Annotated in this window: 50 protein-coding genes, 2 tRNA genes and 2 pseudogenes; 29 read left to right on the top strand and 25 right to left on the bottom strand. The window is 64.3% G+C overall.

Annotated features, from left to right (window positions below):
* Positions 1 to 434: pseudogene (locus tag VF769_RS01425) on the top strand (argininosuccinate synthase); the annotation flags it as partial.
* Positions 435 to 439: 5 nt separating this feature from the next.
* Here VF769_RS01425 and VF769_RS01420 read toward each other — a convergent pair.
* The 4 genes from VF769_RS01420 to trhA all read right to left on the bottom strand — a co-directional run bounded on the left by VF769_RS01420 (position 440) and on the right by trhA (position 2,005).
* Positions 440 to 637 carry a KTSC domain-containing protein gene (locus VF769_RS01420; protein WP_331006579.1) on the bottom strand — a complete coding sequence of 66 codons (198 nt, stop codon included), beginning with the start codon at positions 635 to 637 and terminating at the stop codon, positions 440 to 442.
* A 67-nt stretch (positions 638 to 704) separates the two neighbouring features.
* Positions 705 to 1,070 (bottom strand): PRC-barrel domain-containing protein, encoded by a 366-nt coding sequence (locus tag VF769_RS01415; RefSeq protein ID WP_135212057.1) that lies wholly within the window; start codon positions 1,068 to 1,070, stop codon positions 705 to 707.
* A 64-nt stretch (positions 1,071 to 1,134) separates the two neighbouring features.
* Complete coding sequence (locus VF769_RS01410; protein WP_331006578.1) at positions 1,135 to 1,317, bottom strand: hypothetical protein; 183 nt, start codon at positions 1,315 to 1,317, stop codon at positions 1,135 to 1,137.
* A 10-nt stretch (positions 1,318 to 1,327) separates the two neighbouring features.
* A complete protein-coding gene (gene trhA / locus VF769_RS01405; RefSeq protein WP_331006577.1) occupies positions 1,328 to 2,005 on the bottom strand; it encodes a PAQR family membrane homeostasis protein TrhA in 678 nt (225 codons plus the stop codon).
* 195 nt (positions 2,006 to 2,200) lie between these two features.
* Between trhA and VF769_RS01400 the strand changes: the two genes are divergently transcribed.
* The 4 genes from VF769_RS01400 (at position 2,201) to VF769_RS01385 (ending at position 4,288) form a co-directional block, all read left to right on the top strand.
* Entirely contained in the window at positions 2,201 to 2,452 is a 252-nt protein-coding gene (locus VF769_RS01400; RefSeq protein ID WP_331006576.1) for a hypothetical protein, read from the top strand.
* A 141-nt stretch (positions 2,453 to 2,593) separates the two neighbouring features.
* Complete coding sequence (locus VF769_RS01395) at positions 2,594 to 3,223, top strand: LysE family translocator (RefSeq protein ID WP_331006575.1); 630 nt, start codon at positions 2,594 to 2,596, stop codon at positions 3,221 to 3,223.
* A 195-nt stretch (positions 3,224 to 3,418) separates the two neighbouring features.
* Complete coding sequence (locus VF769_RS01390; protein WP_331006574.1) at positions 3,419 to 3,685, top strand: hypothetical protein; 267 nt, start codon at positions 3,419 to 3,421, stop codon at positions 3,683 to 3,685.
* Between the two features lie 57 nt (positions 3,686 to 3,742).
* Positions 3,743 to 4,288 (top strand): CC0125/CC1285 family lipoprotein, encoded by a 546-nt coding sequence (locus VF769_RS01385; RefSeq protein ID WP_331006573.1) that lies wholly within the window; start codon positions 3,743 to 3,745, stop codon positions 4,286 to 4,288.
* On the opposite strand, the gene VF769_RS01380 is transcribed toward VF769_RS01385, so the two are convergent.
* The gene (locus VF769_RS01380; RefSeq protein WP_331006572.1) at positions 4,285 to 5,169 is read right to left on the bottom strand and encodes a TraB/GumN family protein; all 885 of its coding nucleotides are present in this window, start codon (positions 5,167 to 5,169) and stop codon (positions 4,285 to 4,287) included. The genes VF769_RS01385 and VF769_RS01380 overlap by 4 nt on opposite strands.
* A gap of 84 nt (positions 5,170 to 5,253) precedes the next feature.
* Here VF769_RS01380 and VF769_RS01375 point away from each other — a divergent pair.
* The 5 genes and pseudogenes from VF769_RS01375 (at position 5,254) to VF769_RS01350 (ending at position 10,654) form a co-directional block, all read left to right on the top strand.
* A tRNA-Arg gene (locus VF769_RS01375) sits at positions 5,254 to 5,330 on the top strand.
* A 225-nt stretch (positions 5,331 to 5,555) separates the two neighbouring features.
* A pseudogene (locus VF769_RS18515) lies at positions 5,556 to 6,073 on the top strand (ABC transporter ATP-binding protein).
* A gap of 64 nt (positions 6,074 to 6,137) precedes the next feature.
* Positions 6,138 to 7,280: an L-lactate dehydrogenase gene (locus VF769_RS01360; protein WP_331006569.1), complete on the top strand. Its 1,143-nt coding sequence runs from the start codon at positions 6,138 to 6,140 to the stop codon at positions 7,278 to 7,280.
* Positions 7,281 to 7,361: 81 nt separating this feature from the next.
* Complete coding sequence (locus VF769_RS01355) at positions 7,362 to 9,401, top strand: 3-hydroxyacyl-CoA dehydrogenase NAD-binding domain-containing protein (RefSeq protein WP_331006568.1); 2,040 nt, start codon at positions 7,362 to 7,364, stop codon at positions 9,399 to 9,401.
* A 74-nt stretch (positions 9,402 to 9,475) separates the two neighbouring features.
* The gene (locus VF769_RS01350) at positions 9,476 to 10,654 is read left to right on the top strand and encodes a patatin-like phospholipase family protein (protein ID WP_331006567.1); all 1,179 of its coding nucleotides are present in this window, start codon (positions 9,476 to 9,478) and stop codon (positions 10,652 to 10,654) included.
* Between the two features lie 3 nt (positions 10,655 to 10,657).
* On the opposite strand, the gene VF769_RS01345 is transcribed toward VF769_RS01350, so the two are convergent.
* From VF769_RS01345 to hemC, 4 genes are all read right to left on the bottom strand, one after another.
* A complete protein-coding gene (locus VF769_RS01345; protein WP_331006566.1) occupies positions 10,658 to 12,079 on the bottom strand; it encodes a heme biosynthesis protein HemY in 1,422 nt (473 codons plus the stop codon).
* Positions 12,080 to 12,085: 6 nt separating this feature from the next.
* Complete coding sequence (locus VF769_RS01340; protein ID WP_331006565.1) at positions 12,086 to 13,090, bottom strand: COG4223 family protein; 1,005 nt, start codon at positions 13,088 to 13,090, stop codon at positions 12,086 to 12,088.
* Positions 13,091 to 13,211: 121 nt separating this feature from the next.
* The gene (locus tag VF769_RS01335) at positions 13,212 to 13,889 is read right to left on the bottom strand and encodes a uroporphyrinogen-III synthase (protein WP_331006564.1); all 678 of its coding nucleotides are present in this window, start codon (positions 13,887 to 13,889) and stop codon (positions 13,212 to 13,214) included.
* A complete protein-coding gene (gene hemC / locus VF769_RS01330) occupies positions 13,886 to 14,827 on the bottom strand; it encodes a hydroxymethylbilane synthase (RefSeq protein ID WP_331006563.1) in 942 nt (313 codons plus the stop codon). Before hemC ends, VF769_RS01335 begins: the two co-directional genes overlap by 4 nt.
* 53 nt (positions 14,828 to 14,880) lie before the next feature.
* Here hemC and tsaD point away from each other — a divergent pair, with 53 nt between their 5' ends.
* The gene (gene tsaD / locus VF769_RS01325) at positions 14,881 to 15,972 is read left to right on the top strand and encodes a tRNA (adenosine(37)-N6)-threonylcarbamoyltransferase complex transferase subunit TsaD (protein WP_331006562.1); all 1,092 of its coding nucleotides are present in this window, start codon (positions 14,881 to 14,883) and stop codon (positions 15,970 to 15,972) included.
* 609 nt (positions 15,973 to 16,581) lie between these two features.
* Here tsaD and VF769_RS01320 read toward each other — a convergent pair.
* Complete coding sequence (locus VF769_RS01320) at positions 16,582 to 17,172, bottom strand: TetR/AcrR family transcriptional regulator (protein WP_331006561.1); 591 nt, start codon at positions 17,170 to 17,172, stop codon at positions 16,582 to 16,584.
* Positions 17,173 to 17,223: 51 nt separating this feature from the next.
* Between VF769_RS01320 and VF769_RS01315 the strand changes: the two genes are divergently transcribed.
* Both VF769_RS01315 and VF769_RS01310 read left to right on the top strand, forming a co-directional pair.
* Positions 17,224 to 18,228 (top strand): NAD(P)H-dependent glycerol-3-phosphate dehydrogenase, encoded by a 1,005-nt coding sequence (locus tag VF769_RS01315; RefSeq protein WP_331006560.1) that lies wholly within the window; start codon positions 17,224 to 17,226, stop codon positions 18,226 to 18,228.
* Positions 18,225 to 18,566, top strand: coding sequence for a Rieske (2Fe-2S) protein (locus VF769_RS01310; RefSeq protein WP_331006559.1), 342 nt, complete (start codon positions 18,225 to 18,227; stop codon positions 18,564 to 18,566). The genes VF769_RS01315 and VF769_RS01310 overlap by 4 nt, the downstream gene beginning before the upstream one ends.
* A 58-nt stretch (positions 18,567 to 18,624) precedes the next feature.
* Here VF769_RS01310 and VF769_RS01305 read toward each other — a convergent pair whose 3' ends face one another.
* The 4 genes from VF769_RS01305 to VF769_RS01290 form a co-directional block, all read right to left on the bottom strand.
* Positions 18,625 to 19,593, bottom strand: coding sequence for a DUF2167 domain-containing protein (locus VF769_RS01305; protein ID WP_331006558.1), 969 nt, complete (start codon positions 19,591 to 19,593; stop codon positions 18,625 to 18,627).
* 77 nt (positions 19,594 to 19,670) lie between these two features.
* Complete coding sequence (gene pyrF, locus VF769_RS01300) at positions 19,671 to 20,564, bottom strand: orotidine-5'-phosphate decarboxylase (protein WP_331006557.1); 894 nt, start codon at positions 20,562 to 20,564, stop codon at positions 19,671 to 19,673.
* Positions 20,564 to 21,406, bottom strand: coding sequence for a serine protease (locus tag VF769_RS01295; RefSeq protein WP_331006556.1), 843 nt, complete (start codon positions 21,404 to 21,406; stop codon positions 20,564 to 20,566). The genes pyrF and VF769_RS01295 overlap by 1 nt, the downstream gene beginning before the upstream one ends.
* Before the next feature lies 1 nt (position 21,407).
* On the bottom strand, positions 21,408 to 21,854 hold the full coding sequence (locus VF769_RS01290; protein ID WP_331006555.1) for a DUF350 domain-containing protein: 447 nt from the start codon (positions 21,852 to 21,854) through the stop codon (positions 21,408 to 21,410).
* Positions 21,855 to 21,949: 95 nt separating this feature from the next.
* Between VF769_RS01290 and VF769_RS01285 the strand changes: the two genes are divergently transcribed.
* Genes VF769_RS01285 through VF769_RS01275 form a run of 3 tightly spaced genes read left to right on the top strand, consistent with a single transcriptional unit; the run spans position 21,950 to position 24,274 of the window.
* Positions 21,950 to 22,732 (top strand): 3-hydroxybutyrate dehydrogenase, encoded by a 783-nt coding sequence (locus VF769_RS01285; RefSeq protein ID WP_331006554.1) that lies wholly within the window; start codon positions 21,950 to 21,952, stop codon positions 22,730 to 22,732.
* Positions 22,729 to 23,802 carry a patatin-like phospholipase family protein gene (locus VF769_RS01280; protein WP_331006553.1) on the top strand — a complete coding sequence of 358 codons (1,074 nt, stop codon included), beginning with the start codon at positions 22,729 to 22,731 and terminating at the stop codon, positions 23,800 to 23,802. The genes VF769_RS01285 and VF769_RS01280 overlap by 4 nt, the downstream gene beginning before the upstream one ends.
* 34 nt (positions 23,803 to 23,836) lie before the next feature.
* A complete protein-coding gene (locus VF769_RS01275) occupies positions 23,837 to 24,274 on the top strand; it encodes a hypothetical protein (protein WP_331006552.1) in 438 nt (145 codons plus the stop codon).
* A 2-nt stretch (positions 24,275 to 24,276) separates the two neighbouring features.
* Here the strand turns inward: VF769_RS01275 and VF769_RS01270 are convergent, their stop codons facing one another.
* Positions 24,277 to 24,807, bottom strand: coding sequence for a hypothetical protein (locus VF769_RS01270; RefSeq protein ID WP_331006551.1), 531 nt, complete (start codon positions 24,805 to 24,807; stop codon positions 24,277 to 24,279).
* Between the two features lie 48 nt (positions 24,808 to 24,855).
* Positions 24,856 to 25,635 carry an SDR family oxidoreductase gene (locus VF769_RS01265; protein ID WP_331006550.1) on the bottom strand — a complete coding sequence of 260 codons (780 nt, stop codon included), beginning with the start codon at positions 25,633 to 25,635 and terminating at the stop codon, positions 24,856 to 24,858.
* Positions 25,636 to 25,738: 103 nt separating this feature from the next.
* Here VF769_RS01265 and VF769_RS01260 point away from each other — a divergent pair, with 103 nt between their 5' ends.
* Genes VF769_RS01260 through VF769_RS01250 form a run of 3 tightly spaced genes read left to right on the top strand, consistent with a single transcriptional unit; the run spans position 25,739 to position 28,273 of the window.
* Positions 25,739 to 27,121 (top strand): cytochrome ubiquinol oxidase subunit I, encoded by a 1,383-nt coding sequence (locus VF769_RS01260; RefSeq protein WP_331006549.1) that lies wholly within the window; start codon positions 25,739 to 25,741, stop codon positions 27,119 to 27,121.
* On the top strand, positions 27,118 to 28,143 hold the full coding sequence (gene cydB / locus VF769_RS01255; RefSeq protein ID WP_349258072.1) for a cytochrome d ubiquinol oxidase subunit II: 1,026 nt from the start codon (positions 27,118 to 27,120) through the stop codon (positions 28,141 to 28,143). The genes VF769_RS01260 and cydB overlap by 4 nt, the downstream gene beginning before the upstream one ends.
* Positions 28,127 to 28,273, top strand: a complete 147-nt coding sequence (locus VF769_RS01250) for a hypothetical protein (protein ID WP_331006547.1) — start codon at positions 28,127 to 28,129, stop codon at positions 28,271 to 28,273. The genes cydB and VF769_RS01250 overlap by 17 nt, the downstream gene beginning before the upstream one ends.
* 30 nt (positions 28,274 to 28,303) lie before the next feature.
* Here the strand turns inward: VF769_RS01250 and VF769_RS01245 are convergent, their stop codons facing one another.
* From VF769_RS01245 to VF769_RS01225, 5 genes are all read right to left on the bottom strand, one after another.
* Entirely contained in the window at positions 28,304 to 28,600 is a 297-nt protein-coding gene (locus tag VF769_RS01245) for a 4a-hydroxytetrahydrobiopterin dehydratase (protein WP_331006546.1), read from the bottom strand.
* Positions 28,601 to 28,707: 107 nt separating this feature from the next.
* Complete coding sequence (locus VF769_RS01240; protein ID WP_331006545.1) at positions 28,708 to 30,306, bottom strand: amino acid permease; 1,599 nt, start codon at positions 30,304 to 30,306, stop codon at positions 28,708 to 28,710.
* A gap of 78 nt (positions 30,307 to 30,384) precedes the next feature.
* Complete coding sequence (gene folD, locus VF769_RS01235) at positions 30,385 to 31,278, bottom strand: bifunctional methylenetetrahydrofolate dehydrogenase/methenyltetrahydrofolate cyclohydrolase FolD (protein WP_331006544.1); 894 nt, start codon at positions 31,276 to 31,278, stop codon at positions 30,385 to 30,387.
* Positions 31,275 to 31,556 carry a DUF167 family protein gene (locus tag VF769_RS01230; protein WP_331006580.1) on the bottom strand — a complete coding sequence of 94 codons (282 nt, stop codon included), beginning with the start codon at positions 31,554 to 31,556 and terminating at the stop codon, positions 31,275 to 31,277. Before VF769_RS01230 ends, folD begins: the two co-directional genes overlap by 4 nt.
* A gap of 5 nt (positions 31,557 to 31,561) precedes the next feature.
* Positions 31,562 to 31,873, bottom strand: coding sequence for a YggT family protein (locus VF769_RS01225; protein ID WP_331006543.1), 312 nt, complete (start codon positions 31,871 to 31,873; stop codon positions 31,562 to 31,564).
* Between the two features lie 177 nt (positions 31,874 to 32,050).
* On the opposite strand from VF769_RS01225, the gene VF769_RS01220 reads away from it, so the two are divergent.
* The 5 genes from VF769_RS01220 (at position 32,051) to VF769_RS01200 (ending at position 39,239) form a co-directional block, all read left to right on the top strand.
* Positions 32,051 to 32,126, top strand: a tRNA-Ala gene (locus tag VF769_RS01220).
* A gap of 81 nt (positions 32,127 to 32,207) precedes the next feature.
* Positions 32,208 to 34,448, top strand: a complete 2,241-nt coding sequence (locus VF769_RS01215) for a M28 family peptidase (RefSeq protein WP_331006542.1) — start codon at positions 32,208 to 32,210, stop codon at positions 34,446 to 34,448.
* A 250-nt stretch (positions 34,449 to 34,698) separates the two neighbouring features.
* Positions 34,699 to 35,202, top strand: a complete 504-nt coding sequence (locus VF769_RS01210) for a hypothetical protein (RefSeq protein WP_331006541.1) — start codon at positions 34,699 to 34,701, stop codon at positions 35,200 to 35,202.
* 34 nt (positions 35,203 to 35,236) lie between these two features.
* Positions 35,237 to 37,249, top strand: coding sequence for a TonB-dependent receptor plug domain-containing protein (locus VF769_RS01205; protein WP_331006540.1), 2,013 nt, complete (start codon positions 35,237 to 35,239; stop codon positions 37,247 to 37,249).
* Positions 37,250 to 37,274: 25 nt separating this feature from the next.
* On the top strand, positions 37,275 to 39,239 hold the full coding sequence (locus VF769_RS01200; RefSeq protein WP_331006539.1) for a methyl-accepting chemotaxis protein: 1,965 nt from the start codon (positions 37,275 to 37,277) through the stop codon (positions 39,237 to 39,239).
* 7 nt (positions 39,240 to 39,246) lie between these two features.
* On the opposite strand, the gene VF769_RS01195 is transcribed toward VF769_RS01200, so the two are convergent.
* Positions 39,247 to 39,816, bottom strand: coding sequence for a TetR/AcrR family transcriptional regulator (locus VF769_RS01195; RefSeq protein ID WP_331006538.1), 570 nt, complete (start codon positions 39,814 to 39,816; stop codon positions 39,247 to 39,249).
* A gap of 184 nt (positions 39,817 to 40,000) precedes the next feature.
* Between VF769_RS01195 and VF769_RS01190 the strand changes: the two genes are divergently transcribed.
* The 3 genes from VF769_RS01190 (at position 40,001) to VF769_RS01180 (ending at position 45,331) form a co-directional block, all read left to right on the top strand.
* The gene (locus VF769_RS01190; protein ID WP_331006537.1) at positions 40,001 to 42,688 is read left to right on the top strand and encodes a TonB-dependent receptor; all 2,688 of its coding nucleotides are present in this window, start codon (positions 40,001 to 40,003) and stop codon (positions 42,686 to 42,688) included.
* A 157-nt stretch (positions 42,689 to 42,845) separates the two neighbouring features.
* The gene (locus tag VF769_RS01185; RefSeq protein WP_331006536.1) at positions 42,846 to 44,705 is read left to right on the top strand and encodes an ABC-F family ATP-binding cassette domain-containing protein; all 1,860 of its coding nucleotides are present in this window, start codon (positions 42,846 to 42,848) and stop codon (positions 44,703 to 44,705) included.
* Complete coding sequence (locus VF769_RS01180) at positions 44,705 to 45,331, top strand: hypothetical protein (RefSeq protein ID WP_331006535.1); 627 nt, start codon at positions 44,705 to 44,707, stop codon at positions 45,329 to 45,331. Before VF769_RS01185 ends, VF769_RS01180 begins: the two co-directional genes overlap by 1 nt.
* Here VF769_RS01180 and VF769_RS01175 read toward each other — a convergent pair.
* On the bottom strand, positions 45,328 to 45,780 hold the full coding sequence (locus VF769_RS01175) for a VOC family protein (RefSeq protein WP_331006534.1): 453 nt from the start codon (positions 45,778 to 45,780) through the stop codon (positions 45,328 to 45,330). The genes VF769_RS01180 and VF769_RS01175 overlap by 4 nt on opposite strands.
* Positions 45,781 to 45,835: 55 nt before the next feature.
* On the opposite strand from VF769_RS01175, the gene VF769_RS01170 reads away from it, so the two are divergent.
* Entirely contained in the window at positions 45,836 to 46,207 is a 372-nt protein-coding gene (locus VF769_RS01170) for a hypothetical protein (protein ID WP_331006533.1), read from the top strand.
* Here VF769_RS01170 and typA read toward each other — a convergent pair.
* Together typA and VF769_RS01160 are read right to left on the bottom strand one after the other, a co-directional pair.
* Positions 46,204 to 48,045 carry a translational GTPase TypA gene (gene typA / locus VF769_RS01165; RefSeq protein WP_331006532.1) on the bottom strand — a complete coding sequence of 614 codons (1,842 nt, stop codon included), beginning with the start codon at positions 48,043 to 48,045 and terminating at the stop codon, positions 46,204 to 46,206. The genes VF769_RS01170 and typA overlap by 4 nt on opposite strands.
* Before the next feature lie 367 nt (positions 48,046 to 48,412).
* On the bottom strand, positions 48,413 to 49,336 hold the full coding sequence (locus tag VF769_RS01160; RefSeq protein WP_331006531.1) for an N-formylglutamate amidohydrolase: 924 nt from the start codon (positions 49,334 to 49,336) through the stop codon (positions 48,413 to 48,415).
* A 145-nt stretch (positions 49,337 to 49,481) separates the two neighbouring features.
* Here VF769_RS01160 and cpdR point away from each other — a divergent pair.
* On the top strand, positions 49,482 to 49,819 hold a 338-nt coding region (gene cpdR, locus VF769_RS01155; RefSeq protein WP_331006530.1), incomplete at its 3' end, for a cell cycle two-component system response regulator CpdR.

Genomic DNA, 49,819 nt, shown 5'->3' with positions numbered 1-49,819 from the left:
AGAACCGCTATGTCGGCATGAAGTCGCGCGGCTATTACGAGACGCCGGGCGGCACGATCCTTTGGTACGGCCACCGCGCCATCGAAAGCATCACGCTCGACCGCGGCGCCATGCATCTCAAAGACGAGCTGATGCCGAAATACGCGACGCTCATCTATAACGGCTTCTGGTGGACGCCGGAGCGCTTGATGCTGCAAGCCGCGATCGACGCCAGCCAAGAGAGCGTCACCGGCGATGTGAAGCTGAAACTCTACAAAGGCGGCGTGCGCACCGTGGGCCGCGCCAGCCCGTATTCGCTCTATTCCAAGAAGATCGTCGGCTTCGACGAAGCCGGCGGCTACAACCAGGCCGACGCCGAAGGCTTCATCAAACTCAACGCCCTGCGCCTGCGCATCATGGCCGAGCGCGATAAGAAGCGCGGCAAGAACGAGTAGGCGAGCTAAAGCTCCCGAAATTCGTACTGATCCCTGATCCGCCAATTGAAATACGCGCCCTGCGACGGCGCGGTTTGAAATTCCAGCGCCACGTCCGGCGGCACGTCCTCGTAGATATATTTCTTGCCGCTCGTGAAGGTCACGGCAAGCGTGCGCTTCGAGGCGTCATACAGAACGCGCGCGATAGCCGATGACGAGCCCATGAAGCGCCCCGCATGCAAACGCGCCCGCCGTTGCCGGCAGGCGCGCTACATCTAGGCGCTTACGCGCTTAGCTCCAATATTGATCGACCTTGTAGAAGGCATGGCTCTGGTCGCGATAGGCGATGCCATCGTTCTTCGTGAGTTCGGAGATGGTGTCGGCGGGCGCGGCCTTCAGCTCGTCCTTTGTGTAGGGGACGACGTAGGAATCCTCGTCCTCGTCGTAATTCAGCGCCGCCCACGGCAGCGGATGAAATTTCTCGCCCATCTTCAGCACGCCGCCGAAGCCAACGACGGCGAACAGAATCGAATTGGATTGTTTGTCGAGCACGATATCTTCGATCGTCCCGATCTTCTCGCCGCTGGTGTCCTTCACGGACGTGCCGATCACTTTCTTGGCGCGAATCGCGGTCGTATGGCCGGTGGGTGTAGGCATGGGGGCTCGCTCCTCAATGTAAGTGGAGCTTGAACAACAATCGGTCGGCGCATTCGTTCCGCGCTTAGGTGAAGGCGAGCAGTAGCGCGAAAATCAGCAGCGCCACGAACGCCGCACTCAGAGCAGGCTTCACCAGGCTCAACGGCCGGTTCCGCACGCGCTCGGCCAAGCGCGCCCGCGCAGCGTCATTCTCTTGCTTTCGCCGATCCGCCGCCGTGCGGCGGTCCGCGTCCCGCCATCCGCTCATGCGGAGTGCTTTACATTACCAGGCCGACGAACACAGCACCGTAATGCCCAGCCGCGCCGATGATCACGCATGCATGCCACAGCGCACGGCGGAAGGGCAGCGCGTGGTTCAGATAGAGCAACACGCCGCCGGAATATGTGACGCCCGCAACCACGAGCATCGCGATCGCCAATGGCGGCAATGTCGGCACAACCGGGCCCAGCACCAGCACTGAAAGCCAGCCAAACGCCAGATAGATCAGGCACCAGGCTTTGTCGGAAAGCGCGGTCCAAAACACTTTGCCCGCGGCGCCCGCGAGCGCCGCGATCCAGATCGCGACGGTGACGCCAATCGCAAACGAGGGCGGCAGCAGCTGAATGGTGAACGGCGTGTACGAGCCCGCGATCATCAGGAAGATCGCCGCTTCGTCGAGCCGCCGCAGCACCCGGCGATACCGCGACGGTCGCGTCAGATTATAGACCGCCGAAGCCGCCAGCATCGCCATCAAGCAGAGTGCGTAGATCGCACCGCCGGTCGCCAGCGGCACGCCGCGATTAACCAGAGCCAAGGCTACAAGGAGGCCGCCGCCAATCAGTGCTGCAAGGATGCCGACGGCATGCACAATCCCATCCGCCGCATGCTCCACCCGGCTCGGGTAGTGCTCTGCGAGTTCGTCCTCGCCTGGCGTAAGGAGATCCGAAAGTGCCATACCGTGCGTCTTCTTGGTCCTGCGTTCTGCAAAGGGACGCTGTAACGACGAATATAGTTCCTCGACCTTAAGGTTGGATGAGGAGAACCGAGGATTCCCCGCAACACAATTACTTGATCGCGCGGCGTGCGGGTCACGCATGGCGCACGCGCATCACGCGTTCGCGAGTGGCGCGATTTTCGCAGCGTAGTCGCCATGCGCACCACTCGTCCCACCGCCGCAAGCCTGCGTGCCGAAGCGAGACTACTCTCGATCGCCGGCATCATGCTCTTGTTGATCGGTTTTCCGCTGACGCTATGGCTGGTAGCCGGCGCGCTCGCAGAGAACGGCATTTCGCCGATCCTGCCGCTCGCGATCGGGGCTCCGCCGATCGCTCTGGGCTATCTCGCGTGCCACTTCGCGTCACAGCGCATGGTTAAGGCCCGCGCCCTGGAACGTTCACGTTAACGCCACTTGCGCGCCACAGCGGCTTGGCGCACACGCATGTCATGATCTTGTTCGCACACCGACAGGCGCGACAGACCGCCGGCTAACGCCGCCGCGCGGACGCGCGCGCCATGTTCCTGTCCTTGTTTCGAACGAGTCCCGATGCTTCCCGTCGATCCCGCGCTCTATGCGTTATTTCTGGCCACCATGGCCGTGATGGCAATCACCCCCGGCCCCGCGAATATCTTTGCCATCGCCACCGGCGTCCGCGCCGGCCCGCAAGCGGCGCTACTGGGCGTTGCCGGCATGAACGCCGCTAACCTTGTTTGGATCGCGGCGGCCGCGCTGGGCCTGAGCGCGCTTGTCCACGCCTTTCCGCTCGCTTTCCGTCTCATAGCCATAATCGGGGGGCTGTATGTCGCTTGGCTCGGCGCCAAGGCGTTGTGGGCGGCGTGGCGCGATAAGGTTGCGCCATTCGACGTGGGCAAGGGCGCCGATCTCACCAGCGCTTTTCGCGATGGCTTCGCAGTGCAACTCTCCAACCCAAAGGCGATCGTGTTCTTCACCGCGGTGCTGCCGCCCTTCGTTGATCCGTTGCGCCCAGCCGCCCCCCAGCTTGCGCTGCTCGGCGCCACTATGATCGCGATGGATGGCGTCGCCATGAGCGGCTACGGCATTGCCGGCGGCGCGCTCGCCAACGTACTGCGCAAAGACCAAGCGCGACGCGCGTTCTCGGCCCTTGTGGGGGCATTGCTGCTCATGGCGTCGGCGTTGATCTTGCTGCGCGATTAATTGCGCGGCGCCGCGCACGCTTCGCTTTGGGCGAAAAAGCTTATGCACCAAGGTCGGACGCGCGTTGGCAGCATCGGTCGGCGGTTGCTAGCTGAAGCAAGAGTATTGACGAAATAATCGCGGATCAGTCAGCCTCGATCATCTGAGAAACATGAGCGCCGGTGGGTCGTTAGTTTGTCGGAGGTTGATTGCGACATGGAGACGGACGAATTTTCACTTCGCCTCAAGGGCTGGCGCATGGCGACAGCCGAGGTGCTTTATTACATGCCCGATCACCCATCGCTGCTGCAAAGCTTCATGTGGCAGACGCTCGACCTGGCGCCCTCCTATCCGCGCATACACAAATTCCTCGATTATTGGCGTCGCGAGATTGATGCAGTGATCCATTCGGTGCGCCTTGCCACGGGCGAGACCATCGCCCCGCCGAAGCTCAACACCGCGGACCACTGGCTGCATCACTAGTTTGGGATTGGCGGAACACCCGCGGGCGCTCCATATTTGATGCAACGAAGCGTCAATATGGAGATGCCTGTCATGCGCACGCTGATGACCCTGGCCGCCTCCGCCCTGTTGCTGGCGGCTTGCGCGACCGCGACGCCGTATCAGCCGGCGGCGACCAATACCAATTATGGTTTTCAAGAACAGCGGATCGAAAACAACCGCGTCCGCATCACCTTCCGTGGCAACACGCTGACCGATCGTGAGACGGTCGAGACCTATCTGCTCTACCGCGCCGCCGAACTCACCCTGGAAAGCGGCCACGATTATTTCATCGTCGCCAACCGCGACACCGAGGAGCATTCGCGTCTGCAAAGCACCGGGCCGCGTACGCCGCGTTTTGGCTTTGATTATTGGTATTTCTCGCCGCGCCGCGGTTGGAGCCCCTGGTACGATCCGTTCTGGGATGAGCCGACCAGCTATCGCGAAGTGACGCGCTACGAAGCCGTGGCCGAGATCGCGATGTTCAGCGGCCGCAAGCCCGCTGATGATCCAAACGCGTTCGATGCGCGCGAGGTGCAAGCCAACTTGCAGGGACGCATCGTTCGCCCACCTCCTGCAAGCTAAGGTCCTTCCACCGCGATTCCGCGCGCGCGCAGAAGGTCTACGACATTGCCGTCACCGACCAAATGCGCCGCACCCACCGCAATGAACACCCGCCCTGAGCCGTCGAGACGCGTCGCGATCTCGTCGGCCCAGGCGCGATTGCGCCGCAGAATGACCGCCTCGTGCACGGCCGGGCCGGCCTCCGCCCATTGCGGCGCGAGCGCGGCTTCGAGCGCCGCCACATCGCCGCGCGCCCATGCTTCATCCATGGCGTCCAGCGATTCATCTTCGTCAGCGATTTGACGCAGCGTCACCGATAGGAAGTGCGTCTCGTCGGCAGGCGAGAGGTCGGCCAAAATCCGAATTTGCTCATCCGGCGTCTCGAAGAAGCTCAAACGCTTGCCGCGCGATCGCGCCTCCGCCGCCAATACAGATTCAACGCCCGCGTCCGAAGTGTGCCCTTCGCGCAGCGCATAGGCGTAAGAGAGCTGTAGCGCCGCGAACCACGGACGCATGCGTTCGATCTGGGCGTGATCGAGCCGCAGCGCGCGCGTCGCATCCGCGAGGCGTTGCTGATCCTCGGGCGCCAAGCGCGCTGATAGCGCTTGGTCCGGCGGCAGCATGCCATAGCGCTGCGCCAGACCGGGAAATTGCTCCGTCGCGGCGGGCGAGGTGTCCGTCTCGGTCACAAACTCATCGGCGCTCGCGAACGCCGCGTTCACCCGATCGCTCCGCCAATGCAGATCGGGCGGCAGCACATGGACGGTCCCGAACAGCCAGATTTCGCTATCGGCGTCGGCGATCCGCCAGAGCGCGGGATCGCCTGGGGGCGCCGCAGCCGGCGCGCAGGCCGCCAAGGCCCAGGCGGAAGCCGCCAGCAAAGCTGAAAACCAGCACCGCAATCGCCGTCTCCAAAGGCTCGCCTTCGCCGTAAAGCTCGGCTAGAGATGCCGCCCGCGCCGCCGGCCCGCCGGTGGGAAGCTTCAGCACCCGTAGCTCAGCTGGATAGAGCGTTGCCCTCCGAAGGCAAAGGTCAGGGGTTCGAATCCCTTCGGGTGCGCCATGTTTTCAAAGACTTGGATAATCGGCCGCCGAATGTTGGGGCGGCTTACGCCGTCTAGTCGAAGCAACACTGCAACGAGTCGGGCGCGTTCGGTGTTCCGGGATGCGTGCGCGCGGGATCATGCGGGGGCGGCGCAGGCCGCTCAGGCGAAAGACTCGACGGAACAGGCGGCGCGCGCGGGCAGGCTTGCGCTGGCCGTCGTCGGTGCGGTGCTGATGCGGGCGCATGCGCCCGCCGCAGGTCGAGACCGCGGTTGAGCGCACGCGGGCGGTGGAGATCGCCTTGTCCCTGGTCGCGCTGATGGACCCGTCGGGATCGGGCAAGTCGACGCTGCTCTCGATCATGGGGCTGCTGTTGCGGCCAAGCGCGGGCGCACTGTCGATCGCAGGTGAGCGCGTCGATGCGCTGACGGATTCCGAGCGCGCGGCGTTCCGAAACCGGCGGCTGGGATTCGTGTTCCAGCTTCACCACTTGCTGATCGTGCGGACTATCGCGCCAATCGGCTCTCCGGCGGCCAGAAGCAGCGCGTGGCCATCGCACGCGCGCTCATGAATCAGCCCAGTCTCATTCTGGCCGACGAACCGACCGGAAATCTCGATCGCGCGTCGGCCGAACAGGTGCTCGACTTGATGCGTGAAATCAATCGCGAGGAAGCGTCGACGTTTCTAATCTGCACCCATGACGAACACGTGGCCGCGCGCTGTTCACGCTGCATCACGCTGGTCGATGGATGCGTCAGCTAGCGCGCGACGATTGACAGCCTACGTGTATGAGCTGAAGAGGCGTTGGCGTCGGGCGGAGGCGGGCATGATCGCGGCGTCGGTTGCGGATTATCGTGAGCTTGCGCGGCGGCGGCTGCCGCATTTTCTGTTCGAATACATCGATGGCGGCTCCTATGCGGAGCAGACGTTGGCGCGCAATGTCGCGGATTTGGCGGCGCTTGCGCTGAAGCAGCGTGTGCTGCGCGATGTGTCCGACATTGATCTGTCGACGACGTTGTTTGGTGCGAAGCAGGCGCTGCCGGTAGCATTGGCGCCGGTGGGGCTGGCAGGCTTGGCGGCGCGGCGTGGCGAGGTGCAGGCCGCGCGCGCCGCAGAGGCGGCCGGCGTGCCGTTTACGCTCTCGACCGTAGGCGCGTGTTCACTGGGCGAGGTCGCGTCGCAGGTGCAGACGCCGTTCTGGTTTCAGCTCTACATGATCCGCGACCGCGGCTTCATGAGCGATCTCTTGGCGCAGGCGCAGGACGCCAAGTGTCCAGCGTTGGTGTTCACGGTGGATTTGCCTCTGCCAGGCGCGCGCTATCGCGATGTGCGCTCGGGACTGGCCGGAGCGCCAGGGTTCGCAGGGCAAATGCGCCGTCTGGCGCAGGCGATGGCGCGGCCGGCTTGGGCTTGGGATGTGGGCGTGCGCGGCGGACCGCACAGCATCGGCACCGTCGCGCCAGTGCTCAAAGGCAAGGCCGGGCTTGAGGATTTCTTCGCGTGGATGCGCACGAATTTCGATCCGTCGCTCACGTGGCGCGACCTGGATTGGGTGCGTGCGCGCTGGAAGGGGCCGCTGATCGTCAAGGGCGTGCTTGAGGCCGAGGATGCGCACGCGGCGGCGGAAGCGGGCGCGGATGGCGTCGTCGTGTCCAACCATGGCGGGCGCCAATTGGACGGCGTGTATTCCAGTGCCCGCGCCTTACCGCGCATTGTGGAGCGCGTGGGCGATCGCGTGACCGTGCTCGCCGATGGCGGCGTCCGCTCCGGGCTCGATGTGGTGCGCATGCTGGCGCTGGGCGCGCGGGGCGTGCTGATCGGGCGCGCCTGGGCCTATGCGTTGGGGGCGCGCGGTCAGGCCGGAGTGGCGCATGTGCTCGCGCTGATTGCGGCCGAAATGCGGGTGGCCATGGCGCTGACCGGCGTCACGCGCATCGATCAGATCAACCGCGATCTGCTTGAAGTCTGACGCAGCGAGAAGGGCGATCTGCGCGGTAGTCGCGCGCGGTCGCGTCGGCTAGTTTCCGCGCGAAAACAAGAGGAGACCCCAATGTCCGCAGTAACGACCCGCAAGGATGGCGATGTTCTGGTTGTGAGCGCCAACAACCCGCCGGTGAACGCGCTGGGGTATGCGGTGCGGGCGGGGTTGCAGGCGGCGATCCGCGAGGCGCAGGCGGATGCGAGCGTGGCGGCGGTGGTGATCCGCTGCGAGGGCCGCACCTTCTTTGCCGGCGCCGACATCACCGAATTCGGTAAGCCGATGCAGGAGCCGGGGCTCGGCGTGGTTTGCGACGAGATCGAAGCGAGCGCAAAGCCCGTCGTGGCCGCCATTCATGGCACAGCGTTGGGCGGCGGGTTGGAAGTGGCGCTAGGCTGCCATTATCGCGTGGCCGTGCCGTCGGCGAAGCTGGGCTTGCCGGAAGTGAAACTGGGCATTCTGCCGGGTGCGGCTGGAACGCAGCGTCTGCCGCGCGTGATCGGCGCCGCCGAAGCGCTGCCGATGATCGTGTTCGGCGATCCGATCGCGGCGAAGAAGGCGCACGCGCTGGAGCTGGTCGATCAGCTCGCGGGCGAAGACTCGCTGGAAGCCGACGCGATCGCGTTTGCGCGCGACGTCGCGAAGAAGGCCACGCATCCCAAGAGCAGCCAGCGCACCGATAAGATCGAAGAATCGAAGAAGGACCCTGGCCTGTTCGAGCGCTTTCGCAAGGAAAATGCGCGCAAGCTGAATAAGCTTGAGGCGCCGGCGGCGTGCATCGAGGCGGTGCAGGCGTCGGTGGAATTGCCCTACGCCGACGGCATCAAGAAAGAGCGCGAGCTGATCATGCGCTTGATGGCGAGCACGCAATCGCGCGCGCTGCGTCATGTGTTCTTCGCCGAGCGCGCCGCCGCCAAGATCGATGGCATCCCCGCTGATACGCCGACCCTGCCGATCAAGAAGGTGGGCGTTCTCGGCGCCGGCACGATGGGCGGCGGCATTACGATGAACTTCCTGTCGGCCGGCATTCCGGTGACGATCGTGGAGCGCGAGCAGGCGGCACTCGATCGCGGCGTGGCGATCATCCGCAAGAATTACGAAAACACGGCGAAGAAGGGCCGCATCACAGCCGAGCAAGTCGAGAAGGCGATGAGCTTGCTGACGCCGACGCTCGATTTCAATGCGCTGGCCGATAGCGACCTCGTCATTGAAGCCGTGTTCGAAAACATGGACATCAAGCGCGATGTGTTCCGCCGCCTCGACGCGACGGTGAAGCAAGGCGCGATCCTGGCGTCGAACACGTCCTATCTGAACATCGATGAAATGGCGGCGGAGACGAAGCGGCCCGAGAGCGTCATTGGCCTGCACTTCTTCTCGCCGGCGAACGTGATGAAGCTGCTGGAAGTGGTGCGCGGGGCCAAGACGTCTCCAGCGGTGCTGAAAACCAGCATGGAGCTGGCGCGCAAGATCGGCAAAGTCGCCGTCGTCTCGGGCGTGTGCCACGGCTTCATCGGCAATCGGATGCTGAGCCAGCGCCAACAACAAGCGCAAGCGCTGATCCTCGAAGGCGCCAAGCCGTGGGATGTCGATCGGGTTCTGACCGAGTTCGGCTTCCCGATGGGGCCGTTCCAAATGTCGGACCTTGCGGGTCTCGACATTGGCTGGAGCGCGGAGACGTCGAAGAGCGCCAGTGTGCGCGACGTGCTGTGCGAGCGCGGCCGGCGCGGACAGAAAACGAGCAAGGGCTTCTACGATTACGACGAGAACCGGAAGCCCTCGCCATCGCCGGAGACCGAAGCGATCATCGCGGAATTCGCAGCGAAATCCGGCAAGCCGCAGCGTGCTGTGGGCGATGAGGAGATTCTGGAGCGCCTGCTCTATCCGATGGTGAACGAAGGTGCGAAGATTCTCGATGAGAAGATGGCTCAACGCGCGTCCGACATCGATATCGTTTGGCTGAACGGCTATGGCTGGCCGGCCTATACGGGCGGGCCGATGTTCTGGGCTGATACGGTTGGACTCGACAAAATCGTGGCGTCTTTGGGCAAGTATGGCGTCGCCGTCGCGCCCATGCTCAAAGCGAAGGCGGAGAAGGGCGAGAGCTTTAACTGAGGCGATCGCCCGCAATTGAGTTGATGCAGAGGCCTGCCGTACAAGGTGCGGCAGGCCCCTGTTTTGGTGAGTTCATGCGCGTCTCGGCCCGTTCCGCGTTCATCGCTTTGTCATGCACGCTGACGCTGGCCGGGTGCGCCAGCGGCTCGCGCTCGGACTTCGGCATTGTCAGTCGCGACGGCGCCTATCCGATTGGGTTTCCGGGCGTGCGTTTCTCTGTTGAGGACCGCGACGCCGCGTTGGCGCTCGAACAAGGCTTGAGCCAGGGCGTGCCGCGAGGGCCGGATGGGCATTTCGATTTGATCGCGCTCTCAGGCGGCGGCTCCAACGGCGCTTATACGGCAGGCCTCGTCACGGCGTGGACCGAGCGCGGCGATCGTCCGGATTTTGAAGTGGTGACGGGCGTTTCGACCGGCGCGCTTGCGGCGCCGTTCGTGTTTCTGGGCGCTGAGTACGACGATGAGCTGCGCGAGGCTTACACGAGCGACCAAGCCTCGCATTTGCTGCAAAACCGCGGTTTGCGCGCATTCGTCGGCTCCGGCGTGTTCCGCGCCGCGCCGCTGCGCGAATTGATCGAGACCTATATCGACGCGGAGATGCTTGAACGCATTGCCGTTGAACACAATGCCGGCCGCACCTTGCTTGTCGCCACCACCGATCTCGATTCCGAGCGCGGCGTGATTTGGAATATGGGCGCGATCGCCGCGCGCGGCGGGCCGGAAGCGCTTGAGCTATTCCGCGACGTGCTGCAGGCGTCGGCCAGCATTCCGGGCGCGTTTCCGCCGGTGATGATCAGTGCGCAACGCGGCTTGGCGCCGGATGGCGCGCCGGAAGTGTTCGACGAGATGCATGTCGACGGCGGGGTGATGAATCCGTTCGTGGCGCTGCCGCAGATGCTGTGGACCTGGGATGATCAAAATCGGGTTCTAGAGGGCGGCAGGGTCTGGGTGATCGTGAATGGCAAAGCCGATCCCGAATTGGAGATCACCGTCGATGCGCCGATCAGTGTCGCCGAGCGCGCGCTCAACGCCGCGCTCAAGGCGAATTTGCGCGCGACCTTGATCGCCAACGCCGCCTTCGCGCGGCGCAATGGCATGGATTATCATGTCGCCGCCATTCCCGAGGCCTTCGACGGCGGCGACGGGCTGGATTTTTCCAGAGAAGCGCGCGTCGCTGTATTCGATCTCGGCCGCGCGCGCATGCTCAGCGACGAAGCTTGGGGGCACTTCGTCGATGAAAGCGAGGCGCGCTAGCTTTTAGCGCACTTCTTCGATTTCCGCTTCATCCGGCGCGCGCTCGGCGCGCAGGTCCGCGCGCGGCGCGGTGAGTGCGGCCGTCGGCAGCGCCAGCACCGGTCCGAGCGCATCGTTTTGGCCGCGCTCCATGCGCGGGTGGATCAGCTGGCCGCTGTCGCCGAACACATAAACGAGCCGCGCCCAATCGGTGTCGTCATACATGAAGGCCGGGCCTTCCGGATCGAGATCCGACCAATCCAATTCGCGCGGCGCGGCGGCGGCTTGCGCCAGCCAGGTGCGCGCGCCGTTCTCGTCGCCACGCCCGCGCGCCACTTGCGCGAACAGGATGCAAATGCGCGACGAGGGATTTTCGCGATAGGCGTCTTCCAGCAGCGATTGCGCCGTCGCCCAATCACCGCGCTCCATCGCAAGTTCGGCCAGCACGATCTTCGACTCGCGATGATCGCGGCGCTTGTCGGCGAAGGCGCTCATGCGACCGGCGCGCGCCTCGCGCGACTCACCGGCGGCGAGATCGCGATAGGCGTGCGCGAGAGCCGGGTGCGGCGCGCTTTCCCAGGCGTCTTCGAGGATCGAGGCTGCACGTTCGTTCTTGCCTTCAGCCACCAACAGGCGCGCGGCGAGCGCGGCGGCGGGCGCGAATTGCGGCGCCATGCGGAAGGCCTTCTGCGCTTGATCCGACGCTTTATCGATACGCCGCTCGCGCTCCATCTTCGCGGCCTGCGCGGCCATCAGCACGGCGCGGCGGCGCTTGGCGACTTTGTCTTCGACGAGCTTACGCTTGTCGCCGATCTCAAGTGTTTCCAGCGCGTTGTCCCAATCACCGGCCTGCACCGCGAGATCGAAGGCGTATTGATAAGGCCATGTTGAAGTTTTGGAGGCTTTGAGGGCTGCTTCCGCGTGCGCGCGCGCCGCGGTGCGGTCGCCGCGTTTCAGCGCCGCCGCCATCAGGCCTTTGCGGCCGAGGATTTCGGTATCCTCATGTTGCAGCATGCCGGAATAGGCGCGCTCGGCGGCCGCCGTGTCGCCGGCGACCTCGGCGGCGCGCGCTTGCAGCAGCATCGCCAAACGTGGTTCTTCGATCAAATCCTCGGCGCGATCCGCTTGCCGGCGCGCCTCTTCGAACTCCCCTGCTTCAGCTGCGATCAAGCCCAGCGCCAGAGCTTCCTGGCCCTTGCGGATGCGCGCGCGCTGACCGGCTTTACCAATGCGGCCCGGCGCATCGATCAAGAACATCAGCAAGCGCAGCACCGGCAGTGCGATGGCGATCAGCACGACCAGGATCAGCAAGCCGAACAGCGCGCTCGTGCTCACTTCCGTGCCGAACCAATTGATCTCGACCGTGCCGGGATCGGTGGTGACGATCTGCCACGAAGCCAACATCGCCATCACGGCGATGATGAGAAGGAAAGCGAGGCGCAACATCGTGCTTTAGCTCCGCGACAATTCTTGTCGGATCGCCGCGAGGCGCTGGTCGATTTCGAGCCGGCGCTGCGCGTCGTTAAGCCAGGGCTGAGCGACGCGCTTGGAGGCGCCGGTCAGCCGGTTCAATTCTTGAATGGCCTCAGCCAAACGGTCGGAGGCGAGATATTGCTCGGCGCGCTCGACGATGCCTTCCGGCGTGTCGCCGGCGTTCGATTGGCGCACGACAATCCATTGCGCCAGCGCCGCTTGAATGCGGCCCCAGAAACCGCCGCCCGCTTGGCTCTGCCGTGCTGCGCGGATGATCTCGTTGTCGAGACGGTCAAACTGGTCGCGCAATTCGATCCGTGTCGGCGCGCCGGTGCGTGCGAGCGGTTCGAGCGCGGCCACGTTCGCGTCGTTCGGCAACAAGGTCGCGAGCGCGGCGTGTGCTTGCGGGAATGGCCCAGACGAGCGCGCGGCTTCCGCTGCCGCCACCACCGCGTAAGACGCACGCGCCGCAGTCGCGGCCGCGCGCGCTTCCGCCGCCACGGCTGGCAGCTCTTCCTGCAAGCGGCGCACTTCCGTCACAAGCGCTTGCACTTCCGCCGTCGACGGCATCGTGCTCAAGCGGCCTTCGACGTCGCGCAGGCCAGCTTGCAGCGCGAAGAGACGCGCCGTGGCGCTGCCACCCTCGGCTTCGTCGCTCGCGGCGATCGCAAGCGGCGCGTTGACGATCGCTTCGATCGCATCGAGCCGCTGATCCAATTCTGTGACGTTCGACGGCGCCGCGGCGCCATTTACGCTCGCTGCCTGCAAGGGCGCCACATTGTCGAGCGCGGCTTGCACCGCCGGCAGACGCGGCGCGATCGCGCCGCCCGCGGCGCCCACGCCCGCGGCCAACACCGCCAGCGCCAGAGCCGTGCCTCCACCGATGCCGCCGCCGCGACGATCATCGTCGCGATAGGCCGGCTCGTACTCAACGTCGATCGGCTCGGCGCGTCCGCGCTCCGCTTCGTCGTCGTCTCTGCTCATGTGGCTCCCCAAAATTTCCCGCGACATTTCCGCGATTTCGCATCGGAAATGAGTCGGGGCCGAAGCAGAAACCTACGGCCCCCGGTGAAGCCGCTCAAGCGCTTGCCCCAGCAGGGGAGAATTACTCTTGGAGTGTGACGCGCAAGAGATCGTCTTCGCGTGGCGCGGGCGCCACGATTATGCGCTTCCAGTTGGTTTTCGCCGCTTTTTCAGCCACGCCGGGGCTCATGCAGGCGGCTGTGAGTTGCGCCGCATTGGGGGCGCCGAGCGCTAAGAACGCCTCGGCGGCGCGCGCGCTATAGAAAAGCACGATATCCAAGGCTTCTGTGAGTTGCGGCGGGAGCACGCTCGCCTGCACCGCCGCATACGCCGTGCGCCGCTCGATCTGATAGCCGGCGCGCTGCAACTCGCCGGCTAAATCGCCGGCAATGTGTTCGCCCGCGATATGAATGATTTTGCCCTTGGCCGGATCGAGCGTGGCTTTCGCGAGCGCCGTGAGCGACGCCACGTCGCCATCGGCGGAGCGCACATCCTTGTGCCCCGCCGCCCGCGCCGCCGCGGCGGTCGCGTCGCCCACGGTGAGGATGATCTTGTCCTGCGCCTCGCGGATCGCCGGAAACGCGCGCACGCCATTGATGCTGGTGAAGATCAGCGCCTGCGCGCCGTCGATGTTGGTGTCGTAGGCGCACGGCACGATCGTCAGCAATGGCGCGATGATGGGCTCGGCGCCCAATTCACGCAGACGTTCTGCTGTTGCCTCGGCCTCAGGCAGCGCGCGCGTGATGGCCACGCGTTTCATTCATGATCCATCACAATGGCGTCGCCCGCCTCGTCACGAATTTGGCCGCCAAGCCGCGCGCCCAACGCCCGCGCCTGCGCGATCGCATCGGCGCTGAGCGTGAGCGTTTCGGTGCGTCGCCAGCGCGTTACCCCATCCGGGGTCAGCGTCTCGCCAATAAAGTGCAATGCTCCGCCACTCACGCGCGCCAATGCGCCGATGGGCGTGCGGCACGACCCATCGAGCGCTTCCAAGAAAGCGCGCTCGGCTTCGATTTCGATGCGCGCGTCGGCGGCCTCGAATTTCCTGAGCGCTTCCAGTGTGCGCGTATCATCGGCGCGGGCCGTGATCGCGAGCGCGCCTTGGCACGCCGCGGGCGGCGTCTCAGTCGGGTCGACCAGGCTTGCCGCGCGGTCTTCCAAACCCAAACGCTTCAATCCGGCGAGCGCTAAGAACGTTGCGTCCGCCTCGCCGGCTTCCAATTTTCTCAACCGCGTATCGACATTGCCGCGCAAGGTCACAACACCGAGATCGGGCCGCGCGTAGAGCACTTGCGCTTGGCGGCGTAAGCTCGCGGTGCCGACATTCGCGCCCGCCGGCAGGTCGGCCAAGCTTTTCGCTTTCAAGCTTACAAACGCGTCGCGCGGATCTTCGCGCTCCGGCACGCACGCCAGCACGATGCCATCTGGCAGCCGCGTCGGCAGATCCTTCAGCGAATGAACGCCGATATCGATGCGGCCGTCGAGCAGCGCCTCGTCCAGCTCCTTGGTGAAAAGGCCTTTGCCGCCGGATTCGATCAGCCGTCGATCCTGGATCGTGTCGCCAGTGGTGACGATCGGCACGATCGGCAGCGCCCCCGTCTCGACGCCCAGCAGCGCGGCCCACCGCGCGCGCGTCTGTTCGGTCTGCGCCAGCGAAAGCTTCGAGCCACGCGCGCCGATGCGGAAGAGAACAGCCATGACTTGCACTTAGCCGCTGGCGCGGCGCGGGGGAACGCGCCAAATGAGCCGCGATGAAGCCGCTCACCATCCTCGGCATCGAGACCAGCTGCGACGAGACCGCGGCCGCTGTGCTGCGCCTGGATGAGGCCGGGCCGCATGTGCTGTCCGACGTCGTGCTGGGCCAGGCGGCCCATCATGCCCCCTATCGGGGCGTCGTCCCCGAAATCGCCGCCCGCGCCCACGTCGAGGGCTTGGACGGGACCATCAAGGCCGCGATGGCCGATGCGGGGATGAGTTTTGCCGATTTAGATGGGGTGGCGGCAACGGCGGGCCCTGGCCTGATCGGCGGGGTCATGGTCGGGCTGATGGCCGGTAAAGCGATCGCGCTGGCGCACAACAAGCCGCTTATCGGTGTGAACCATCTCGAAGGCCATGCGCTGAGCCCGCGTCTGGCTGAAGGCGGCGCGACCTTCCCGTACCTTTTGCTGCTGGTCTCAGGGGGGCATTGCCAATTCATCTCGGTGTTGGATGTCGGCGTGTACCGCCGTCTTGGCTCCACCATTGATGACGCGCTTGGCGAAGCCTTCGACAAGCTCGCCAAGCTTCTCGACCTCGGCTTCCCCGGCGGGCCATTCGTGGAAAAAGCCGCGAAAAATGGCGATCCGAAGCGCTTTGCGCTGCCGCGGCCCTTGGTGGGACGCGAGGGCTGTGACTTCTCCTTTGCCGGCTTGAAAACCGCTTGCGCGCGCGAGGTCGCCGCGCTCGGCGTGCTGACGGATCAGGATAAAGCCGATCTCTGCGCCAGCTTCCAGGCGGCGGTGCTCGACATCATCACCGACCGCACGCGCAACGCGATGCGGGAGTTCGATACCGTCTGGGGGGCGAAGGGAAGATTGGTGGCGGCCGGCGGTGTGGCGGCCAATCACGCGATCCGGGGGCGGCTTGAAGCTCTGGCCAAGGATCGGAACTATGACTTCATCGCTCCGCCGCTCAAATGGTGCACCGACAATGCGGCGATGATCGCTTTGGCGGGGGCTGAAAGATTGCGGCTGGGATTTAGTGACGACCTGTCATTTCCGGCCCGGCCGCGTTGGCCGTTAGATGAGGCCGCCGCCCGCTTGCGTCCCAGCCACAAGCCGGGACGCAAGGGAGCTAAGGCTTAGGCCCAGGTCAAGCCACGACGCGCGCGGCGGCGAACAACAGGGGTGCCAGCGCAGTCGCGACCAGTGCGATCGCGACCACCACGGACAGAGCCCGAGCGGTGGCAGGCAGGTCTTGCGCAGACATTCCAAACTCCTGGATGTTGAATCGATGCTGCGAGTGCGAACATCGATGGCACTTAGATAATCTTTGCCATGCCGAGGCAGAAGTCGGCAAAAACCAGCCCTGTTATGCAAAAATGCAGGGCCATTCGTTAATATCGATCCATATTTGCGGGCAAAAGAGAGGCGCGAAGGCCGAGGCCTTCGCGCCTGCACAAGGACCGCGGCGCGCTGGGAACGCGCCTGGGCAGAAACTCTAGGCGACGACGCGCGCAGCGACTTCAAAGATCGGCGTCATCGCAACGGCGACAAGTAGCGCGGCGGCAAGGACGAAGCTGAGGCTGATCAGATGGGGTGGGCGGTTGGCGGTCATGGGGGGCTCCAGGGCTTGGCGTTGTTCGGTGAAGCTTATGTACCCTGACGCCGTCACATGAGCAATGAATAAAATGGTTTTCGTTCAGCATTTGTGTAGCCGACGTTTCATGATGAGGCTGTACTCTTTGGTGGGGCTTATTTGCGGGCGTAGAGGCCGTGCAGGAGCAGGTTCAGCACGCCCTCGAGCTCACGCTCCAGTTTGGGCAGGGTGAGCTTGGAGAACAGCTGCGGCACGCCGAACTTCATGGTGGCGGCCTGCATCATCTCGGCGTTGAACATATGGTCGCCGGGCGCGAAAATTCCGGCCTTCTCGCCTTCTTCCAAAAGCGCCGACAGGAACACGCGCTCCAGCGCCAATTGCTCGTTGGCGAACAGCGGGCGCTCGCGGTGCAGCACCTCGGCGACCTCGATGATTTTGTCGCTTTCCTCCAGCATGCAATAGGAATCGCGAAGCCTTTTGAAGAAGATCTCGCGCAATCGCTTATCAGCCGGCCATTCCTTCTTGCGGGCGATCGCGGCCATCTCGGCCTGTTCCTCGGCGTAGTGCTTACGCGCCATCGCCTCCGCGATGTCGATTTTGGCTTCGAAGAAGCGATAGATGTTGCCGGGGGACATGTCGCAATCGGCGGCGATCTCGGCCATGGTTGTCTTGCCGTAGCCATAGTGCTTGATGCGGGTCATGGCCGCCTGAAGGATGCGGTCCCGGGTGGCTGTCTTTTCGTCCATCCTTACAGGATATGCGGTTTCTATTGAACGATCAATGAAGGATTCAGCGTTGTGACCGAGCCCTACCAAACAGTGGCCGTCTTGGGCGGCGGCGCCTGGGGCACCGCTTTGGCCCAGGTGGCGGCCGCCGCGGGCCGAGAGGTGCTGATCTGGGCGCGCGAAGGCGAGGTCGTCCGCGGCATCAACGACACCCACGAGAACCCGCTCTTCCTACCCGGTATCCCGCTGAGCCCGGCACTGCGCGCCACCAACGATATCGCCGACGCGGCCAAGGCTGACCTCATCCTGGCGGCGCCGCCCGCCCAGCACATGCGCGGCGTGTTGCGGAATATTCGGCCGCATCTACGGCCGGGCGCGCCGTTGGTGCTGTGCGCCAAGGGCGTCGAGCGCGGTTCGTTGGCGCTCATGACGGATGTGCTGCGGGAAGAAATCCCCGATCTCAGCCCGGCCGTGCTCTCCGGTCCCGGCTTCGCCAAGGATGTCGCGCGCGGACTGCCAACGGCCACCACGATCGCCAGCGCCGACGCCACGCTCGCGCAGCGCGTGGTCGCCACCATCGGCTTGCCGACGTTCCGGCCGTACCTCGCGGACGACCTTATCGGCGCCGAAATCGGCGGCGCGGTGAAGAACGTGGTCGCCATCGCGTGTGGCGTCGCCGAAGGCCGCAAGCTCGGCGACGGCGCGCGCGCGGCGTTGATCACGCGCGGCTTCGCCGAACTCACCCGCTTGGGCTTGGCGATGGGCGCCAAAGCCGAAACGCTCTCGGGGCTCTGCGGCTTGGGCGATCTGGTGCTCACCTGCGCGTCGCTCACCTCGCGCAACACTTCGCTGGGCGCGGCCCTCGGCGAAGGGCGCGCGCTGCGGGATGTTCTCGCCGAACGCCGCTCCGTAGCCGAAGGCATGGAGAGTGCGCCGGCGGTCGTGGCGCTCGCGGCGAAGTACGGGGTCGAGATGCCGATCTGTGAAGCCGTCGACGCTATCGTTGGCGAACGCATCAGCATTGACGATGCGATTGTCGCGCTGTTGTCGCGCCCTTTCAAAGCGGAAGGCGTGTGACGCCGAAGCCCGGCCTCTTCTTGGCGCGCCTCGACGCGGTGCCAAATCCAGGCGCGATCGTGGTCGATTTCGCGGAGGGCGAGGCGCGGCTCTCGATTGTCGTCGCGCGGCGCGGCGCGTCGATCGCCGCATTCCGCAATCGCTGTCCGCACGCCGGCTATCCGATGGAGCGTCCGGACGGACGCATGGTGATCCAGGAAGGCCGCTATCTGGTCTGCACCGCACACGGGGCGAGCTTTGCGCTGGAAACGGGCGCCTGTGCTGGCGGTCCCTGCAATGGCGAAGGCTTGGAGCGTTTCGCGATCGCGCTGCGTGACGGAGGCATTTTCATCGCCTAGCGGCAAAAAGAAGCGCGGCTTTCGCCGCGCTCCAATCTCGCACAATAAGATGCGGCGCTTAAGCTGCCGCTTCTTCCTCATCGTCCTCATCATCGTCGTCGCGACGGCGCATCATCATGTAGCCGACGCCGGCCAGCACGACGACGCCGAGCGCGATCCACGGGAAATAGCCCGCCAGGCCGCCGAACGCGGTTTGCGCTTCGCCGCCCGAGCCGGCCGTTTCGGCGAGCGCCTGCGTTTCCGCCGCCACGCCCGTCACCAAACCCGGCACCGAATAGGCCGACACCGTGTCGCTCGCGGCCTGGAAATCCGCGTGCGTGCGGCCAGCCGGGAAGCTCAGCATGTTTTGCATCTCCGCCGCCGCGGCTTCGATCGCCGGCATCTGGTCGGCGCTGCCGATGCTGGTCATCGTCGCCACACCGTAACGGCCGAGCAATTTCAACTCGTGGCGGAAGTCCTTACCTTGGCCGCCGCCAGGCGCCGCCGTGCGCTCGGCCCAAACCACTTGCGGCGTGCCTTCGCCAACAAAGGCCGGCATGACGGCAAAGCCTTCAAACGGCTTGTTCTGCGCCGCGCGCGCGTCGCGCGTTTGCGCTTCCAGATTTGCGTCGCTCAGGCCGGACGCGGTTTCCGCCTGCACGTAGCCGATGGCGTCATAGGAAATCACGGTCGCCCAGACATTGTTGGCGCGCACATCTGTGTTGGCCGGCGCGAGCAGGCCGAGCACGGTGCCGTTGGGCGCGGCGGCGCTGTTGCGTTGAAGGAAGGCGTAGGCCTCCTCGGCCGAATACAGCCGGTAGCCGTCCGGCACGTTGATGGTGAGTTCGTCGCCGTTCAGCGGAATAAGACCGGAGCGGCCTTCAGGCGCGGCCGCACGTTGGGCCGATGGCGCGGCTTGCGCCGGCGCGGCGCGCACCGGCGGCGCGGCGACGTTCGGGCCGGCGTCGCCTGGACCATCAGCAAGAGCAGGTGTGGCGAAGAGCATCGCCAGCGCGGCAAAAAGGGCGCGCGTCACATTCATGCGCATGGGTGTCTCCCTCGCGCGCCCGTTTTGGGCGCATCCCCCGAATCAAAATTAACCAATCTCGGTGGGCTTGTCGCGCGTCAGCGCATGACAGCTGCGCGGAGTTCCCCAGCCGCGCGAGTCATCGCGTCACTTATGGCGCTGCGCCACGCGGCCAGGCTGGTCGCGGCCTGGGCTTCTTGTGGATAGGTCACTCCGCGCGACGAATTCACTACGCCGCCCTCCAGACCTTTCCCGGTTGCAACAAAACCGGCCACGGCGTCCGTCGCGCTCGCGCCTTGCGCGCCGTAGCCCGGCACAAGGAAGAGCGCGTGCGGCATCGCCTCGCGCAGCGCCCGCGCTTCTTCCGGATAGGTCGCGCCGGCCACCGCCATGAGGCCCGACCAATTGCTGGCGCCGAGCAGGCGTTGCGTTTCCGGCGCCAGCATTTCGGCCACGCGCCGCCACACCGGCGCGCCGCCCACTTGCAGATCTTGCACATCGCCGGCGCCGGGATTGGAGGTGCGCACCAGGACGGCGACGCCTTTGCCCTCGCGCTGCGCCAGCGAGACGAACGGCTCCAGCGTGTCCTTGCCCATATAGGGGTTCACGGTCACGCAATCGGCGTTGAAGCCGGGCTTGGGGCCGAGCGAGGCGCGCGCATAACCTTCCGCGGTCGTGCCGATGTCGCCGCGCTTGGCGTCGAGGATCACGATCATGCCGGTGTCGCTCGCGTGCTGGCACAGCATGCGCGCCACCGCGTAGCCCATCTCGCCGAATTGCTCGAACAGGCCGAGTTGCGGTTTCAACACGCCGCAATGCTTGGCGGCGATGTCGATGACGCTGGCGCCGAACTTCAGCAGCGCCTGCATGTCCTCGCGGACGTCGCCGAAGAGCGCCGTCGGAATTTTGTCGGCGAAGGGATCGAGACCGACGCAGAGCGGGGTGTTGTGCTTGCGGACGCTCTCAATCAGCCGGTCTGCGAAGGCGCTCATCAGAGCGGCCCTTCGCCCGGCGCGACGCACACCACCTGCGCGACTGCGAGCTGGCGGCGCAAATCATCTGATTGTTGCCCGTAATTGTCGGAGGTCAGACGCGGCGCTGGCGCGCCGACGGCGTCCACTTGCTCTACGCGTAGTAGACGCAGGATCGAGGATGGCGCCGCCGTGTAGATGCGGCCCCGGCGCGCCGATTCCGCAACCGTCACGCCAATGACCTGGCCATTGGCGGAGAACGCGGGGCCGCCGCTGATGCCAGCAAGCGAGCCATGCAGGCCGGAGGTGCGGCCAAGTTCGGCCCAGGCGAGAACCGGCTCCTCAACATCATAACGCCCGCGCGCTACGAGCGTCTCGCGACCGATCAGGCGCGAATAGGCTTCGCCGGGCCGTCCTTGCGGGAAGCCGACATGGAAAGCGCGTTGGCCGATTTGAAAATCGCGTTCGGAGGTGTCGAGCGCCAACGCTGCCGGCGCCTGGTCCGTGCGCAGCAGCGCGAGATCGGCGAACAGGGCGCGCTTCACGTCCACCACGGGCACAGCTGAGCCGCGCGCGACGATGAGGCCGACATGTTCGCAGCCGTCGACGACATGGCGGGCGGTGAGCCACCAACCCTGTTCGGAAATGGCGAAGGCCGAGCCCATACCGGATGAGACCGGGCCAACTTCGACCAGCACTTCCGGATCGTAGATCGACGGCGGCGGCAGGAACGAGCCATTGATCGAGGGAGCGTCGGGCAGCGCTTCGGGCGCGTCCGCGCGCTGATCGACGCGGAACAGCACAAACACCACCGCCGCGATGGCGATGATGTAAAGGAGCCAGTCCGGGATCAGACGAAACAAATCAGCCGCCTCTGATCATGCTTACATTGGGATCGGCCACGGCGCCGGAAAGGATCAGCGCCAGGCCAATTTTCACGCTCATCAGAAATACCGCCGCGGCGACGTCGCCTTCCGCGATACGGCGCGGCAGGCCACGCAGGAACATATCGGCAAAGCGGAAGGCTAAAAGCTGGATGAGCAGCGTCACCACCCCCCAGATCAGCAAATCCCAGACGCCGAACGAGTGGGCGAGGCAGGAGCCCAAAGGAATGGCAAGACCGACCACGACGCCGCCAAAAGCGAGCGACGCCGAGGGATTGCCAGCGCGGATCAGGGCGAGCTCTTTATGCGGCGTCATAATGACGTAGATGATGAGCGAGGCGACAAAGAGGCCGAGGGCCACGCCCAATTGAATGATGAAATCCGGAAATCCCGCGACGAAGGCATTGATAGGCGCGGAAAAATCCATGACGTGTCCCTCGCTCGCCGCAGGCCGGCTATATCCCCGCTTGCGCTAGCGGTTCCGGCGCACGCGCGCAAGACGACCAAGGAGTAGGTAAGCATATGAGCGAACGTAAAGCCGCATTGGTCACCGGCTCCACCAGCGGCATCGGCTTGGGCGTGGCTACCGCCTTCGCCAAGGCGGGCATGAATGTGACGCTCAACGGCCTGGGCGATCCTAACGAAATTGAGAAGGTTCGCGCGGCCCTGGCCGCCGAAACCGGCGTCGAGGTCCGTTATGACGGCGCCAATCTGATGCAGCCGGAAGCTTGCGCCGGCATGGTGGAAGGCGCAGTCGGCGCGTTCGGCCGCCTTGATGTGCTCGTGAACAATGCCGGCATCCAATACGTGTCGCCGATCGAGGATTTCCCGGTCGACAAATGGAACGCGATCATCGCGCTCAATCTGTCGGCCGCGTTCCACGCCATCCGCGCCGCGATGCGGCCGATGAAGGAACGCAAGTACGGGCGCATCATCAACATCGCTTCGGCGCATGCGCATGTGGCGTCGCCATTCAAGTCAGCTTACGTCGCCGCCAAGCATGGCATTGTGGGCTTGACCAAGACTGTGGCGCTTGAGGGCGCGGCGTTCGGCGTGCGCTGCAACGCCATCTCGCCAGGCTACGTGCTGACGCCGCTGGTCGAAAACCAAATCCCCGACACGATGAAGGCGCGCAACATGACGCGCGAGCAGGTCATCAACGATGTGCTGCTCGCGGCACAGCCGACGAAGCAATTCGTGAGGATCGAAGATGTTGCTGGCATCGCGCTTTTCCTCACCACCCCGGCCGCCGACCAGATCAACGGCGCGTCGCTCAGTGTCGACGGCGGCTGGACGGCGCAGTGAGCAAGGCGAAAGCCAAACCCAAGCCGATTTCGCTCGCGCTGCAAGGCGGCGGCGCGCTGGGCGCCTACACGTGGGGTGCGCTGGATCGTTTGCTGGAGGATGAGCGCATCGCCATCAAGGCCGTGTCGGGCTCGTCCGCCGGCGCAATGTGCGCGGTGGTGTTGGCCGATGGTTTCCGCGAGGGCGGCGCGGCGGGCGCGCGCATGAAGCTGCGCCAATTCTGGGAGAACATCGCGCGCGAAGGCCGCACCAATCCTTATCGCCGCACGCCGATGATGGCGTTCTTGAACGCGTTCAAACCCGGTTGGGCGCCGGAATCCTACCTCGCCATGTGGGCTGACATCGCGTCGCGCTGGGCCAGCCCCTACGATTTCAATCCGCTCAACGTGAACCCGCTCAAGGAGGTGGTGAACGAGCTGGTGAATTTCGAGCACGTGCGCGCCTGCGATGAGATTCAACTCTTTATCGGCGCCACCAATGTCGAGACGGGCCGGATTCGCATTTTCAAGAACGCCGAGCTGACCGCCGATCACGTGATGGCCTCCGCCTGCTTGCCGCAATTGTTTCAGGCGGTGATGATTGACGGCGTCCCGTACTGGGATGGCGGCTATACGGGCAATCCAGCGCTGTTTCCGTTGTTCGGCGTCGAATCCACGCGCGACATCGTCATCGTCCAGATCAATCCGCTCGAACGTCCCGGCGCGCCGCGTTCGCCGGTGGAGATCACCGCCCGCGTCGCTGAGATCAATTTCAACGCCAATCTCTTGAGCGAACTCCGCGCCATCGAATTCGTCGGACGCTTGCTCGATCAGCAGATGCTGCCCTCGAAGCGCTATCGCAAGATGCTGGTCCACAATGTGAGCGAGGGCACGGCGCTGACGCCGCTTGGCTTGGGCGTCGATCTGAACACCGATCTGGGTTTCTTCAACAAGCTGTTCGAGACCGGTCGGGCCGCGGCTGACCAATGGCTTGCCGAGCATTTCGACGCGCTTGGCCAGCGCTCCACCGTCGATCTCGCGGCCATGTTTCGCGACGAGCACGCGCCCAGCGAGGCCAAGCCGTTGCGCTAACGCTTCCCTAACCACGCTGGCGCACTTTCCGCGCATGCGGAGACGCGCCCTCATTCTTGGCTTGTGCGCGGCGCTGGGCGCGGGCCCGGCGGCTGCGGCTGGCTCGGGCAGCGGCCAAGCCCCCGCCACGCGCCAGGAGCGATTGACCTCGGCAGAATCGTTCATCCCGCTGCCCACCTTGTCGGCGGGGGTGTTGCAGCGCAGTTCAACGCTGGGCACCATCGTCGTGGATATGGGCATCGATGTGCCGGATGCGGAATTGCGCCGCCGCGCGCAGCTCAATGGCCCGCGTCTGCGCGATGCGTTGCGCACGGCGCTCGCCGTCTATGCGTCAACCTATTATCGCGACCGCACGGCCCCCGACCCCGCGCAACTGACGCGTTTGATGCAGCAATCGATCGATCAGGCGCTCGGCGCGCCCGGCGCACGCGTGCTGCTGGTCAACATCATCTACCAGCGCCGCCAGGGCTGATCTCAGGCCCCGCGGCAGGCGATCGGCATGACGATGTGCGTGGCGCTGCCCTGCGCCGGCGCGCGATAGATTTGGCGCGGCTCGTCACGCGCCACCACGGTTTCGTTCGAGCCCATGATCTGGCGCTCAACGATGGTGAATTGCTGATCGGTGCAGTTGAAGCGGTAGTGCAAACGCTGCTGGGTGTAGCGGATAGTCGTGCGCGTGCTGTCGGTCTCGTATTGATAAAGCTGCTCTTGGCCGTGCGTAACCTGTACCCAGATGTCGGCGGTCGAACCGTCGGCGCTGCGGGTGATGGTGCGCTGGTTGAAATGCACTTGGCCGATACAGGCCTGATCGTCCGCGCCCTCGGCCCGGCAGTCGCGCTGGCGTGCGACCAGCAGCCAATCGGGCAGGTTCTGCGTCGAACCGAGCATCACTTCGTCCGCGCCGCCCTGTGCCGCGGGGGCGGGCGTTTCACCGCCGCTGGGCGCGGCCGGTTGGCCGCAGGCGGCCAGCGTGAAGATGCAGAGAAGGGCCGCGAGCTTGCGCATCAGTGCTTTCATTCCTTCAATGTTGGATACGGGAACCGGCTCGGCAAATCACATAGCCGAGATGCCGCCATCGACTTTCAGTTCCGCGCCGGTGACGAAACGGCTTTCGTCCGAGAGGAGATAGAGCGCCGCCATGGCGATATCCGAGGGCTGGCCGATGCGGCCCAGGGGAACCTGGCGCGCCAGCTTCGCCTCCGCTTCCTCGGCGCCGAACATGGCGCGCAGCGGGTCGAGGATCGGCGTGCTGATGAAGGTTGGGTGGATCGAGTTGGAACGCACGTCGAGCTTCTTCTTGGCGCAATAGAGCGCGATGTTCTTCGAGAGGTGGAGCACCGCCGCTTTCGAGGCGTTGTAAGCGGGTGTGTTCCAGCTGGCGATGATGCCGGCGATCGAGCTGATGTTGACGATCGAGCCGGGTTGGTTGGCGGCCAGATACTTGATCGCGTATTTGGCGCCCAAGAACACGGAATCCACGTTCACGCTCATGATGCGCTTGAAGGTTGCGAAATCGAGATCTTCCACGCCGCCCTTGTCGCCGGCGATGCCCGCGTTGTTGACCAGCCCCGAAATGCCGCCCATCGCCGTGTTCGCGGCTTCGAGCGCAGCGATCCATTGTTCCTCATTCGTGACATCGAGCGCGTACGCAGAAGCCGTGCCCGCACCATGCGCGGCGTTGATCTCGGCTGCGGTTTTTTCAGCGCCCGCGGCGTTGATGTCCGCGATCGCAACCTTGCCGCCTTCGGCCGCCACCGCTTTCGCGATCGCCGCGCCCAAGCCTTGCGCGCCGCCCGTCACAAACACCTTCTTGCCCGCAACACGCCCGGCCATGTTTTCCTCCCTTTATGTCGCGCGACTGTGTGGCGCGGCGCGGCAAAGCGCAAGCTTGGCCGCCCTTGCGTAGCGGCATAGATTGTCGCGCGTGAGGTGAGACATGGAATGGGACGCGCTGCTCTTATCGCGTTTGCAGTTCGCATTCACGATCGGCTTCCACATCATTTTCCCGGCCTTCACGATCGGGCTCGCGTCGTTTCTCGCCGTGCTGGAGGGGCTTTGGCTCTTCACGAAGAAGCCGATCTTCAAGAACCTCTATCTCTTCTGGGTGAAGATTTTCGCGCTCTCGTTCGGCATGGGCGTCGTCTCTGGCGTCGTCATGTCCTACCAATTCGGCACCAATTGGAGCTTGTTCTCCTCCATCACCGGCAGCGTCATCGGCCCGCTCCTGGCCTACGAAGTGCTCACCGCGTTTTTCCTCGAAGCCTCCTTCCTCGGCATCATGCTATTCGGGTGGAAGCGGGTGGGGCCGGGCTTGCACTTCTTCTCCACATGCATGGTCGCAATCGGCACCCTGATTAGCGCGTTTTGGATTCTCGCGGCCAATTCTTGGATGCAGACGCCGCAAGGCTGGACCTGGGCCGATGACGGCACGATGATCGCGACCAGCTTCGTTGACGTGATCTTCAATCCATCGCTGCCAAGCCGCTTCGCGCACATGGTGCTGGCGGCCTATCTCACCACCGCCATGGTCGTCGCCGGCGCTTCGGCGTTTGCGCTTCTGAAGAAGAAGGCGCTGCCCGAAAGCCGTATGGCGCTGCGCATGGCCGTGCTGATGATGGCGATCGTCACCCCAATTCAAATCATGGTCGGCCATGAGAGCGGGATTGTCGCCGGTCATCACCAGCCGGCGAAGGTGGCGGCGCTTGAGGGTTGGTGGACCACGCGTACGCAGCAACCCACCGTGCTGATTGGCTGGCCCGACGAAGAGGCCGAGACCAATCATTTCGAGGTCGCCATTCCCGGCTTGGGCTCGACCGTGAACAATGCTGGTCCCGATGTCGTACTGCCGGGACTCGATCAATTCGCCGAACAAGACCGCCCGCCCGTATGGATCACGTTCTGGGCTTTTCGCATCATGGTCGGCATGGGCCTCATCATGTTGACGCTTGGGCTTTGGGGCGCGGCAGCTTGGGCGCTGAAGCGCCTGGACACCGCTGCCTGGTATCATCGCGCGCTTGTGCTCGCTGCGCCCAGCGGCTTCATCGCCGTCCTCACCGGCTGGATCACCGCCGAAGTCGGCCGCCAGCCTTACATCGTCTATGGCGTGTTGCGCACCGCCGACGCCGTGTCACCCGTCAGTGCGGGCTCGGTGGCGACGTCGCTCATCTTCTTCATCGTCGTGTACGCCATCGTCTTCAGCGCCGGCGCACTCTACATCCTGCGTCTCATGGCCAAAGGGCCAGAAACCGACGAGCCGCCGCCGCAGTCGAAACAACCGCCTGGCACGCCGCTTGGCGCCGCGATCGGGGAGGCGTCGTGATGCTTGAGCTTTCGATGATCTGGGCGATCCTGATCGCCGTCGCGGTCTTCCTTTATGTGGCGCTGGATGGTTTCGATTTAGGCGTCGGCATCTTGTTTCCGTTCGCGAAGGATGCGCGCGAGCGTGACCAGATGCAGGCCGCGATCGCGCCGGTGTGGGACGGCAACGAAACTTGGCTCGTGCTCGGCGGCGGCGGCTTGTTCGCGGCATTCCCGAAAGCTTACGCCGCTTTGATGCCCGCGCTCTACGCGCCGATCATCCTGATGCTGCTGGCGCTGATCTTTCGCGGCGTCGCGTTCGAGTTTCGCCATCACGGTCGCGGCCTTGGGGCGAAATGGTGGACGATCGCGTTCTCCGCCGGCTCCATCGTCGCGGCGATCGCGCAAGGCATGGTGCTGGGCGGCTTTATTCAAGGCGTCACACTCGAAGGCGGACAATTCGCCGGCGGCGCGTTGGATTGGTTGACGCCCTTCTCGCTGCTCGTCGCCGCCGCGCTCGTGATCGGCTACGCGCTGCTCGGCGCCACATGGCTCGTGTTCAAAACCCAAGGCGATCTGTTTGAGAGCGCGCGCGCTTGGGTGAAGCAACTCGCTTTGCTCACCGCGCTTGCGATGGGCGCAGTTAGCCTCGCCACGCTCGGCGTCGATCCGCGTGTCACCGAGCGCTGGGGCCTCACCATGACCAGCGTGGATTGGCCGACTTTCATCAAGCTCGCGCCGCTGCCATTGCTGGCCGCTGCGATCTGTTATTTGCTGTGGCGTGGCGCCGACAAGCGCCGCCACCTTGCGCCGTATCTATTCGCTGTAAGCTTGTTCCTGATCGGCTATGTCGGCCTCGCCGTCAGCCTCTGGCCCTACATCGTGCCGTTCGCCATGACGCCTGCGGATGCGGCGGCGGCCGACAACGCGCTCGCGCTTATGCTCTGGGGTGCGATCCCGATGCTGCCGATCATTCTGGGCTACACCGCTTACGTCTATTGGATCTTCCGCGCCAAGGTCGACACCGATGCCGCCTATCATTGAAGGCCCGCCCGAGGAGGGCGAAGCGCCAAAGCCTTTGGGCAAACGGATGCTCTGGTTCGTGGCGTTGTGGGTTGGCAGCTTAGCCGTGGTGGCGGCGGTCGCTTACGCGCTGCGGGCGCTGATCCTGTAGGTCCGCGCCCCAATTGCGCGGGGCGAGGACTCAGTCTCGATAATCTTCGGCCGCGCGGTCCATGAAGTGGGCCAGGGCGACGTCTTTGTCCGTCACGCCGCCAGCGTCGTGCGTCGACAGCGTCGCCTCGACCCGATTAAAGACGTTCAACCATTCCGGGTGATGGTCGTTTTTCTCCGCAAACAGCGCCACGCGCGTCATGAAGGCGAAGGCGGCGTTGAAATCCTTGAAGCGGAATTCCCGGATGATGGCGTCGCGACCCTCGACGGCGCGCCAGCCATTCAAGCGCGCCACGGCTTCGGCTGCGCCAATTCTTTCTGCGGACATGGGTTCGCTCCTCTGCGCTCAATATGGCGCGATGGGCGGCAAAGGCGAGCGCAAACAAAAACGCCGCCGTCTTTCGACGGCGGCGCTGTTAGAGTTTGAGGTCTTCCTTACTGGTTCGGTTGAACCGGGTTCGGCTGTTCGTGGCCGACCACGATCTCGCCCTTGCCGAGCTTCGAGTTCCACAGGCCGTAGGCAAAGTAGAGCACGAAGCCGCCGGCCAGGTAGATCAGGAAGAAGTTGCGCGTTTCGTCGTGCGCCATCAGCGACAGCAGCAAGAAGATGCACATCAGCGCCCCAAGCAGCGGCGTGATCGGGAACAGCGGCGTCTTAAACGGCCGGTTCATGTTCGGCCGGGCGAAGCGCAGATAGATCACCGTCAAGCAGACGATGCCGAAGGCGGCGAGCGTGCCAACGTTCGTGAGGTTCGCCAGCGAGTCGAGGCTCATGAATCCGCCAAAGCCCATCGCCAGCAGGCCGACCAGGATCGTGTTGATCCAGGGCGTCTTTAGCTTCGGGTGGACGTTGGCGAACACCTGCGGGATCAGCCCGTCGCGCGCCATGGTGTAGAAGATGCGCGTCTGCCCGTAGAGCAGCACCAGCATCACCGAAGAGAGACCAGCGAAGGCGCCGAGCTTCACCACGAAGGCGAACCACGGCAGGCCGATTTGATCGACAGCCAGCGCGATCGGCGCTGGGTTGTTGAGCTGAGTGTACGGCACAATGCCGACCAGCACAGCGCAGGTCAGAATGTAGAGAATGGTGCAGATGATGAGCGAGCCGAGGATGCCGATCGGCATGTCGCGGCCCGGGTTCTTCGATTCCGCGCCGGCCGTGGAGACCGCTTCAAAGCCGATATAGGCGAAGAAGATGGTCGCCGCGCCTGTGATCAGGCCGGGCACGCCGTACTGGCCAGTGTCCGCGCCTGTCAGCACGCCCCAAAGCGCGCGTCCAATCTGCGCCCAGATGCTCATGTCCGTACCCGGCGCCGGCGCCGGGATTTGTTCCGGGATGAGCGGCGTCCAGAGGTCAGGGTTCACATAGGCCGCGCCGATCACGATGAAGGCGACGACCACGCCCACCTTGATGAACACGACGATGTTGTTGACTAGCGCCGATTCCGAAATGCCGACGACGAGCAAGCAGGTGACGGCGATCAGACCGATAATGGCGGGCAGGTTCACCATGCCCACAGCGATTTGTTCGCCGGTGTCGTGGTCAAGAACTGGCACGCCCGGCGCCGCTGTGAGCGCGGCGGGTATGTGCACGCCCAAATCCGCGAGCAGACTGACGGTGTAGCCTGACCAGCCGACGGCGACGGTCGAAGCCGCCAAGCCGTATTCGAGCACAAGCAGCAGACCCATCACCCAGGCGACGATCTCGCCCATGGAGGCGTAGGAATAGGAGTACGCCGAACCTGAAACCGGGATCGCCGACGCGAGCTCCGCGTACGAGAGCGCCACAAGCGCGCAGAGCGTGCCAGTAATGACGAATGAAATCATGATGCCGGGGCCGGCGAATTCCGCCGCCGCACGACCGGTCAGAACGAAAATGCCGGTGCCGATGATGCAGCCGATGCCGAGCAAGATCAGATTGATCGGCCCGAGCGTTTTCTTCAATTCGCCTTGCTCGTGCTCAGCATGCATCTGTTCAACCGATTTGCGGATGAACAGACGGCCGAGACCGCTTGGCTTCGATGGATTTGCCACGTTGGATCCCCTCCCTGGTGGGCTAGGGGGCGGAAGCTAGACGCGGTTTCCGATGCTCACAAGCGCCGAGGGTCGCATTTAACGTGCTGCGAGTGCGTCCGGCACGGTCCAGCCCCGGCGTGCGCATGCGGCGAGCACAGTGTTGCGCAGAAGGCAGGCGATCGTCATGGGGCCGACGCCGCCGGGGGAGGGTGTAATCGCCGCCGCGACTTGCGCTGCTTCGGCAAAATGCACGTCGCCGACGAGTTTGGTTTTGCCTTCACCCTTCTCAGGCGCGGGTACGCGATTGGTGCCGACATCAATGACGACGGCGCCCGGCCTGATCCAATCGCCGCGGACCATTTCCGGACGACCGACCGCGGCCACAAGGATATCCGCGCCGCGGCACACCATCTTCAGATCGCGCGTCTTGGAATGGGCGATCGTCACCGTCGCGTTCTGCTCCAGGAAGAGCAGCGCCGCCGGTTTGCCGACGAGGATCGAGCGGCCGATCACGACCACGTTCGCACCTGCGAGATCGGGCCGCTCGGTCTTGGCGAGGATGACGCAGCCTACCGGCGTGCAGGGGCGCAGGCCCGGCTTACCGAGCACCAGTTTGCCAGCGCTGGCTTCGGTCAGGCCGTCGACGTCCTTCAAGGGATCGAGCGCGGCGAGCACATTGGCTTCGTTGAGATGCTTCGGCAGCGGCAGCTGCACCAGGATGCCGTCGACCTCCGGGTCGCGCGACAGCGCATCGACGCGGGCGATCAGGTCCGCTTCGCTCGTTTCCGCCGGCAGCCGGATTTCAAGCGAACGCATGCCAGCCTCGCGCGTGGCTTTGCCCTTGGATGCCACATAGACTTGGCTCGCTGGGTCGTCGCCGACGAGCACGACCGCCAAAGCCGGTTGGCCCGGCAGCGCTTTCACCGCAGCCGCCACATCAGCGCGCACGCTCGCCGCGATGGCTTTCCCGTCGATGATGCGTCCGCTCATGGCGACTCCTTCAACTTGTCGAGGAACGCGGCGATCTCCGCGTCGCTCAATCCTTCAATTTCGATCGTCTTGAGGCGCGCGGTGGTTCCGCGCGCCACTTGCACGTTGGACTTCGGCACGCCGAGCGCCTTGGCCAATAGCTTTTCCAGCGCCGCGTTCGCCTCACCTTTCTCCGGGGCGGCGCGCACGCGCGCTTTGAGATAGGGTAGGCCAGCTTCGTCCAGGCTCACGCCGTCAATGCGGTCGGCGCCGCCCGAAGGCGTCAGCCGGACACGCAGGCGGCTCAGAGGAATGCGCCTTCGCCGCGCAGCAGGCGCTCAAGCCACCACGTGACTTCGTGTTGCAGCAAATAAATGCCCAGCAGCAGCACCAGCACCGAAAGGTCGACGCCCGCGATCGGCGGGATCAGCCGGCGCAGCGGCCGCAGCATGGGTTCGGTGATGGCGCTGGTGAAGCGCCAGATGCCGCTCACCAGATCGTTGCGGCGACTCACAACGTCGAAGGCGAACAGCCAGGAGATCACCACGTGGACGATCAGCACGACCGAAATCAGCCCCAGGACCGCGCGGATCAGCTCGAAAATGATGTGGATCATGAGGCCGGGTCATGCCGGAGCCGGGCCGATTCCGCAACCAGGCGCTAGGCGTCTCGGCTCAGGTGTCGGCTGCGACCCATTCTCGCGCTGCGTTTCTGACACCCGACACCTGATAGCTGGCGCCTGCCCCGTTGACGCCCCGCGCGCACCGGCCCTATACCGCGCTTCCCGCGAAGGGGGCCTGTAGCTCAGTTGGGAGAGCGCGTCGTTCGCAATGACGAGGTCAGCGGTTCGATCCCGCTCAGGTCCACCATCCTTCGCTCGTTCCCAAAACCGTAGCGCCATCTAGGCAAGCGTCTCTGCGCGTGAGATTTGCGCTCCGGGGAGTGGGATCATGTCGCTGCGCGCTTTGCTTTTGTTCGGCTTGTTGTTCTTGGCGCTGATGGGCGCCGGCTATGTCATCCAGCCCGATCCGGTCCGCAGCTCGAACCCGCCGGACGCCTTTGACACCAACGCCGCGTACGCACGCATCGCACGTGTGCTCTCGCCGGAAGAGCCGCATCCGATGGATAGCGACGCTGGCGACAGGGTGCGCGCGCGTCTGCTTGCGGAAATCCGCGCGCTTGGCCTCACGCCAGAAGTGCGCGAGCACTTTGTCTGTCTGCCGCACCCGGACTCACCGGCCTCGCTGTGCGGTCGGGTGCGCAATGTCGTATTCAGCGTCGGTCCCGCGCAGGGGCCGGCGGTCCTGGCGGCGACACATTATGATTCAGTGCCCGCCGGCCCGGGCGCCAGCGACGCCGGCATGGGCATGGCCGCGTGGCTGGAGATCGCGCGTTTGCTCTCCCAGCAGCAATTGCAGCGCCGCGTGATCTTTCTCTTCAGCGATGGCGAAGAGGTGGCGCTGCTCGGGGCCTACGCGTTCGCCCAACAAGACCCGCAGATGAATGACGTCGAAGCGCTGGTGAACCTCGAAGCGCGCGGCACGAGCGGACCGGCGACGTTCTTCGAGACGGCGACGCCCAACGCGGATTCCGTGCGCGCCTATGCGGCGGGGACGCGGCGGCCGATGGCGAATTCGATGATGGCCGCGGTCTATGATCTGCTGCCGAATTCGACCGATGTGACGGTGTTGCGGCGCGCGGGGCTCGATGTCGTCAACATCGCGATCTCCGATAGCTGGCCCAATTATCACACACCGCAAGACAATCTCGCCAATATGGATCGCGCGAGTCTGCAGCACATGGGCGACAGCGCGCTCGGCACGGTGCGGGCGTTCGCGACGAACGCCGATGCCGGGCGTGTAGAGACTCTCGTCTTCACCGATATCATTGGCCGCGCGCTGATCGGCCTGCCTGCATGGCTCGGCACGGCGTTGCTTGCGATGAGCGTGCTGATCTGCGCCGTCTATTTTTGGACCCGCGGGCGGGAAGGGCGTTGGCGCGCTTTGGCGTCACCGCTTGTCGCGATCATCGTGGCCGCTTTCGCCGCGTTTCTCGTTGGCCTTGCCTTCCACATGCTGCGGCCGGGGATGTTTTGGCTTGGCTACCCCGCAGCGACGCGCGCCTGGATTGGGCTGATTTCGCTCAGCGCGCTCGCGTTCGGTCTCTGGTTCGCCGGCAAACGCGCCGGCGCGCCGATGGTGGAAGCGGCGGCGATGCTGTGGTTCGCGAGCCTTGGTTTGGTTGGCGCATTGTTGCTGCCGGGCTTGTCCGTCCTTGTGGCGCTATCGACCGCGATCTTTGCGTTCGCCGCGTTGTTGGCCTGGCGCTGGCCGGTCGCGGCGCGCATTGGCGCGCTTTGTGCGGCGCTTGTGGCGCTGATGATCTGGGCGCCGCTGTTCGCGTTGGTGGAGGTCGCGCTCGGCTACGACATGCCGGCGCTCAACGCCGCGCTGATCGCGACCGCCATGCTGCCCTGGTTGGGACCGATTGCGCGGTTGCAGGGCGGGAAGCCGTGGCGCGCGAGCGCTGCTGCTCTCGGCGGTTTGGCCATGGCCGGCGTTGCGGTTGCGGCGGCGCTTCCGGCATCGACGCCAACGCGCCCGCGCGGTCTGAACATCAATTATGTCCAGGATGCCGTGAACGACGACGCCTGGATTGTGGCTGGCGCGGCCGCTGTGCCCTTGCCGCCGGCGATTGCCGCCGCCGCGCCCTTCGAATCCCGAACCGTGCTGCCGGGCGACCGCACGCCATCTTGGGCCGCCCCTGTCTCCGGCGTCGGCACGGCGGCCCCGCGCATGGAATTGGTGGCTGACGAGACCGTCGCCGGCGTGCGGCGGCTTCGCCTCCGGATCAGCGCCAATGGCGCTTATCGCGTCACGCTTCGGGTCCCGTTTGCGGCGGCGCTTTCCAGCGCGACTCTGAACGGCGTAGATGGCGCCCCGTTACAGCACGCGGCGCCGCGCACGGATTTCGCCAGCCTAGTCTGTATTGGTCGCACCTGTGACGGCGCAGAGTGGGTGCTCGTCGTCGGCGCCGACGCCGCGCCGACCGATTGGCTCGTGCTCGGGCAATACCTGAGTGTGCCCGAGGTCGTCGCGGACGTGGCGGCGGCGCGACCCGCCGAGACGACTCGGGCGCACAATGGCGATGCTTCGGTGACGTTGGGGAGGGTGGTCCGAGCGGCCGACTGAATCAGAATCCGCGCTATGCCGCTGATGTTGCGCATGATGCTGGCAGATGAATTATGTAGCCATCATTTCGTTTCGGGGCGGTATCCGCGGACCGGGCGCCGCAGCGGCGATGCGGGTCCGCGGACCGCAACGAACGCGCGACGCGGCTGCGCCGCACAACCGATACGCAGCGGCCTTTACGTCTGATTAGGCTTACCCACAGGATTTAATCCCCCGCGTTCTTGCAAGTGCTGCAGAAACGGGGGGTTCAGTGAGACTAAAGTTTGTCGCGGCGCTTGTGGCCGCGTCCATGTTGGCGAGCGCACCCGCGCTGGCGACTACATCCGAGCGCGACCTGCAGGTCATGGCGCGCGCCGTTGGCTTCGTTGAAGGATTGCCGCGCGGCAACGTCACCGTCGCTGTTGTCGATGGTCCTGGCGCCGACGCGATTGTCGCCGCGATGGGCGCCGGCGTCGCCGGCGGCGGCGTCACCTTGGTGCCGCGCAAAGTGGCGGTCGGCGCGCTCGCCGGCTCCGGCGCTCGCGTCATCATCGTGCCTGAAGGCCAGGGCGGCTCGCATGCCGCGATCGCGGCCGCTGCGCGCGGTCTCCACGCCGTCACGCTGTCCACTGACATGGCCTGTGTGAATTCCGGCAATTGCGTGGTCGGCGTCGCCGCTGAACCGCGTGTCGAGATTGTTGTCTCTCGCGCTGCGTCGAGCGCGAACGGCATCAGCTTCGCCCAAGCCTTCCGCGTGATGATCCGCGAGATCTGACGTGACCAACCCAACCCAATCGAGAGACAAGAAGATGAAGACCATCAATCGTGGCTTGGCGGCGGTTACGCTCGCGGGCGCCGCAAGTATTTCCGGCCAAGCGGCCGCCGACAGCGTTGACCGCGCGGCGTTCCAAGAATTGTTCAACGAGCCGGTCACGACCTCGGCCACGGGCGCGCCGCAACGCGCCACCGAGGCGCCGGTCAACATGACCATTATCACGCAAGAAGACATCCAGCGCTCGGGCGCCACCGACATTCCGGGCGTGCTGGAAGGTCTGGCCAATGTCGACGTGATGCGTTCGACGCGCGGGCAAACCGACGTGGCCATTCGTGGCTACAATGGCGGCATGACTCCGCGCCTGCTGGTGCTGGTCAACGGCCGCCAAGTCTATCTTGACCATTATGGCATGACCAATTGGGACGCGATCCCGGTTCAATTGAGCGAAATCCAGCAGATCGAAGTGGTCAGCGGCCCGAACACGGCGTTGTTCGGCTTCAACGCCGCGGGCGGTGTGGTCAACATCATCACCTACGACGCGCTGCGTGACGACATCGATCAAGTGACGGCCGCCGCCGGGACGAACGGCTATGTCGCCGGTTCGGGCGTGTGGACCATGCGCGCGGCCGACAATTTCGGCATCCGGGTCTCAGTCGGCGGCTTCGATGCTGACGCGTCCGATGGCGACGATCTGCTCTCGAACGCCGGCTTTGGCTATGGCGCCTTGGACCCGAGCGCGCGCTCCGCGTCGCTCAATGCGGTGTATGCCCTGAGCGACAAGACCCGCATCGAAGCCGAAGCCACCTGGAGCCTCGACGAGCGGCTTGAACGCTATCAAGGTTCGCTGATCGAAGGCGATTACGAGACGAGTTCGCTGAAGCTTGCGCTGTTCTCCGACACTAGTCTCGGCATGTTCAGCGCCCAGATCTACAGCAACAATCTGGACCTGACCGACAATCTGTCGTTGGGCGCCATCCGCTTCGACAACGCCATCACGGTGGCGTCCGCCTCGCTGATCATGAAGCCGGCGCCGGCGCACACGCTGCGAGTGGCGGGCGAGTATCGCATGAACGAGTATGACGATGGCCTCGGCACGTTGTCCTACGACGTCTATGCGCTCTCGGGCATGTGGAATTGGCAGGCGACATCGGCGCTCTCGCTGACCTCGGCGGTGCGCTTCGACACGCTGGAGCTGGAGCGTGAAGGCGACACGCTGCCGCTGATGCCGTTCACCAACGCCGATTACAGCCGCGACTTCAGTGAGTGGAGTTACAATCTCGGCGCCGTCTACAAGCTCTCCGACAACGACTCGCTGCGGTTCTCCGCCGCGCGCGGCATCGGTTCGCCGAGCTTGCTGGAGTACGGCTTCCAACTGCCCGTGCCGCCGCCCGGCCCAGGCGTCACTGCGTTCTATCTCGGCGACCCGGCTACGGCGCCGACGATCGTGTATAACGCCGAGATTGGCTGGGATCACAACATCCCCTCCATCAATGGTCGCCTGCGCGCTTCGCTGTTCTGGCAGAAGAACGAGGACCTGCGGATGCTGGGCGCGTACTCGCAAGTGTTCTCGCTCGTGCCGACCGTCGCCGGCACCCTCGCCGGCAATATCGGTGAGTCGGAAATGCAGGGCTTCGAGATCGGCGTGGAAGGCCAACAAGGCCGCATCCACTGGGACGCGCAATACTCGTACCGCGACATCTCGGATGATTTCGAGACGCTGACCTCGCCGACCGCGCAGGCCAATTTCGAGGACGCCAGCCCCGAGCACGTCGTCACCGGCGGCGTCATGTGGATTGGCGATCGCTGGGAATTCGGCGCAGATGCGCGCTACACGAGCGAGACCCAGCAATTCGGCCAAGGCGCCGTCCTGACGGGGCTCAGCTCAGTCGACAGCTATGTCCAGCTCAACGCGCTCGCCGCTTGGCGCGCCAGCGACACACTTCGTTTGGAACTCTCCGGGCATAATCTGCTCGAAGAAGAAACTCAGACTGTGGGCGTGTCGCCGGTAGAGCGTAGCGTGGTGCTGACACTGCGCTCGAGCTTCTGACACGAAACGAATGGAAGCGCGATCGATGGCAATCTCCACGCTCAAGAAGCAATTCGCCGGCTTGACCGGAGGCGGTCTCGATCGCGCTCTTTCCAATCTACCGTTCTCAGTGAAGATGCTCGCGCCTTCGGGCGCGGCCATCGCCCTGATCGTCGCCATCGCCGCCGCCGCCACCGGCATCCTCGGCGGCCAGTCGGCGACGACGCAGGAATTGGCTTCCGAACAAATGCCGCGGATGCGCGCATTGGCGGAGATCGATTCGGAAATTCAATCGATCAACGCCTCGCTCAACGAGGCGCTGACGGAGCAGGCGGCCGGCCGTCCCGGCGCCGCCGCCAAAGTCATGGATTTGAGTGCTCGCGTAGACGCCCTCAAGACGCAAGTCGAGGAGATGCGCGCGAGCGCGAGCGATCCGGAGGTCGCGGCCTCGTTCGAGCGACTTTCGACGGACCTTGATACCTTCAAGGGCGTGATCGAGTTCGTCGGCTCGATGATGGAAATCGATTTCGTGAGCGCGGTGTCGTTCCTCGACCCGTTCCGCGAAAGCTACAATTCAATGCAGGCGACCACGGATGAAATCATCCAGAACGCGCTGCAGGACGCGGATGAAGAAGCCCGCGCCAGCGCCGCCCGCGCCAATGCTGCGATGCTTACCCTGGTCGGCGTGGCGGCCTTCGCCGCGCTGCTTGCAGCTCTGTTCGCTTGGATTATTTCGCGCTCCACCGTGGGCTCGATCCGGCGTATCGCGTCGGTGACGCATTCGCTGGCGAAAGGCGAATTGGACGTCGACGCGCAAGCGCTTGCACGCAAGGACGAGCTTGGCGCCGTGGTCGACAGCCTGGGCGTTTTCCGCGCCAATGCCCTCGAAATGCGCCGCGCCACCGCGGAAGTCGAAGCGGTGCGCATCGAGACGGAACGCAAACTCAACGAAGCGATCGGCGCTGTGGTCGAGGCCGCCAGCGCCGGCGATTTCTCTAAGCGCGCGCCGGAGAGCGCCGAACTTGGCGGCTTCCTCAGCATCGCCCAAGGACTCAACAGCATCTGCGCCGCCGCGGATTCCTTCCTCGGCGAGGTGGAGAAAGAGGCTGAGGCGCTGGCGAATGGCGACCTAAGCCGTCAGATCGAGCGCAAGTTCGAGGGCCGGTTTGCGACGGTGGCGAACAATCTGAACCAAGCCGCGCAAGCGCTCGCCGGCGCGATTGGCCAGGCGTCGCGCGCCAGCGATGGCGCTCGGGCCCAGGCAGGACTCATCTTTGAGGATGCGAACGAGCTGTCGCGCCGCTCGCAGATGCAGGCCGCGCAACTCGAAGAGACGGCCGCCGCCGTCGTGGAAATCACCGAGAGCGTTCGCGCCAATGCGAGCACCGCCGAAGCGGTCGCGGCCGCCACTGTGGACGTAGCGCGCCGGGCCGAAGCAGGCGGCAAGCTCGCGGGCGACGCGGTCAACGCCGTCGAAGAGATCGAGCGCTCCTCGCGGCGCGTGGCGGAAATTCTGCTTCTGATCGAAGACATCGCCTTTCAAACCAATCTGCTTGCGCTCAACGCAGCAGTCGAAGCCGCGCGCGCAGGCGAGCATGGCCGCGGCTTCGCGGTGGTCGCTTACGAAGTCCGCGCGCTGGCGCAGCGCTCGGCGGAGTCCGCGAACGAGATCAAGGGTCTACTCCAGCTCAGCCGCGATCAGGTGGAAGCTGGCGTGAAGCTGGTGCGCGCCTCCGGTTCGGCGGTGACAGAGATCGTGGGCATGGCGCAGAACGCCTCCGAGCGGGTCGCGCACATTTCCGCATCGTCGCACGAACAAGCGCGGACGATGGGCGAGATTTCGCAAGCGGTCAGCGGCATGGATCGCATGACGCAAGAGGGAGCCGCCGCTGCCGAGCGCATGCTGGAAGCCGTCACGTCGCTGACGCAGCAATCGCAGGATCTTGCCGCGCTCGTCGCCACGTTCCGGACCGATCAAGAGTCCGCGAGTCCAGGGCGCCGCGTCGCCTGAGCGCGGCCTAGCCGAGCAGGGCCTCGCGCAGGTCAACGCGCGTTTGATCGCGGTTATCGACGAACAAGAGCGCTTCTGCCATCAGCGCGGCGTAGAAGAGAAAGGCCCGTTTGCGGGCTTGGTCCTTGTCCAGACCGTGCTGCATGAGCAGCTTCTGGAAATAATCCATGCGCACGCGGTCGATGTGGCGCACGGCTTTCGCGGCGCGCTTGTCGCGCCGCGCCCACAGACGTACGCCCAGCTCGATGGCCGCGGCGCGCGCCGAGCGCGGACTGGAATAAGGTAACGACAGAAGCGTATCGAGGCGTTCGGCCGGTGATTTGGAATCGGCGCCGCGTTCCACCCGGGCATAGACCAGATAGCTCGCGCCCTCGCGCCAATGCTTCAGCATGGCCAAGTAGAGCGCGTCGCGGTCGGCGAAGTGCCAGTAGAAACTGCCGCGCGTCACGCCGAGACGTTTCGCCAGTGGGTCCACGCGGACGGCGTCGATGCCGCCTTCCGCCATGGCGTCGAACGCGGCCTCCACCCAGGCCGCCACGTCCAGATTAGTTGCCCCGCTTGGCGATGTTTCGCTCATGGGCTGCTCTCTCAGTCTCGGCCTTATGTTGCGGTGCAGCACTGACGCGTGTCAGTGTTACCTCAGGAACACGGCTCGTGTGTCGTTGCTTTTTGCTCTAGACGCCAGAACAAAAGCAACTCTACCATACACTTGTGTACGGCGAGGCTTAAAGACCTCGGAGACACGCGGGAGGCTTAATTTTATGTCGAAGAAGCGGGATGGATTCCGCGCGAGCACGCGCGCGCTTATGGCTTTGGGTCTAGGGGTTGCAGGCGCAGTCACGGCGACGCCGGCCCTGGCTCAGGAGGAAGACGAGATCGTCGTCACGGCGACCCGGCGCGATCAGTCGCTGCAGGAAGTGCCAATTGCTGTGACGCCGGTGACGGCGGAAATGATCGCCAATTCGGGCATTCGCGATGTTCAGGATTTGACGTCTGTCGCGCCGGCGCTGCAATTCAATGTCTCTGAAAGCGAAGCCTCGGCCACGGCGCGTCTGCGCGGCGTCGGCACACAAGGCTCGAACCCGGGTCTGGAATCCGCCGTCGGCATCTTCATCGACGGCGTCTATCGCGCGCGGAACGGCGTTGCGCTCTCCGATCTTGGCGACGTTGCGCAAATCGAAGTGCTGCGCGGTCCGCAAGGCACGCTGTTCGGCCGCAACACCTCGGCGGGCCTCATCACGATCAACACGCGTGCGCCGGATCTCAACGATTTCGACGCGTTCGGTGAAGCCACTTATGGCGATTGGGGCGAGACCCGTTTCGCCGCCGGCGTGAACCTGCCGCTGGTGCAGGACATGGTGGCCCTCAGTTTCTTCGCCTCCAAGTCCGACCGCGACGGCTTCATGGACATGAACATCGACGGCGCGAACCCGCTGCTCGGACCGAGCCGGCCCAACGATGGTCAAGGCGAAGCCAATACGCGCGGCGCCTACAATTTGCGCGGCCAATTCTTGTGGCAAATCACCAACGATATCGATCTGCGCCTGATCGCCGATTATTCGGAGCGCGACGAATCGTGCTGCGCGGCGCAGATCTTCGATCCCGAATTGCTGAACGGGAACCCTGTTACCAACATGAACGCGTCGGGCGTGGAAGGTGCGCCTATCCCATACGGCGTGCTGCGCACGCAATGGATCGCAAACCTCGGCGGCTATGGGCCAAACGTGAGCGGCGCCACCCCGCTGGGTGCGCAAGGCGATGGCGAGATCGGCGCGCGCAACGGATTCTCGAACTACGGCTACCCTGCGTCGCTTGAAGACTATGGCGTCTCGGGCGAGCTGAATTGGGACTTTGGGAACGCGTCGCTGACCTCGATCTCGGCCTACCGTTCCTGGTCGTCCGGCGGCGGCAGCGATTCCGATTATTCGCAAGCGGACATCGTCTATGTGCCGCAAGGCGACGACGTCGGCACTCAATTCCGCATCTTCACGCAGGAATTCCGTCTCGCCGGCGAAGCGGGCCGTCTGAACTGGCTCGTGGGCATGTTCTATTCGGACGAAGAGATCGAGCGTGATTTCTCGTTCCAGACTGGTTCGCAGTACGGCACGTATTTCGCAGGCCTGGATAGCTTGATCACTGGCGGTTCGGTGCTTCCGGGGCTCGGCGTCGCGCCGACCGGCGGTTCTGGCAGCACGCTCTACAACGCGCTGGCTTTGGTGCCGGCGAATGTGGGCTCGTTCGACTCGTACCTGCAATCGGGAAATTCGCTGGCGCTGTTCACGCACAACATCGTGGCGCTCAGCGATCGGACCGACCTCACGCTGGGCCTGCGTTTCACGCGCGAGGAAAAGGATCTGACGGCGGACTTCTCCACGCCGTTCGACGCTGGCGCGCTCATGTCGCTCACGGTCGCTGGTGTTGAAGGCGCGTATTTGCTCGCGCCTGGCACGCTGGCGCCCTTCGACAATTGCAACCCCACGGCCGTGCCGGCTGGTCCGCTCGCGGCGCTCGCGCCAGCATTCTCGGCGCTGCGTTCGGCCTATTGCGTGCCCTGGCTGCGCAACGACCTGGATGGCGTTGGTTACGACCAGTCGCGTGAAGAAGAGGAATGGTCCGGCGTGGTCTCGCTGCGCCACGAATTCACCGACAACATTTCCGCTTACGTCTCGGCGTCGCGCGGTTACAAGGGTGGCGGCTTCAATCTCGACCGCAACTTCGACTACACCTATCTGGGCGGCGCCCCGAATTCGGCATTCGACGCCGAATTGGTGGATGCTTACGAAATCGGCGTGAAAACCGATTGGTTCGATGGCGACCTGCTGTTGAACCTCGCCATCTATCAAAACGAGTACGAGAACTTCCAGCTCAACACCTACAACGGCATCCAATTCGTTGTGACGACCGTGCCGGAAGTGACCTCGGAAGGCGTTGAGCTTGACCTGATCTGGCGCACGCCGATCGAAGGCCTCTCCATCAATGGCGGCATCGCTTACACCGACGCCACCTATGGTCCGGACGATGGTTGGGTCGCGGCGAACCGCAATCCGCTCACGGGCGAACAGACGTTGGCGCGCTTGCCGAACTCGCAACTCACCAACTCGCCGGAATGGACCGCGACGACGGCGTTCACCTACAATCGTCCGCTGTTCGACGGCGCCGCGATGGGCCTGGCCTATCTCGACGTGCGCTATGTCGACGATCAAAACACCGGTTCGGATCTGCGGCCGTCGAAGCTGCAGCCGTCCTACACGCTGGTGAACGGCCGCATCGGCATCTCGACGCCGGACGAGCGTTATTCGCTCGAATTGTGGGGCCGCAACCTGACGGACGAAGAATACGTGCAGGTCGCGTTCGACGTGCCATTGCAACAGGGCACAGCGGGCCCGACGCAAGGCGCGTTCCTGGGCGACCCGCGCACCTACGGCATCACGCTGCGGGCGCGCTACTAAGACGGCTTGCTGGCGCGGCTCGTCGCGCCGACAAGGGGAGAAAGGCGGCCGTGGCTCCAAGCCACGGCCGTTTTTCTTTGCGCGACAGTCTCACGACCGCGTGCGCGAGCGGCCAAAGCTTGCAATCGCGCCGCTTGCCGGCTCTAACGCAGCCCCCATGCTTGAGATTTCCGACCTCACCTATCGCATCGGCCCCAGGCCTTTGTTCGAGAACGCCAATGCGTTCATCGCCGAGGGCTGGAAGGTGGGCCTAGTCGGGCGCAACGGCACGGGCAAATCCACGCTGCTGAAGCTGATCCGCGAAGAGGTGGGCAAGGCCAATGCGTCGATCCGCGTGCGTCGAGGCGCGCGCATGGGCTTCGTCGCGCAAGAAGCGCCACAGGTCGACACGCCCCTGATCGAACTCGTGATGGCGGCGGACGAGGAAATGACGGCGCTGCTGAAGGAAGCAGAGACGGCCGAAGATCCCCAGCGCATCGCAGACATTCATATGCGCCTGGCCGAAATCGACGGCTATTCGGGCGAAGCGCGCGCGAGCGCCATCATGGTCGGTTTGGGTTTCGAACAAGAGGATTTGACGCGCGCGGCGAGGGAGTTCTCCGGCGGCTGGCGTATGCGCGCCGCCCTCGCCGGCGTGCTCTTTTCCAAGCCCGACCTGCTCATTCTCGACGAACCAACGAACTATCTCGATCTCGAGGGCGCGGCTTGGCTCGAGGAATATCTGCGCGAATACGAGCACACCGTGATCTGCGTCAGCCACGATCGCGAAATGCTCAATCGCTCAGTCACGCACATTCTGGCGCTAGACGACAAGAAGCTCGAAGTCTTCGTCGGCGGCTATGACGCCTATCTGAAAAAGAAGGCTGAGCGCATGGCCTTGGCGCAGGGGATGAAGGCCAAGCAGGACGCGCAAAAGGCGCACCTGCAGAAGTTCATCGACCGCTTCCGCGCCAAGGCGTCGAAGGCGGCGCAGGCGCAGAGCCGGATCAAGCAGCTCGAAAAGATGCAGGATATCGCCGTGCCGCTGGAAGAGCGCACGATCCCGTTTCATTTCGAGGACCCGGTGCAGCTGGCGTCGCCGCTGGTGGTGCTGGACGAAGCCGACCTCGGCTACATCGAAGGCAAGCCTGTCCTCAAGAAGGTGTCGCTGCGGCTCGATCATGACGATCGCATCGTCATCATCGGCCCGAACGGGCAGGGCAAGACAACATTGGTGAAATCGATCGCCGCGCGTTTGCCGCTGCTCGCGGGCAAGCGCGTCGCGTCCGGCAAAGCCGTGATGGGCTATTTCAGCCAGGATCAGCTCGACGAATTGCGCGAAGGCGAAACCGTGCTGGAGCACGTGCGCGATCTGGAGCCCGATTGGGCGCCGCCGAAGCTGCGCGCGCTCGCGGCCCGCATGGGCTTTGGCGTCGAAAAGATCGACACGAAGGTGCAGAATTTGAGCGGCGGCGAGAAGGTGCGGCTGCTGCTGGGTCTGATGGCGCATGCGAAGCCGCATGTGCTGATTTTGGACGAACCAACCTCACACTTGGACATCGACAGCCGCGAGGCCTTGATCCACGCGATCAACGAATATGAAGGCGCGGTGCTGCTGATCACGCACGATATTTACTTGGCTGAAGCTTGCGCCGATCGCTTGTGGCTCGTCTATCACGGCCGCGCGCGCCAATATGACGGCGATCTGGAAGACTATCGCAAACTTGTCGCGGCGGCGGATCGACCGCGTGACGAGGGCGCGGTGAAGCAAGTGGGGGTCGCTTCGGCGCAAGCTGAGGCGAAGCCGAAGGTTTCGAAATACACGCTGCAGCGGAAGCTTGAGGCGGCGGAAGCGGAGATGCAGCAAGCGCAAGCGACGCTGGCGAAGATCGATGCAGCGCTGGCCGATCCGGAATTGTTTACGCGCGATCAGAAGCGCGGGGAGTCGTTGCTGAAGGAACGCGCGCACGCGGCGACGGCGCTCGTGAAGGCGGAAGCAGCTTGGCTCGAAGCGAGTGAGGCGCTGGAGGGGGCGTAATGGCGAACACGCTAGTATTTCCCGATGGAGTATCGCTGGCGACCCGCGAGGAAATTCCTGGGCCTAGCGCCGTGCGCGAAGAAATTTGGGAACGCGTGCGAAATGCCAACATCGCGCCGGGCTTTGTTACGAAGGTGGCAAACGATCCAGCGTTTCAATTTTATGCCGAGGCAAATGTCGACGCGACTGTGGTGTGGTCGGTGTTTCGTGATTTGGTCGAGGCTCTAGTTGGTTCGCGCGGCATACTTCTGTTCGCGCATAAGGACGATGAGACCCCCGCTGCGTTGGGTGAGGGCAATGTGTCGGATTTGTTGTCCGCACTTGAGCCGCACGTCTATCAATTGCAGCACGATGGATATGTACAGTTCGGGATCGTGCAGCAGTCCGACGCCCAGATCGACGAGGTGTTCGTCTCGGTAACGAAGCACTTCAAGATATGGTTCAACGACGAAGTGGCTTTTAGGGACGTGATGTCGAAGCACAATCTTGTCGCAGCGGATAAACTTGAGTTTATTGACGAGTATCCGCGCGTAACAAGGGCTCTGCCGGCCGAAAAGGTCGTTCGAAACGCGGACCATCTCGCGGAGCTGCTTGTTGCGGCGCTCCGTGGTGCGAGCCCATCTTAAGCCACCGGATTTAGCGGCTTATCTTTGATGCGATCCAAATTGCCGCTGCCAGGGATGAAGAGCGCTTCGATGCGGATGCCGTCGGGGTCTTCGAACAAGGTTGAATAATAGCCAGGCGCCCAGGCGCCTTCTTCGGGGGCGCGAATGATCTTCGCGCCGAACTCGCGCATCGATGAGTGCAGGGCGTCGACGTCTTCGCGCGCGCGGAGGCGGAAACAGAAATGGTGCAGGCCGATGCGCCATTGATCGAACGGCGTGTCGCGATGTTCGGGCGCGGCTGCGCGGATCAGCACGCCGGTGCGACCGCCGATGCAATAGAACACTTCGGGGTGGTCGTATTGCACGCGCATGCCGAACGCTTCGTGCAGCAGCCGATAGTAGAATGGCCGGCTGGCCGCGACGTCGCGCACGGTCAGTTGAATATGGGCGATGCCGTTGGGATCGATCATGCCGCGCCTCCGCACAACTCTTGCGCGATGGTGAGCTGCGATACTAACTAACGCAATGCGTTTGCGTTGGGTTGCCGCGACGAAAGCGATCTTCGCCGTCCTTGCCTTCACGGCAACGATCGGGTGGGCACCCGCTCAGCCGCGAACAATCGTGCGCGTACATTCTGCGGGCGCCGAACACAGCTTTTCAGTAAACAATGAGCCCGTCGCTCTTCAGGAGTTGGTAAACCTGACCTTGGAGCACGCCATCCGCGACAATCCCAACATGAGGGTGATGTACATCTACCCTCATGCCCGGATCGTGATCTGCGCCGATGGGGGCGCCGCGCCAACTATCACTGAGGATGTGCGGGCTCGCCTCCGGATGGATGGCTTCGGTAACGTGGCGATTGGTTCTGCTGCCGAATGCCCGCCGGTTGAGACCTAGACGGCTTCCTTGGCCTTCGCGGCGCGCTTGCGCTCGTTCGGGTCGAGATAGGCTTTGCGGATGCGGATGGCGGCGGGGGTGACTTCCACCAACTCGTCATCCTCGATCCAGGCCATGGCTTGTTCGAGCGTCATGCGGCGCGGCGGTGTGAGGCGGATGGATTCATCCTTGCCCGAGGCGCGCACGTTGGTGAGCTTCTTGCCTTTCAGCGGGTTTACGTCGAGGTCTTCGCCACGGCTATTTTCGCCGATGATCATGCCTTCATAGACGTCTTCGCCGTCGGCGATGAACATCTGGCCGCGCTCTTCCAGATTCCACAGCGCGTAGGCCGTCGACATACCGTTGTCGTTCGAGATCAGCGCGCCATTGCGACGGCCCGGAATCTCGCCTTTCCACGGCGCCCACGAATGGAAGAGGCGGTTCATGACGCCCGAGCCGCGCGTGTCGGTGAGGAATTCGCCGTGATAGCCGACCATGCCGCGCGACGGCGCGTACATCACGAGGCGCGTCTTGCCGCCGCCCGATGGGCGCATGTCCTGCAATTCGGCTTTGCGCATGCTCATCTTTTCGATGACGACGCCGGTATATTCATCGTCCACGTCGATCACGACTTCTTCGACCGGCTCCAGCGTCTGCCCATTTTCGCTGCGCGTCAGCACTTTCGGGCGCGAGAGCGAAAGCTCGAAGCCTTCGCGGCGCATGGTTTCCACGAGCACGCCGAGCTGCAATTCGCCACGTCCCGCGACTTCGAACGCGTCCTTATTGCCCGTCTCGGTCACGCGGATGGCCACGTTCGATTCCGCTTCCGCCATCAGGCGCGCGCGGATCACGCGGCTCTGCACCTTGTCGCCGGCGCGGCCGGCGAGCGGAGAATCGTTGATCGACACCGTGATCGCCAAGGTCGGCGGATCAATTGGCGTGGAGGGGAGCGGCTTCGGCAGATCTACAGCGCCGATCGTGTCCGCAACCGTCGTATCTGTAAGGCCGGCGATGGCGATGATGTCGCCCGCTTCCGCGCTCTCGACCGGCACGCGCTTCAAGCCGCGGAAGGAGAGCAGCTTGGTCAAACGGCCGCGCTCGATCTCTTTGCCGTCACGCGAGAGCGCTTTGACGTTGTCGCCCACTTTCACGCGGCCGCTTTCGACACGGCCCGTCAGCACGCGGCCGAGGAACGGGTCGGAATCAAGCATGGTGACGAGGAAGGCGAACGGCTCATCCTTGCGCGCGATCGGCTCCGGATCGGGCACGTGGCGGACGATGAGTTCGAACAGCGGCGTGAGATCCTTGTTCTCACCGCTCATGTCGGTCTTGGCCCAGCCTTCCTTGCCGGAGGCGTAGAGGATTGGGAAATCGGCTTGCTCATCGCTGGCGCCCAGCGCGAGGAAGAGCTCAAAGATTTCATTGAGCGCCTTGTCCGGCTCGGCGCTCGGGCGATCGACCTTGTTGAGCACAACGATCGGCTTGAGGCCGCGCGCCAGCGCCTTCGACAAGACGAACTTGGTTTGCGGCATCACGCTTTCGCTGGCGTCGACCAGCAACACGCAGCCATCGACCATGCCCAGAATGCGTTCGACTTCGCCGCCGAAATCGGCGTGGCCGGGCGTGTCGACGATGTTGAGGCGATATTCCTCGCCGCCCTTGTCCCAAAGGATCGAGGTGCACTTGGCGAGAATGGTGATGCCGCGCTCGCGCTCTTGATCGTTCGAATCCATGGCGCGCTCTTGGCGCGCCTCATTGGCGCGGAAGGCGCCGCCTTGGGCGAGCAGCTGGTCGACGAGGGTCGTCTTGCCATGGTCGACGTGGGCGATGATCGCCAGATTCCGGAGGCGCTCGGCCATAATTCAGGGCTTTCTTGAAGTGCAGGCGCGGGTTCTGCCCACATTGGGCGCCCGCATCAACGGCAAGCGTGTGGATTCCTTATGCACGATCCATGCGTTTTCGCATGTGTGCAGCGCAATATGACAGGGCGCGCAGAAAAAATCAATAAAAACAGACATGTACTTTTGATTACGGGAATGTGACGGTCAATTCAGCTTGCGCTTTGCTGCGCTGCACACTAGTTTTGAACCGTTGCAGCGTTTCGCGACGTTGCACCCGCCCTATCGGGCGTTTCCTCCCTATTGACCTTCAGCCGCGGGCTAACCCCCGCGGCTTTCTTTTTGCGCCGCAAGGCGTGACCGCTGTCACCGGTGGCGGGGGGGGTGGCTAAGCCAAGCTCTTATGGAGCGCCGCCGCGGCGAGCGCTTCGGCCAAACGGCTCATATCGGCGCGCACCCGTGTATGGCCATGAGTGCGCTCCAAGGTCCGTTCATCCACATAGAGCGCTCGATTGATCTCGATCTGCAGCGCATGCACGCGTTGGGCGGGGCGGCCATAGGTCTGCGTGGTGTGGCCGCCGGCGAACGGGGCGTTGCGCGCCACGCGATACCCCAGCCGCCGCAGTGTGGCTTCCGCCAAAGCCGTCACCGAAGGGTGGCACGATGCGCCGAAGCGGTCGCCCAGCACGATATCCGGCGCATGCGCGCCGCGCGCGCTGGATGGCATCGAATGGCAGTCGATCAACACGGCGCAGCCGAATTGCGTCTTGGTTTGCGCGAGCAAATTCTCGAGCGCCGCGTGATAAGGACGATGCACGGCGTCGATGCGCCGCGCCGCTTCGTGCAGTGAAAGCTTACGTCGGTAGATCGCCTGTCCGTCGCCGCTGATGCGCGGAATCGCGCCCAAACCCGCTTGGACGCGTGCTGAAGAGGTATGCACCGAAGCCGGCGGACGTTCGTCGAACATCTCCGGATCAAGTTCGGCCGCATCGCGGTTGAGATCGACATAGGCGCGCGCGAACGTGGCTGTCAGCAGCGCCGCGCCATGCGCGGCCGCGCCAGCGAACAGTTCATCGACATAAGCATCTTCCGTACGCCGCAGACTGATCAGGCCGACACGGGCGTCCGCCAGCAATTCCGCGGGGTAGCGCCGGCCGCTGTGCGGCGAGGAAAAGATGAGGGGGCTCGTCCGATGCAGCGGCTCGACCAGGGCGAACGGCGCCTCGGTCGCTGGCTCGCGCCGCGCTTCCGGCAGGCCAGCGCCCTCCGTCGCCGCGCATGCCGCGCTGTGGCCGAGATCGGATGAATCCATCGCCGGCATTGTTCGCCGCAGGCCGCTTGTGCGTCAATGTTTGCACATGTTTAGCAATCGTGAGTGGCCTTCAGCCGCCCTTTACCCGCGCCATGCTAGACGCTACCGGTTCAGGAACGGGGACCGGGCGATCCGGAGCTAGCGTATGGCGCGTATTCTGTTGGCCGAAGACGATGACTCGCTCCGGGCTTTCCTGGTGACGAGCCTGAGCCGTGCGGGGCACGAAGTCGCCGCTTATGGCGATGGCGACGCTGCCTGGGAAGCGCTGGAATTGGGCACGTTCGACCTGCTTTTGACCGACATCGTCATGCCCGGCCTGGACGGTATCGAGCTCGCCCGCCGCGGCGCGGAGGCCGATCCGGCGATGAAGATCGTGTTCATTACGGGTTTTGCCGCCGTGGCGCTCTCGGCCCAGAGCCAAGCCCCGAAGGACGCCAAGGTGCTCTCCAAGCCGTTCCATCTGAAGGATTTGGTTGTGGAGAT

The sequence above is a fragment of the Vitreimonas sp. genome (genome assembly GCF_036392335.1).
GTDB lineage: Bacteria > Pseudomonadota > Alphaproteobacteria > Caulobacterales > Aquidulcibacteraceae > Vitreimonas.
This window is presented reverse-complemented; position numbering and strand designations above follow the sequence as displayed.

Bases quoted from the DNA above. Each gene is read 5' to 3' on its own strand.
- VF769_RS01420 (WP_331006579.1), bottom strand. From the start codon at position 637: ATGGGCTCGTCATCGGCTATCGCGCGCGTTCTGTATGACGCCTCGAAG.
- VF769_RS01415 (WP_135212057.1), bottom strand. From the start codon at position 1,070: ATGCCTACACCCACCGGCCATACGACCGCGATTCGCGCCAAGAAAGTG.
- VF769_RS01410 (WP_331006578.1), bottom strand. From the start codon at position 1,317: ATGAGCGGATGGCGGGACGCGGACCGCCGCACGGCGGCGGATCGGCGA.
- trhA (WP_331006577.1), bottom strand. From the start codon at position 2,005: ATGGCACTTTCGGATCTCCTTACGCCAGGCGAGGACGAACTCGCAGAG.
- VF769_RS01400 (WP_331006576.1), top strand. From the start codon at position 2,201: ATGCGCACCACTCGTCCCACCGCCGCAAGCCTGCGTGCCGAAGCGAGA.
- VF769_RS01395 (WP_331006575.1), top strand. From the start codon at position 2,594: ATGCTTCCCGTCGATCCCGCGCTCTATGCGTTATTTCTGGCCACCATG.
- VF769_RS01390 (WP_331006574.1), top strand. From the start codon at position 3,419: ATGGAGACGGACGAATTTTCACTTCGCCTCAAGGGCTGGCGCATGGCG.
- VF769_RS01385 (WP_331006573.1), top strand. From the start codon at position 3,743: ATGGAGATGCCTGTCATGCGCACGCTGATGACCCTGGCCGCCTCCGCC.
- VF769_RS01360 (WP_331006569.1), top strand. From the start codon at position 6,138: ATGATCGCGGCGTCGGTTGCGGATTATCGTGAGCTTGCGCGGCGGCGG.
- VF769_RS01355 (WP_331006568.1), top strand. From the start codon at position 7,362: ATGTCCGCAGTAACGACCCGCAAGGATGGCGATGTTCTGGTTGTGAGC.
- VF769_RS01350 (WP_331006567.1), top strand. From the start codon at position 9,476: ATGCGCGTCTCGGCCCGTTCCGCGTTCATCGCTTTGTCATGCACGCTG.
- VF769_RS01345 (WP_331006566.1), bottom strand. From the start codon at position 12,079: ATGTTGCGCCTCGCTTTCCTTCTCATCATCGCCGTGATGGCGATGTTG.
- VF769_RS01340 (WP_331006565.1), bottom strand. From the start codon at position 13,090: ATGAGCAGAGACGACGACGAAGCGGAGCGCGGACGCGCCGAGCCGATC.
- VF769_RS01335 (WP_331006564.1), bottom strand. From the start codon at position 13,889: ATGAAACGCGTGGCCATCACGCGCGCGCTGCCTGAGGCCGAGGCAACA.
- hemC (WP_331006563.1), bottom strand. From the start codon at position 14,827: ATGGCTGTTCTCTTCCGCATCGGCGCGCGTGGCTCGAAGCTTTCGCTG.
- tsaD (WP_331006562.1), top strand. From the start codon at position 14,881: ATGAAGCCGCTCACCATCCTCGGCATCGAGACCAGCTGCGACGAGACC.
- VF769_RS01320 (WP_331006561.1), bottom strand. From the start codon at position 17,172: ATGGACGAAAAGACAGCCACCCGGGACCGCATCCTTCAGGCGGCCATG.
- VF769_RS01305 (WP_331006558.1), bottom strand. From the start codon at position 19,593: ATGCGCATGAATGTGACGCGCGCCCTTTTTGCCGCGCTGGCGATGCTC.
- pyrF (WP_331006557.1), bottom strand. From the start codon at position 20,564: ATGAGCGCCTTCGCAGACCGGCTGATTGAGAGCGTCCGCAAGCACAAC.
- VF769_RS01290 (WP_331006555.1), bottom strand. From the start codon at position 21,854: ATGGATTTTTCCGCGCCTATCAATGCCTTCGTCGCGGGATTTCCGGAT.
- VF769_RS01285 (WP_331006554.1), top strand. From the start codon at position 21,950: ATGAGCGAACGTAAAGCCGCATTGGTCACCGGCTCCACCAGCGGCATC.
- VF769_RS01275 (WP_331006552.1), top strand. From the start codon at position 23,837: ATGCGGAGACGCGCCCTCATTCTTGGCTTGTGCGCGGCGCTGGGCGCG.
- VF769_RS01270 (WP_331006551.1), bottom strand. From the start codon at position 24,807: ATGCGCAAGCTCGCGGCCCTTCTCTGCATCTTCACGCTGGCCGCCTGC.
- VF769_RS01265 (WP_331006550.1), bottom strand. From the start codon at position 25,635: ATGGCCGGGCGTGTTGCGGGCAAGAAGGTGTTTGTGACGGGCGGCGCG.
- VF769_RS01260 (WP_331006549.1), top strand. From the start codon at position 25,739: ATGGAATGGGACGCGCTGCTCTTATCGCGTTTGCAGTTCGCATTCACG.
- VF769_RS01250 (WP_331006547.1), top strand. From the start codon at position 28,127: ATGCCGCCTATCATTGAAGGCCCGCCCGAGGAGGGCGAAGCGCCAAAG.
- VF769_RS01245 (WP_331006546.1), bottom strand. From the start codon at position 28,600: ATGTCCGCAGAAAGAATTGGCGCAGCCGAAGCCGTGGCGCGCTTGAAT.
- folD (WP_331006544.1), bottom strand. From the start codon at position 31,278: ATGAGCGGACGCATCATCGACGGGAAAGCCATCGCGGCGAGCGTGCGC.
- VF769_RS01225 (WP_331006543.1), bottom strand. From the start codon at position 31,873: ATGATCCACATCATTTTCGAGCTGATCCGCGCGGTCCTGGGGCTGATT.
- VF769_RS01215 (WP_331006542.1), top strand. From the start codon at position 32,208: ATGTCGCTGCGCGCTTTGCTTTTGTTCGGCTTGTTGTTCTTGGCGCTG.
- VF769_RS01205 (WP_331006540.1), top strand. From the start codon at position 35,237: ATGAAGACCATCAATCGTGGCTTGGCGGCGGTTACGCTCGCGGGCGCC.
- VF769_RS01200 (WP_331006539.1), top strand. From the start codon at position 37,275: ATGGCAATCTCCACGCTCAAGAAGCAATTCGCCGGCTTGACCGGAGGC.
- VF769_RS01195 (WP_331006538.1), bottom strand. From the start codon at position 39,816: ATGAGCGAAACATCGCCAAGCGGGGCAACTAATCTGGACGTGGCGGCC.
- VF769_RS01190 (WP_331006537.1), top strand. From the start codon at position 40,001: ATGTCGAAGAAGCGGGATGGATTCCGCGCGAGCACGCGCGCGCTTATG.
- VF769_RS01185 (WP_331006536.1), top strand. From the start codon at position 42,846: ATGCTTGAGATTTCCGACCTCACCTATCGCATCGGCCCCAGGCCTTTG.
- VF769_RS01180 (WP_331006535.1), top strand. From the start codon at position 44,705: ATGGCGAACACGCTAGTATTTCCCGATGGAGTATCGCTGGCGACCCGC.
- VF769_RS01175 (WP_331006534.1), bottom strand. From the start codon at position 45,780: ATGATCGATCCCAACGGCATCGCCCATATTCAACTGACCGTGCGCGAC.
- VF769_RS01170 (WP_331006533.1), top strand. From the start codon at position 45,836: ATGCGTTTGCGTTGGGTTGCCGCGACGAAAGCGATCTTCGCCGTCCTT.
- typA (WP_331006532.1), bottom strand. From the start codon at position 48,045: ATGGCCGAGCGCCTCCGGAATCTGGCGATCATCGCCCACGTCGACCAT.
- VF769_RS01160 (WP_331006531.1), bottom strand. From the start codon at position 49,336: ATGGATTCATCCGATCTCGGCCACAGCGCGGCATGCGCGGCGACGGAG.